The 54535-nt window shown below is 60.9% G+C and carries 58 protein-coding genes and 2 pseudogenes (2 of these 60 only partly in view); 29 read left to right on the plus strand and 31 right to left on the minus strand.

The features are described from left to right. From DFO48_RS04270 to DFO48_RS25390, 3 genes are all read right to left on the minus strand, one after another. Positions 1 to 887 carry the 5' portion of an FAD-dependent monooxygenase gene (locus DFO48_RS04270; RefSeq protein WP_114862623.1) on the minus strand. It extends 811 nt beyond the left edge of the window, so 887 of the gene's 1698 nt are visible here — the first part of the coding sequence; it begins with the start codon at positions 885 to 887; its stop codon lies beyond the left edge, outside the window. 187 nt (positions 888 to 1074) lie between these two features. Then, the gene (locus DFO48_RS04275; protein WP_114862624.1) at positions 1075 to 1959 is read right to left on the minus strand and encodes a helix-turn-helix transcriptional regulator; all 885 of its coding nucleotides are present in this window, start codon (positions 1957 to 1959) and stop codon (positions 1075 to 1077) included. Positions 1960 to 2078: 119 nt separating this feature from the next. Then, positions 2079 to 2246, minus strand: a complete 168-nt coding sequence (locus DFO48_RS25390; protein WP_003075004.1) for a hypothetical protein — start codon at positions 2244 to 2246, stop codon at positions 2079 to 2081. Between the two features lie 187 nt (positions 2247 to 2433). Between DFO48_RS25390 and DFO48_RS04280 the strand changes: the two genes are divergently transcribed. Further along, complete coding sequence (locus DFO48_RS04280; protein WP_003074998.1) at positions 2434 to 3030, plus strand: YigZ family protein; 597 nt, start codon at positions 2434 to 2436, stop codon at positions 3028 to 3030. A 45-nt stretch (positions 3031 to 3075) separates the two neighbouring features. On the opposite strand, the gene DFO48_RS25395 is transcribed toward DFO48_RS04280, so the two are convergent. From DFO48_RS25395 to DFO48_RS04290, 3 genes are all read right to left on the minus strand, one after another. After that, a complete protein-coding gene (locus tag DFO48_RS25395) occupies positions 3076 to 3225 on the minus strand; it encodes a hypothetical protein (protein WP_003064948.1) in 150 nt (49 codons plus the stop codon). An 81-nt stretch (positions 3226 to 3306) separates the two neighbouring features. Then, positions 3307 to 3798: a DUF6882 domain-containing protein gene (locus DFO48_RS04285; RefSeq protein ID WP_003074994.1), complete on the minus strand. Its 492-nt coding sequence runs from the start codon at positions 3796 to 3798 to the stop codon at positions 3307 to 3309. A gap of 90 nt (positions 3799 to 3888) precedes the next feature. Continuing rightward, on the minus strand, positions 3889 to 4788 hold the full coding sequence (locus DFO48_RS04290) for a LysR family transcriptional regulator (RefSeq protein WP_114862625.1): 900 nt from the start codon (positions 4786 to 4788) through the stop codon (positions 3889 to 3891). Positions 4789 to 4963: 175 nt separating this feature from the next. On the opposite strand from DFO48_RS04290, the gene DFO48_RS04295 reads away from it, so the two are divergent. The 5 genes from DFO48_RS04295 (at position 4964) to DFO48_RS04315 (ending at position 8353) form a co-directional block, all read left to right on the plus strand. Continuing rightward, a complete protein-coding gene (locus DFO48_RS04295) occupies positions 4964 to 5647 on the plus strand; it encodes a LysE family translocator (protein WP_114862626.1) in 684 nt (227 codons plus the stop codon). A gap of 142 nt (positions 5648 to 5789) precedes the next feature. Next, positions 5790 to 6371, plus strand: coding sequence for a peroxidase-related enzyme (locus DFO48_RS04300; protein WP_114862627.1), 582 nt, complete (start codon positions 5790 to 5792; stop codon positions 6369 to 6371). Positions 6372 to 6486: 115 nt separating this feature from the next. Beyond that, positions 6487 to 7050 carry a YceI family protein gene (locus DFO48_RS04305; protein ID WP_114862710.1) on the plus strand — a complete coding sequence of 188 codons (564 nt, stop codon included), beginning with the start codon at positions 6487 to 6489 and terminating at the stop codon, positions 7048 to 7050. Beyond that, on the plus strand, positions 7047 to 7769 hold the full coding sequence (locus tag DFO48_RS04310) for a YceI family protein (RefSeq protein WP_114862628.1): 723 nt from the start codon (positions 7047 to 7049) through the stop codon (positions 7767 to 7769). The genes DFO48_RS04305 and DFO48_RS04310 overlap by 4 nt, the downstream gene beginning before the upstream one ends. Continuing rightward, a complete protein-coding gene (locus tag DFO48_RS04315; protein WP_114862629.1) occupies positions 7766 to 8353 on the plus strand; it encodes an SRPBCC family protein in 588 nt (195 codons plus the stop codon). The genes DFO48_RS04310 and DFO48_RS04315 overlap by 4 nt, the downstream gene beginning before the upstream one ends. A 155-nt stretch (positions 8354 to 8508) precedes the next feature. Here the strand turns inward: DFO48_RS04315 and DFO48_RS04320 are convergent, their stop codons facing one another. Both DFO48_RS04320 and DFO48_RS04325 read right to left on the minus strand, forming a co-directional pair. After that, positions 8509 to 9045: a YcxB family protein gene (locus tag DFO48_RS04320; protein ID WP_114862630.1), complete on the minus strand. Its 537-nt coding sequence runs from the start codon at positions 9043 to 9045 to the stop codon at positions 8509 to 8511. 404 nt (positions 9046 to 9449) lie between these two features. Beyond that, positions 9450 to 10928, minus strand: coding sequence for an RtcB family protein (locus DFO48_RS04325; protein WP_114862631.1), 1479 nt, complete (start codon positions 10926 to 10928; stop codon positions 9450 to 9452). 75 nt (positions 10929 to 11003) lie between these two features. Here DFO48_RS04325 and DFO48_RS04330 point away from each other — a divergent pair, with 75 nt between their 5' ends. Then, entirely contained in the window at positions 11004 to 11576 is a 573-nt protein-coding gene (locus DFO48_RS04330; protein ID WP_114862632.1) for a hypothetical protein, read from the plus strand. A gap of 64 nt (positions 11577 to 11640) precedes the next feature. On the opposite strand, the gene DFO48_RS04335 is transcribed toward DFO48_RS04330, so the two are convergent. From DFO48_RS04335 to DFO48_RS04365, 7 genes are all read right to left on the minus strand, one after another. Beyond that, positions 11641 to 12030, minus strand: a complete 390-nt coding sequence (locus DFO48_RS04335) for a thiol-disulfide oxidoreductase DCC family protein (protein WP_114862633.1) — start codon at positions 12028 to 12030, stop codon at positions 11641 to 11643. Then, entirely contained in the window at positions 12027 to 12572 is a 546-nt protein-coding gene (locus tag DFO48_RS04340; protein WP_114862634.1) for a DUF4166 domain-containing protein, read from the minus strand. The genes DFO48_RS04335 and DFO48_RS04340 overlap by 4 nt, the downstream gene beginning before the upstream one ends. Further along, a complete protein-coding gene (locus DFO48_RS04345) occupies positions 12572 to 13684 on the minus strand; it encodes a saccharopine dehydrogenase family protein (RefSeq protein ID WP_114862635.1) in 1113 nt (370 codons plus the stop codon). Before DFO48_RS04345 ends, DFO48_RS04340 begins: the two co-directional genes overlap by 1 nt. Positions 13685 to 13788: 104 nt before the next feature. Further along, on the minus strand, positions 13789 to 15111 hold the full coding sequence (locus DFO48_RS04350) for a sigma-54 dependent transcriptional regulator (RefSeq protein ID WP_003074969.1): 1323 nt from the start codon (positions 15109 to 15111) through the stop codon (positions 13789 to 13791). A 13-nt stretch (positions 15112 to 15124) separates the two neighbouring features. Beyond that, the gene (locus DFO48_RS04355; protein ID WP_233506311.1) at positions 15125 to 16987 is read right to left on the minus strand and encodes an ATP-binding protein; all 1863 of its coding nucleotides are present in this window, start codon (positions 16985 to 16987) and stop codon (positions 15125 to 15127) included. Positions 16988 to 17049: 62 nt separating this feature from the next. Beyond that, positions 17050 to 18345, minus strand: coding sequence for a dicarboxylate/amino acid:cation symporter (locus DFO48_RS04360; RefSeq protein WP_003074964.1), 1296 nt, complete (start codon positions 18343 to 18345; stop codon positions 17050 to 17052). A 309-nt stretch (positions 18346 to 18654) separates the two neighbouring features. Continuing rightward, positions 18655 to 19077 carry a thioesterase family protein gene (locus DFO48_RS04365; RefSeq protein WP_114862637.1) on the minus strand — a complete coding sequence of 141 codons (423 nt, stop codon included), beginning with the start codon at positions 19075 to 19077 and terminating at the stop codon, positions 18655 to 18657. A 257-nt stretch (positions 19078 to 19334) separates the two neighbouring features. Here DFO48_RS04365 and DFO48_RS04370 point away from each other — a divergent pair, with 257 nt between their 5' ends. The 4 genes from DFO48_RS04370 to DFO48_RS04385 all read left to right on the plus strand — a co-directional run bounded on the left by DFO48_RS04370 (position 19335) and on the right by DFO48_RS04385 (position 24473). Continuing rightward, positions 19335 to 21038 (plus strand): electron transfer flavoprotein-ubiquinone oxidoreductase, encoded by a 1704-nt coding sequence (locus tag DFO48_RS04370; protein WP_114862638.1) that lies wholly within the window; start codon positions 19335 to 19337, stop codon positions 21036 to 21038. Between the two features lie 542 nt (positions 21039 to 21580). Continuing rightward, positions 21581 to 22549, plus strand: a complete 969-nt coding sequence (locus tag DFO48_RS04375) for an ABC transporter substrate-binding protein (protein WP_003074958.1) — start codon at positions 21581 to 21583, stop codon at positions 22547 to 22549. Positions 22550 to 22662: 113 nt separating this feature from the next. Further along, a complete protein-coding gene (locus tag DFO48_RS04380) occupies positions 22663 to 23544 on the plus strand; it encodes an ABC transporter permease (protein ID WP_003074956.1) in 882 nt (293 codons plus the stop codon). 134 nt (positions 23545 to 23678) lie between these two features. Then, positions 23679 to 24473 (plus strand): ABC transporter ATP-binding protein, encoded by a 795-nt coding sequence (locus DFO48_RS04385; protein WP_003064901.1) that lies wholly within the window; start codon positions 23679 to 23681, stop codon positions 24471 to 24473. Between the two features lie 150 nt (positions 24474 to 24623). Here the strand turns inward: DFO48_RS04385 and DFO48_RS04390 are convergent, their stop codons facing one another. The 5 genes from DFO48_RS04390 to DFO48_RS25580 form a co-directional block, all read right to left on the minus strand. Continuing rightward, a complete protein-coding gene (locus DFO48_RS04390) occupies positions 24624 to 25562 on the minus strand; it encodes a tyrosine-protein phosphatase (RefSeq protein WP_114862639.1) in 939 nt (312 codons plus the stop codon). A gap of 232 nt (positions 25563 to 25794) precedes the next feature. Then, positions 25795 to 26076 (minus strand): hypothetical protein, encoded by a 282-nt coding sequence (locus DFO48_RS25570; protein ID WP_233506312.1) that lies wholly within the window; start codon positions 26074 to 26076, stop codon positions 25795 to 25797. Between the two features lie 150 nt (positions 26077 to 26226). After that, positions 26227 to 26367 (minus strand): sigma 54-interacting transcriptional regulator, encoded by a 141-nt coding sequence (locus DFO48_RS25785; RefSeq protein WP_255413069.1) that lies wholly within the window; start codon positions 26365 to 26367, stop codon positions 26227 to 26229. Continuing rightward, positions 26321 to 26494 (minus strand): sigma 54-interacting transcriptional regulator, encoded by a 174-nt coding sequence (locus DFO48_RS25790; protein ID WP_255413071.1) that lies wholly within the window; start codon positions 26492 to 26494, stop codon positions 26321 to 26323. Before DFO48_RS25790 ends, DFO48_RS25785 begins: the two co-directional genes overlap by 47 nt. A 21-nt stretch (positions 26495 to 26515) precedes the next feature. Next, positions 26516 to 26662, minus strand: coding sequence for a sigma-54 factor interaction domain-containing protein (locus DFO48_RS25580; RefSeq protein WP_233506313.1), 147 nt, complete (start codon positions 26660 to 26662; stop codon positions 26516 to 26518). 20 nt (positions 26663 to 26682) lie between these two features. Between DFO48_RS25580 and DFO48_RS04400 the strand changes: the two are divergent. The 7 genes and pseudogenes from DFO48_RS04400 to DFO48_RS04430 all read left to right on the plus strand — a co-directional run. Beyond that, positions 26683 to 26820: pseudogene (locus DFO48_RS04400) on the plus strand (ABC transporter ATP-binding protein); the annotation flags it as partial. 536 nt (positions 26821 to 27356) lie between these two features. Beyond that, the gene (locus tag DFO48_RS04405; protein ID WP_034348448.1) at positions 27357 to 28832 is read left to right on the plus strand and encodes an amino acid permease; all 1476 of its coding nucleotides are present in this window, start codon (positions 27357 to 27359) and stop codon (positions 28830 to 28832) included. Between the two features lie 185 nt (positions 28833 to 29017). Further along, entirely contained in the window at positions 29018 to 30394 is a 1377-nt protein-coding gene (locus tag DFO48_RS04410; RefSeq protein ID WP_114862640.1) for a DUF1329 domain-containing protein, read from the plus strand. Between the two features lie 469 nt (positions 30395 to 30863). Further along, complete coding sequence (locus tag DFO48_RS04415) at positions 30864 to 32588, plus strand: SulP family inorganic anion transporter (protein WP_114862641.1); 1725 nt, start codon at positions 30864 to 30866, stop codon at positions 32586 to 32588. Between the two features lie 40 nt (positions 32589 to 32628). Then, entirely contained in the window at positions 32629 to 33423 is a 795-nt protein-coding gene (locus tag DFO48_RS04420) for a GGDEF domain-containing protein (protein WP_114862642.1), read from the plus strand. Between the two features lie 4 nt (positions 33424 to 33427). Continuing rightward, positions 33428 to 34279: a MinD/ParA family protein gene (locus DFO48_RS04425; RefSeq protein WP_042438298.1), complete on the plus strand. Its 852-nt coding sequence runs from the start codon at positions 33428 to 33430 to the stop codon at positions 34277 to 34279. Between the two features lie 51 nt (positions 34280 to 34330). After that, complete coding sequence (locus DFO48_RS04430) at positions 34331 to 35104, plus strand: sulfurtransferase (RefSeq protein ID WP_114862711.1); 774 nt, start codon at positions 34331 to 34333, stop codon at positions 35102 to 35104. A 134-nt stretch (positions 35105 to 35238) separates the two neighbouring features. Here the strand turns inward: DFO48_RS04430 and DFO48_RS04435 are convergent, their stop codons facing one another. From DFO48_RS04435 to DFO48_RS04445, 3 genes are all read right to left on the minus strand, one after another. Next, positions 35239 to 35793, minus strand: coding sequence for a flavodoxin family protein (locus DFO48_RS04435; RefSeq protein ID WP_003074934.1), 555 nt, complete (start codon positions 35791 to 35793; stop codon positions 35239 to 35241). A gap of 179 nt (positions 35794 to 35972) precedes the next feature. Beyond that, the gene (locus DFO48_RS04440) at positions 35973 to 36380 is read right to left on the minus strand and encodes a DoxX family protein (RefSeq protein WP_003074932.1); all 408 of its coding nucleotides are present in this window, start codon (positions 36378 to 36380) and stop codon (positions 35973 to 35975) included. Between the two features lie 69 nt (positions 36381 to 36449). Then, positions 36450 to 37151: a pirin family protein gene (locus DFO48_RS04445; RefSeq protein ID WP_003074930.1), complete on the minus strand. Its 702-nt coding sequence runs from the start codon at positions 37149 to 37151 to the stop codon at positions 36450 to 36452. 121 nt (positions 37152 to 37272) lie between these two features. On the opposite strand from DFO48_RS04445, the gene DFO48_RS04450 reads away from it, so the two are divergent. The 4 genes from DFO48_RS04450 (at position 37273) to trmB (ending at position 41324) form a co-directional block, all read left to right on the plus strand. Next, on the plus strand, positions 37273 to 38211 hold the full coding sequence (locus DFO48_RS04450; RefSeq protein WP_003074929.1) for a LysR family transcriptional regulator: 939 nt from the start codon (positions 37273 to 37275) through the stop codon (positions 38209 to 38211). Positions 38212 to 38344: 133 nt separating this feature from the next. Further along, positions 38345 to 39460, plus strand: coding sequence for an NAD(P)/FAD-dependent oxidoreductase (locus tag DFO48_RS04455; protein WP_114862643.1), 1116 nt, complete (start codon positions 38345 to 38347; stop codon positions 39458 to 39460). A 41-nt stretch (positions 39461 to 39501) separates the two neighbouring features. After that, positions 39502 to 40560 carry a tRNA glutamyl-Q(34) synthetase GluQRS gene (gene gluQRS, locus DFO48_RS04460; RefSeq protein ID WP_003074925.1) on the plus strand — a complete coding sequence of 353 codons (1059 nt, stop codon included), beginning with the start codon at positions 39502 to 39504 and terminating at the stop codon, positions 40558 to 40560. A gap of 29 nt (positions 40561 to 40589) precedes the next feature. Next, positions 40590 to 41324 (plus strand): tRNA (guanosine(46)-N7)-methyltransferase TrmB, encoded by a 735-nt coding sequence (gene trmB / locus DFO48_RS04465; protein ID WP_003074922.1) that lies wholly within the window; start codon positions 40590 to 40592, stop codon positions 41322 to 41324. A gap of 247 nt (positions 41325 to 41571) precedes the next feature. Here trmB and alaS read toward each other — a convergent pair whose 3' ends face one another. Beyond that, positions 41572 to 44196, minus strand: a complete 2625-nt coding sequence (gene alaS / locus DFO48_RS04470; protein ID WP_003074920.1) for an alanine--tRNA ligase — start codon at positions 44194 to 44196, stop codon at positions 41572 to 41574. Positions 44197 to 44406: 210 nt separating this feature from the next. On the opposite strand from alaS, the gene DFO48_RS04475 reads away from it, so the two are divergent. After that, positions 44407 to 44700 carry a hypothetical protein gene (locus tag DFO48_RS04475; RefSeq protein ID WP_003074918.1) on the plus strand — a complete coding sequence of 98 codons (294 nt, stop codon included), beginning with the start codon at positions 44407 to 44409 and terminating at the stop codon, positions 44698 to 44700. Between the two features lie 55 nt (positions 44701 to 44755). On the opposite strand, the gene DFO48_RS04480 is transcribed toward DFO48_RS04475, so the two are convergent. Then, entirely contained in the window at positions 44756 to 45154 is a 399-nt protein-coding gene (locus DFO48_RS04480) for a DUF4259 domain-containing protein (protein WP_003074915.1), read from the minus strand. A 103-nt stretch (positions 45155 to 45257) separates the two neighbouring features. After that, the gene (smpB, locus tag DFO48_RS04485) at positions 45258 to 45731 is read right to left on the minus strand and encodes an SsrA-binding protein SmpB (RefSeq protein WP_003054725.1); all 474 of its coding nucleotides are present in this window, start codon (positions 45729 to 45731) and stop codon (positions 45258 to 45260) included. 159 nt (positions 45732 to 45890) lie between these two features. On the opposite strand from smpB, the gene DFO48_RS04490 reads away from it, so the two are divergent. Then, entirely contained in the window at positions 45891 to 46343 is a 453-nt protein-coding gene (locus tag DFO48_RS04490) for a type II toxin-antitoxin system RatA family toxin (RefSeq protein WP_003064868.1), read from the plus strand. Further along, a complete protein-coding gene (locus DFO48_RS04495) occupies positions 46336 to 46698 on the plus strand; it encodes an RnfH family protein (RefSeq protein WP_114862644.1) in 363 nt (120 codons plus the stop codon). Before DFO48_RS04490 ends, DFO48_RS04495 begins: the two co-directional genes overlap by 8 nt. 90 nt (positions 46699 to 46788) lie before the next feature. On the opposite strand, the gene DFO48_RS04500 is transcribed toward DFO48_RS04495, so the two are convergent. Next, the gene (locus tag DFO48_RS04500; RefSeq protein WP_114862645.1) at positions 46789 to 47292 is read right to left on the minus strand and encodes a DUF4124 domain-containing protein; all 504 of its coding nucleotides are present in this window, start codon (positions 47290 to 47292) and stop codon (positions 46789 to 46791) included. Positions 47293 to 47389: 97 nt separating this feature from the next. On the opposite strand from DFO48_RS04500, the gene guaB reads away from it, so the two are divergent. The 4 genes from guaB to guaA all read left to right on the plus strand — a co-directional run bounded on the left by guaB (position 47390) and on the right by guaA (position 51322). Beyond that, positions 47390 to 48865, plus strand: coding sequence for an IMP dehydrogenase (gene guaB / locus DFO48_RS04505; protein ID WP_003074909.1), 1476 nt, complete (start codon positions 47390 to 47392; stop codon positions 48863 to 48865). Between the two features lie 97 nt (positions 48866 to 48962). Then, positions 48963 to 49235, plus strand: coding sequence for a type II toxin-antitoxin system Phd/YefM family antitoxin (locus tag DFO48_RS04510; protein ID WP_034348441.1), 273 nt, complete (start codon positions 48963 to 48965; stop codon positions 49233 to 49235). Next, complete coding sequence (locus DFO48_RS04515; RefSeq protein WP_114862646.1) at positions 49232 to 49672, plus strand: type II toxin-antitoxin system VapC family toxin; 441 nt, start codon at positions 49232 to 49234, stop codon at positions 49670 to 49672. The genes DFO48_RS04510 and DFO48_RS04515 overlap by 4 nt, the downstream gene beginning before the upstream one ends. Before the next feature lie 33 nt (positions 49673 to 49705). Further along, a complete protein-coding gene (guaA, locus tag DFO48_RS04520; protein ID WP_114862712.1) occupies positions 49706 to 51322 on the plus strand; it encodes a glutamine-hydrolyzing GMP synthase in 1617 nt (538 codons plus the stop codon). Positions 51323 to 51575: 253 nt separating this feature from the next. On the opposite strand, the pseudogene DFO48_RS04525 reads toward guaA, so the two are convergent. The 4 genes and pseudogenes from DFO48_RS04525 to DFO48_RS25110 all read right to left on the minus strand — a co-directional run. Continuing rightward, a pseudogene (locus tag DFO48_RS04525) lies at positions 51576 to 52502 on the minus strand (IS5 family transposase). Between the two features lie 51 nt (positions 52503 to 52553). Further along, positions 52554 to 53183 (minus strand): hypothetical protein, encoded by a 630-nt coding sequence (locus DFO48_RS25100; protein WP_147282724.1) that lies wholly within the window; start codon positions 53181 to 53183, stop codon positions 52554 to 52556. Further along, positions 53180 to 53842, minus strand: a complete 663-nt coding sequence (locus DFO48_RS25105) for a hypothetical protein (protein ID WP_147282725.1) — start codon at positions 53840 to 53842, stop codon at positions 53180 to 53182. The genes DFO48_RS25100 and DFO48_RS25105 overlap by 4 nt, the downstream gene beginning before the upstream one ends. A gap of 266 nt (positions 53843 to 54108) precedes the next feature. Continuing rightward, positions 54109 to 54535 carry the 3' portion of a hypothetical protein gene (locus DFO48_RS25110; protein WP_147282726.1) on the minus strand. Its footprint extends 5 nt past the window's final position, so the window shows 427 of its 432 coding nt (coding positions 6–432); its start codon lies beyond the right edge, outside the window; its stop codon occupies positions 54109 to 54111.

Consider the following 54535-nt stretch of genomic DNA (forward strand, 5'->3'; position numbering starts at 1 on the left):
CTCCAGTCCATCTCCCAGGGCGTGCCGCCAAAGCCGATCATCTCCAACTGCGCATCGATGCGCGCCTTCAGCGACTCGGGCCTGAGCGCATCCTCGGGATCTTCGCCAGCAGGCAGCTGGTAGTCCACACGCCAGATGCCATGCGGCTCGCGGTGCATGAGGATGGTGTTGCCCGGGTTCCATGAGGGATCGAAGAATGCGAGGCGCTCGGTGGGCAGGGGCAGGTCGATGCGAATGTCGGCAATCACGAAGCGACCCTCGTAGGAGGCGCCTTCCATCAGCAGACTCATGGCCGTGCGAATCCCCGAACGCGCGCCGTCGCTGGCCACCAGCCAGTCCGCCCGCAGCTCGTAGCTGCCTTCAGGGGTGTCCACCTCCACCAAAACCTGCTCGCCCTTTTGCTCGACCTTGTTCACGCGATTGCCCCAGCGCAGCTCGATCAGCGGGTTGGCCTGCACTGCATCGACCAGGTATTCCTCCAGGTACTGCTGCTGCAGATTGATCATGGGAAAGAAGCGGTCGTCGTCGGCACGCGCGTTTTCCATGCGAAACACACGCTGGCCGCGGTAGATGCTGTTGCCGTAGCACCAGGGCAGTCCGGTCTCCGTCACACGCTGGGCCACGCCCACCTGCTGCAGGATTTCCATGGAGCGGCGCGTGAACACGATGGCCCGGCTGCCTTCGGACACCTGCAGCTCGGACTCGAGCACCACACAGCGCTGGCCGTGGCGGGCAATCTCCAGCGCCGTGGTCAGGCCCACGGGGCCGGTGCCGACGATGACGACGGGGTGGTTTTGCTCGCCCGGATTCCGGGAGGCAAGCCAGGGCTGGTGCACCTGGTACTGGTAGTAGATGGAGCTGCGTGGCTCGGCAAATGGCTGGTGCATGTTCTTGTCTCCTGGGGGCGCTGTCGTGATCAAACCGTTGCGCTTTTGTCCCCTTTGCGGTCTGGCTTGCAATGCAGTGTAGAAAAGCAGCCTACAACCGATGTCACCAGATGGAGACAACATCTATCCCAAGCAAAATTTCAATGAAATAAGCCCCTAGCCCTTACCCATCAATCGATGGAAGCTATCAAAGTTGACCATCGACAGCTTCAGCGGGTTCCATCAGCAGCGCAAACAGCTCGCGCTGCCCCTGCACGCCCAGCTTGGCGCAGACGCGTTTGACATAGGTGCGCGCGCTGCTGACGGTAATGCCCAGGCGCTGCGCCAGCGCATCGGCATCCAGCCCCTGGGCCAGTGCCCGCACCACATCGAGATCGCGCGGCGTCAGCTGCTCGAAGCGCCGCGCCAGACGCGCCAGTACCAGCCCGACCAGGTCGTCCTGCAGCGTCTGCCCCGCGTAATGCAGACGCATGGCCTGCATGACCAGGGGAGCGAAGGCCTCGATCCGGGCAATGGCCGCAGCGTCGAAGCTGCCATGCTCCTCGCCGCGGTACAGGTTCACGGAAAGCCAGCGCGCGTTTTCCTGCAGCATCAGCAGCGACAGCCGCTCGGCAATGCGCGGCAGCTCATAGCAGACATGGCGGTACTCGGGGTGCTGCACGTCGTGCGGCCCCTGGCGATGCAGCCAGACGCGCGGCTTGGCATGCGGGTCCCTGGCAAGGCGTGCCAGCTCGGCCTGCATCACGCGCTGCGAACCATCGAGCGGATAGAAGCGCTCGCTGTAATCCTGGGAGATCATGGGCAGCGCCCCGGTGCGCGCCCTGTCTCCCATGCCCACCACGCGCGGCCTGGCCATGCCCTGGAAGGAGAAGATCGTGCATTGGGCCAGCGGCACATGGTGCCCCAGCAGCTGCAGGATCTGCTCGGCCACGGCGTCGCTGCTGCTGCGTCCCACTCTTTCCATCATGGCCGTCACATCGGCCAGGGCCACGGGCAGCTGCGCTGCCTGCGCGGCAGCCGGCAGCAGCATCCAGTGCGAAGAATCGGGAAACGGCGCAGAGCTAGCAGTCATGGGCTGCGATTTTCGCCGCTGCAGCGCGGCCGCGGACAGGAAAAACCGGCTCTCCCTTTCAGGAGCAGCCGGTCTGGCCGGTTTGGCTTGAAGCAGAAAATGCGGTCTGGCCCTGGGCCCTACCACTCGCCCACATTGCGTATGCGCTGCAGCAGCTCCCATTCGTCTTCGGGTGCCGCAGCCTGCAGGGCCTGGGGCTCTGCCAGCTCCTGCGCAAGTGGAGGCGGCGTGAAATGCTCGCGGCCAAAAGTATGTTCGCTCAGGGACTGTGGTTGCGGATTGTTCATGACGGCCTCCTTTGGGCAAAGCTTAAGGCTCGAGGCTTGCCGAACATGTAGGAATTGGCTTAAGGACACTGTCGAGCAATCCCCACATGCCGCGTCGTCATGTCATGGATATGTCACAACTGCCGCTACCCGGCCCATGTACCGCAACGCTGCTAGGCCCCGGCTTTGCGGTTATGCTGCCGCCGCTATGCCTCAGACCCTTCGCGCTCCCGTCTCCAGTGAACTCATCATCAAGAAAAGCCGTTTCATCGGCTGCGTGCAGCCGATGACGGACCGCTCCAGCGCGCAGGCCGTGGTGGATGCACTGTGGCGCGAGCACCCGGGCGCCGCCCATGTCTGCTGGGCCTTGCTGGCGGGCGGGCAATCTGCGGCCGTGGATGATGGCGAGCCCAGTGGAACTGCCGGTCGCCCCATGCTGGACGTACTGCGCCATCAGGACCTGGAGGGCGTGCTGGCCACTGTGGTGCGCTACTTTGGTGGGGTCAAGCTCGGCGCCGGCGGACTGGTGCGCGCCTACACCGACGCCGTGGCACAGGCCTTGCTGCAGGCCGAAAAAGTCGCCATTCAACGCATGCAGACCTTGCAGTGCACGGCCCCCTATCCGCTGGAAGGTCTGGTGCGGCGCATGGCCGACACTGCAGGCGCGGAGTTGCTGGAGGTCGATCACGGCTCTCTGGTGCGCTTCAAGCTGCAGATGCCCGAGGCCGATGCCGCCCAGTTCGTCAGTGCCCTCAATGAAAACGGCCAGGGCCGCATTGGCTGGCTCAAGCCGGACGAGCTGTAGATCGCAAAAAAAGCCCGCCTTTGGCGGGTTTCTGAGCGGGCAATTTCAGCAGTTGCCTTTCTTGGCCTGGCCCGGTGGGCAGCCGTGGGGATGAGGCTTTTTGTAGCCATCGTCGTAGTATCCGCCGCGGCTGTCATAGACAGCACAGCCGCTCAGCACAAACATGGCCGCTGCCAAAGCAAACATCGTTTTCATGGGGTGACCTTTTCAGATTTTTGAGGGTGCCAGTCTATAGGCGGCCCCGTCCGCATTCTGTCAACAATCCTGTTGCGGCTTTCAATTGGCCGGCTGCTGCTGCTCGACCGCAACCTGCAGGTGCAGCAAGGTGAAGTACAGGGTTACATCGCCCTGCTGGTCGATGAAGGTACCTACGGCGCGCTGCAGGCGGGCGGCAATGCACATGCACTCCATGGCCTCGGGGCGGCCGCCGGGAATCCGGGCCGTGGTGAGCAGTGCGAGCTGGTTTTGGCGGCCGAACTCATGCACGACTTCCAGCGCTTGGCCATGCTGCTTGGGAATGGCTTCGTTGGCCCAGCTCCAGACAAAGCTGCCGTCCTGCTCGCTGCTGGTTCCCACCAGGCAGACCGTGGCAATCACCTCATGCAGCGGAGCTTCCAGCGCCAGCAGGGCGCGATCGAGATCCCAGCGGTACCTGGGGCTGCCCTGCAAGCCGAATTCCTGGGGCCACTGTGCATTGCGGGCCTGCATCATTTCAACGGCCTCACGGCTCCAGGCAGCCCAGTCGGTGGTTTGTGCGTCGTTGCTCATTGCGTATCCATTGCTTTTCAACAAAGCGCATTGTCAGGCAAGAAGCGGGCATGCCCGGGCCCGAAATCCTATGCCCCCGTCGGCCTGCGTTCAGCTCTTCATCTGCTGCGCTATCCAGTCGGCCAGCAGTTGCTGCACCGAGCCCGCTCCCCAACTCTGTACGGCCAGCAGGCAGTAGTGCGAGCCGTCTGGCACAAAGCCCATTGGAGCCACCAGCCGGCCGGCAGCGATATCGTCCTGTACCAGAAGTTGCGGCCCCATGGCCACGCCCAGGCCCGCTGCTGCTGCCTGCAAACTCAGGTAGAAATGCTCAAGCACCAGATAACCTGCTGCTTGCGCCTGCTGAATCTGGGTGGGAGGCTGATTTGGCCGGTTTTTCCACCAATCCTCCCAGGCCTTGGGTCGTGTCTTGCTGTGCAAGAGCGTTGCATCGCCATGAAGCGCCAGACCGCCATCGGACTGCAACGCAAAGAAATGCGCCAGGCGGTCCGGATGGCAGACCGGCCCCATGCGCTCTGCGCATAAGAGCTGCATTTGGACATTGCGACCGCAGTCAAAGTCGTTGCGCCGAATGGCCAGATCGATGCCGCGCCCCCATTCCACGGCACCGCCGCCCGCAACCAGATGCACGGTGTGCTGCGGGTAGCGTGCCTGGAAGTCGCCCCAGCGCGGAATCAGCCAGCGCATCAGCAGCGTGGGCTCGCACGACAGCAGCAACGGCCTTCCAGCCGCCTGCTGCCGCACTGCCTCGGCCGCACGTGCCATCTGCCCCAGACCGGCATGCACCCCGTCGAACAACAGCCTCCCCGCTGCATTGAGAAAGACACGGCGATTGCGGCGCTCGAACAGCTGCGCCCCCAACTCCTCCTCCACCGAGCGCACCGCGCGGCTGATGGCTCCATGGGTCAGGTGCAGCTCATCGGCAGCGCGGCTGAAGCTCTCCAGCCGCGCTGCCGCTTCAAAACAGCGCAAAGCGACCAGCGAAGGCATTCGTTGTGGACTGCCGGCAGAAATATGTGAGTCTGAATCACTATTTTCTTGAGAAATCATCGTTATTCAAAAAACTTTGATCGCCCTAGAGTTCACAGCTACAGGGCACTGATTGCCATTCTCGTGCAACAGAGCCATCTCACAAACTGATATTTGAACTCAACCAATACACTGTATGAACGCCTGGCCCTCCGTGATTCTCGTTACCTCTCTCGCCGTCATCAGCCCCGGCGCCGACTTCGCCATGGTCACCCGCACCAGCCTGATGGAATCGCGCCGTGCGGGTCTCTGGGTGGCGCTGGGCATCGGCTGCGGCGTTCTGATCCATGTGGCCTACACCCTGCTGGGACTGGGCATGGTCCTGCAACGCCTGCCCTGGCTTTTCAATCTGCTCAAATATGCGGGCGCAGCCTATCTGGTGTGGCTCGGAATTTCTCTCTGGCGCGGTGCCAGCCGTGCAAACGGCGATCGGCCAGAGTCCCGATCCAGTGCCGAACCAGGCAAGCCCAATGCAGCCAAAGGCCATGCGCCAGGCCGCTCGCTTTTCGTCCTGGGCTTTCTGACCAATGCACTCAACCCCAAGACAGCGCTGTTCATCCTCAGCCTGTTCATGCAAATCGTCGGCCCTGCCGTGCCCATGCCCACCCAGTTGGCCTACGGCCTTTTCGTCGCCATGGCCCACATGCTGTGGTTTGCGCTGGTAGCCTGTTTTTTCTCTGCCCCGATGCTCCAGCCCAAGGTGCAAGCCATACGCCCATGGGTAGATCGCAGTCTGGGCTGCGTGCTGCTTGTCCTGGGCCTGCTGCTGATCGCCACCGGCACACCGGCTACGTCGGATCTGATGAATGTCAGCATCTGACAGGAAAAGCCCGACAAGCCCAATAGCCGCAATGGCCGCCATAGCAGCATCTGCAACGCAAACGACAGCTTTGGAGCGCTCACCCGTGCCATGCTTGTCATGGTTGGCACCCATCAGCAAAACACCAAAGGAGACAAGCACCATGAAAAGTCGCTACCCCTTTCCCGATCTGAACAGCCTGCCTGAAGACATCAGGCAACGTATCGCCGAGGTACAGCAAAAGTCGGGCTTTATTCCCAATGTTTTTCTGGCCTTTGCTCGCCGGCCGGCCGAGTGGCGCGCCTTCTTTGCCTACCACGATGCGCTGATGCTCAAGGAAGACGGCAGTCTCAGCAAGGGCGAGCGCGAAATGATCGTCACCGCCACCAGCGCTGCCAATCAGTGCCTGTATTGCGTAGTGGCTCATGGCGCCATCTTGCGCATCTATGAGAAAAAGCCGCTGATTGCCGACCAGGTGGCAGTCAATTACCGCAAGGCCGACATCAGCCCGCGCGAGCGGGCCATGCTGGACTTTGCCATGAAGGTCTGTCTGCACAGCGCCGAAATCGACGATGCCGACTACGAAGCCTTGTACCCTCACGGTTTTGACGACGAAGATATCTGGGACATTGCGGCCATTACCGCCTTCTTCGGACTGTCCAACCGGATGGCCAGCTTCGCGGACATGCAGCCCAATCCCGAGTTCTATCTGATGGGCCGGGTGCCGCGCGAGAAAAAAGCCTGAAGCAACAAGCAGTAACTCGAGGGGGCAATCGCTGCAACTTGCATCGCAATGGAGCATCATCCCTCGCAGAGCAGCGGCCAACCCGGCAAAACGCTGTTTGCCGGAGGTCATCCAGATGCGCAATACCGTTTGCTGCCTCGCCGCCCTGCTCGCCACGCTCTGTGCCACCGCAGCTCATGCCACCTCGTGGGAGCTCAAGCCCGGTGGCGACAACCGACTGGAATTCACCGCCACTTTCGAGCAAACGCCGGTCACCGGCGTGTTCAAGGACTTCCGGGTTCGCTTTGATTTCGACCCTCAAAAGCCAGGCAGCAACAGGCTGAATGTCCGCATTCGCATCAGCAGCGCCGACATGGCCAATCCGGACATCAACCAGGCCATCGCCGGCAAGGACTGGTTTGACTATGTGCGTTATCCCGAGGCAGTCTTTGATGCCAGCGAGATTCTCGACGCCCCCGGCGCAGCCGGCCACCTGGCACGTGGCACCCTGCTGCTCAAAGGCCACAGACAGCCGCTTGTGCTGCCCTTCAGCTGGAAGCCCGAGGAACGCCGCATGGAAGGCGAATTCGTCACCCATCGCTCGATATTTGATATCGGCACAGGAGAGTGGAAGAGCAGCAATGCCGTGGGAGACGCAGTGACAGTGAGATTTCGTGTCCAACTGCGCGAGTTGCCATGACATTGCCCAGACAGCTGATTGCAGTCCTGTTCGCTCTGATCACAGGCTGCTCGCAACCTGGCATCGAGCCAGCGCAGCCTCCCGGCCCGACGGCAAGGCCTGCGGACTTTCCTGCGGCCTTCTATGCCGATGCTGCTGCACGGGACCAGTCGGTGCTTCAGATCGATTCCTCGCATTCCCTGGTCTCGATCACCGTTCGACGCGCTGGCGCTCTGGCCAGACTGGGGCACGACCATGTAATTGCCAGCCATGAGCTGCAAGGCTATGTGGCCCCTCAGCTTGGCCGCGCCGATCTTTATGTGGCGCTGGACAGGCTATCGGTTGACGAACCCGCTCTGCGTGCCAAGGCGGCTCTGGACACCCAGCCCAGCGCTGCCGATATTGAAGCGACCCGTGCCAATATGCTGAGCAAGCTGCTGCAAACCTCGGTCCATCCGTTTGCACTGATCCAGGCACATGCGTCCCCGCAAGCAGACGGCGATGTATTGCTGGCCCTGGAACTCACTCTTCACGGCGTCACACGCAGCCTGAGCGCACCGGCCCGAATCCGGAAGACGCCAGGCGAACTCCATATCAGCGGCTCGCTGAGCATCGATCAATCGAGCTTTGGCATCACGCCTTTGTCCATCCTGGGCGGTGCAATCCAGGTCCGCGACAGGCTCGAATTGAACTTCGAAGTGCGCGCAGTGCCACCTCAGCAGCAGGAACCCCGGTCATGAGAACAGCGCTTGTGGGTGCCTGCGGTGCAGCTGTGGCCCTGCTTTGCGGCGGTGTCCAGGTTTCGGCACAGGAGCTGCGCATAGAGACTGCCGAGAACAATGAGGCCATGACGGTGAATGCCTGGGCCGTCATGCAAGTCAGGCTGGCCACGGCCTGGAGCGTGATTTCCGACTACGACCATCTGGCCGACTTTGTGCCGGATATGCAAAGCTCGCGTGTGCTGCAACGCGACGGCAACCAAGTGCTGCTGGAGCAAAAAGGCAGTCTGGGGTTTCTGTTTTTTCGCCAGGCAATCGAGGTCAGACTGGCTGTAACCGAATGGCCGCAGCAGCGCATCACCGCGCATGCGATCGGCGGTAATCTCAAGCAGATGGACGGCAGCTATACCCTGGAAACCCAAGCCGACGGCCGGGTGCGCCTGGCCTACAGCGCTCGCCTGGTCCCCGCTTTCGCCATCCCGCCGCTGGTCGGCAAACCGGTACTGCGCCAGCTGCTGAAACGCCAGTTCAGGGCACTGGTGGATGAAATCCAGCGACGTGAGGCCTTGAAGCTTCAAGAGCACAAGCAGACACCAGAAAATTAGCAGCAGGCCGCTGCAAAGATCAGGTGGGCAACCGCTTCACTTCAATTGCTGCTGACGCCGCCTGCCGTGCGGGCACGGTATTGGAGGCATGCAAGCCTGGCCCCTGTGCCTCAGGCTGCAGCCATGACTGCGCAGGCATCTGCAAGAACAAAGACTTAAATCGCAGAGGCCCTGAGATGGCGCGTGAATTGCTCGAACTCTGCAGCCATGCTGGCAATGGCTGCCCTAGGCAGTACCAGAGCCTGCATGGCGTCGATGAACAGATAGTAGTTCACGTCATCTTCGGCAAGCGACAGCACTCCTGACCACGGCAGTATCGTGTCTCCGCGAACCGAGGCTACCCCGATGGCATCCGACGAGAGCGTGACCGTTTGCGGCGACAGAAACGCCCCATCCGGCAGGAGCATGAGCTTGCGCATGGATGCCTGTGACAGGTAAGGCATTGTCACGACGGCGATCAAAGCGACGACCAGAAGGCAGGCAACCTGCCCCAGTGGGCCGGAGATCTCAGGAAACTCACGCATCAGTCGTGCGTAGGCTGCACCAGCCAGGCCAATGCAAAGCCACACCACAACCCGCAAGAGGAACGGCCAGGAAAGCATCCCAGCCTTCTGATGCCAGCGCCGCGAAACCATTTTCTGCAGGCGAAGGAAGTCGGCGGGAGTGAGAGTAAAGCTGGCGGTCATGTTCATGGTTTGTTGATGTGGCCACAGGTATGAGCGACCTGCAGCAGCGAGTATTGATCGAAAAATGACTGCTGCATCTCACACGGTCGATGGCTGGGGCTCATGAACGAATTCGTTACCGGCACCGCTACCGGCACTTTTACCTGCACTGTTCCAGCACCATAAGCCGGCGCACCGGGCATTACGGGGTGCGACCAGAGCTGTGCATGCGATACAGGCACAACCCATGCAGCCGCAAGATGTGAAGTTGCAGAAAATCGAGACAGCCATGTCTATGACGTGACGGACTTGAAGCATTGATCTGATTGCCTGCCACGTATCGATTGCGCTTCATCTTCCTCGAACGCCCGAATCGTCGAACAGCCTTGCTGCCAGCACTTGACCATCAAGCGCTGGCAGCGGCTTCAACTTCAGGCCTTGAAAGTCAACCAGGGCTTCAACCGCACACTCGCACGAATCAGCCCCGCCTCTTCCTGCGCCTGCAGCACCGGCCCTACGGGTTTGTAGGCGCTGGGCGCTTCCTCGATCAGTCGCTCTTCACGCAAGGTGATGCACTGCCAGACGGATTCGACCAACGGCTGCTTCATGCGCCGCGTGTCCTGTCTACGCACCTGGCGGCCCGCGCCATGGCTGCAGGAGCGCAGCCAGTCTTCATGGCCCAGACCTTTGACGAGGAAAGAGTAATCGCCCATCGAGCCCGGAATCAGCGCCCACTGGCCCTCATGCGCGGGGGTGGAGCCCTTGCGATGTACGTTGAACTCGCCCTCGGTCATCACCACGTTATGGGGCACATCCACAATCAGGCGCGATGCATCGGGCGCGGCAATGCCTGCCAGCTCTTTGCGCACCAGCTCCGCCAGCGCCATGCGGTTGAACCACGCGTAGCGCGCAGCCACGCCCATCGCTTGCAGATAATCCTGCGCCAGCGCACCGCTCAGGCCATACAGACCATGCTGAGGGTGTTTGATGCCTTGCGGCCATTGCTGCCTGGCCAGCTCCATCCAGCGGCGGCCGACATAAAAGCCGACATCGCGCGAGCCAGTGTGGATCATCACCGTGACATCGCCCTTCCTGAGCCCCGCGGCATAGGCGGCATGGCGGTCGTAGACTTCCTCGACCACACAGAACTCCAGAAAGTGGTTACCGCTTCCCAGGTCCGCGGCAGACGGCGGGCGCAGCAGCTCGCGCGCCTGCAAAAGAGCTTCAGGCGCGTAGCGACTCTGGCCCGCAAAGCCTTGCAGGCCCACGCACTCGGCCAGTTCGGCTTGCAGGCGGTCGCGGTTCACGCCTTGCCATAGACCCACGTCAGGCAACTGTTCAATAAAGGCCTGGGGACCCTCATCAAACAGCGCCTTGAAGCCTGCGCTGCGCACGGGCACATCGCGCCCGTTCTGCAAGATGACGCGGGTCAGTCGCTGCACGATGGTGCTTTTGTGCAGCTCGGCCTGCGCCTGCGTCAGGCCCGTGCTCAGCAGGCGTATGCCGCAATTGATGTCCGTGCCGATGGCCGCAGGAATCACGAAGTCTGGCGACGTGGCCACCACCGCCCCCACAGGCGCAATGCTGCCGGGGTGAAAGTCCGGCGTGGCACAGGCCTTGCAGACCGCGCCGTGGCCTTGCGGGTCGGCAACCGAGGCGAAGTCCAGCAGTTGACTAACGGCCTTGTGCTCCAACGGCAGGCTGTCGGGCAACAAAATGGTGGCCGCTGCCTGCTCGTTATGGATTTGATAGATATTGTCTCGGTAGGAGACCTGGATGCCCTGACGTGACAGAGCTTTTTGCAGTCGGGAAAGCTTCCCGGAAGAATGCGGCATGATGCTGATAAAAACAGGTACGCAACAGCGCATCTCCGAATCTGGGAGATGCAACGCACCTTCGAGCAGCAGCATCAAGAAGGACTGATAAGGAGCCGATTCTAATGAGTAAGCGCCGGGCCGCCTAATCGGCGTTGCTAATATGCCGCAATGCGCAATGCAATTTCGCCCTTCCAGATTCCTGCGCCGCTGCAGACTTTGTATGACGCAGCTGCGGCCATGGGCCCTCAGTTCGGCCTGTCACCCGAAGCCGTTTTTGGAGACTGCGGCCTGCGGCTGGAGATCCCCCCCGTACCCGGTTACATCGATTGGTGCACGCCGCGCAATGTGATGACGTTTGCGACCACGGGCTGCGACAGTGTTCATTACAGCTATCTGGTCGATGGGCGCCTGCCCGATAGCGTCTGCCCCATCGTCATGACACTGCCCTGCGTGAACGAATTGAGCTGGGTGATTGCCGAGAACTTTCAGGAGTTCTTTGACTACGGCTATTACACAGGCTGGCTCGAGCTGGAGCAGTTGTACTACGAGGATGAAAAAGGCGAAGCCTGCTTTCACGAGGCAAGCCAGTCATTGAGCAATCTCGGCAGGCAACAACTGCCGCTGCTGCACAAGGCGTTGAATATGCAGGCTGTGCTGCCGACGCTGCAACGCTTCGGCGAGCTGCAGAAAAAGTACCAAGCCTTATTGAATATTCCACCCATGCCGCCAGAGCATGCCTGATTGCGCATCTGCCAATCGCATTGATCCCCATGCTCGCTGAGCGACACCGCTTTTCATTCGGAATTCAGTCCAGAAAGCGGGCAGCCACAGCAGGATCCGGCAGCATGCACTGCTCGCTTTTGCCAAACCAGTGATAGCGGTTTCTGGCGATCATGCGGTAGAGCGCATCGCGCAATGCAGCAGGTATCAACCTGATCACCGCTGTCAGTCGCCAGGGCCAGCCCAGTGCGTGCAGCACGCGCAAGATGGCATCCGTGTGCTGCCAGGAGTGCTGGCCGTCCACCAGCAGCAAGGTCTGCAGACCTTCCATGCGCAAGCCTGCATCAGCCAACAGCTTGCCGCCGACCTTGCCCTGTATGGCGGCGAACTGAAAAATGCCCTGCTTGTCGTGCTTGAGCAAGAACTGCACCCAGCCATTGCACAACAGACATTGCCCATCAAAGACCACAATCATGCTTGTTCCTCGGGCAGCAACAGATAGCCACGATAACTGGCCACCACGCCAATCAGGGGGACGGCCGCTTCGACATGAAATTGCATATGCTCCCCGGCCCCGGTTTCTTCGGCCACGATGCGCGGTGCCAGCCAGCCCGGGCATGGGAAGCCCAGAAAGTACAGACGCTGCAGTCGCATGAGAAGCCGTCCATCCACCGCCTGCAAGGCAAAGCAAAGTCGCGCCAGGCCAAGGCGCTCGATCAGATGGCCATTGTGCAACTGCATGGTTGAGCGCATGAGCTGCGAGGGGAAGATGCGAATCCAGGTTTCCGCCTTGGGACTGGCCTGCAGTTCGAAATGAATCGCTCCCTCGCTAGCGACGCGTGGCGTGCCCAGAGCCAGCGCCAGCAGCTTGGCCGCCAGAGTCTGGGGAGCGCCGGTCTGCACCCGGCCCTGAAGCTCATGCTCGCCCTGCAGGCCGTGAAAGCGCTGCAGGGCGGCATCGAGCTTGCCGAACTCATCGCCCATCGCCTGCTGAAACAACGAAGCGCTTGGCATCATCAAGCAATCTCCCTGATCTGAATATCCAGTCCCTGCGCTTCGGCCACAAAGTCCTGCAGCGTCAGCAGCCCCATGCAAGGCCTGGCGCCAGGCTCCAGCGGTGCACCCGCAGCCAGCTTGCGTACCAGCGCACAGGCGGCCAGCGTGGGAACATAAGGCCCGTCGCCCGAGCCCGCCATAAGCACCCAGCCGCGCTGGCAGGCTTGCCCCTTTGTATCCAGGCCACTGACCGTGACATGCATGGCCCCTGCATCGCTGCCCCAGTTCTTGAACCAGTCCGCCATGCGCTTGAGTCGGCGGGCATGTACAGACCAGTCCTGCACCAGCCCTCTGTGGGCCAGCCAGGCCATGGCATTCATCCCGCGCTGCAAGAACGACAGCTCAAGCCCGGCACCGAATCTGATGGACGGATTTCCTGCATAGCGAGGCGGTAGCAGCGCAAGATCCGGGATATCGCAGGCCGACAGCAGCCGCCGCCCAACAGGGGCCGGATAGTCGTGTCCATAGCTGCGCAGCCAGCCAATCAAGGCTTGCTGCCCCAAGCCAGGCAGCGGCTTGCCGCAATAGCTGAGGATGGCTGCGACGGTGGACAGGCCTCTATCCGTACGATTGCCCGGGCTGATGCCTATGTCGATGTCGCTGACGCGAGCCATGCCCGAAGCCAGCGCATCCACGACCGCCGAGGACAGCGCTGGCACCGAGCTGGCACCGCTGAGCAGCAGCACGCCCGCAGCTTTGGCCTGCGGATCGAGCACATCGATGCCGCAGACAAAGTCACGCCCATCGGCCAGATCCACATAGTGGACGCCGGCGTGGGCGCAGGCTAGCGCCACGCGGTAGTCCTGCCCCTGAAACGGGCCCGAAGTGTGAATGAGTGCATCCACCTCCAGCGCCTTGAGCCTGTCCTCCAGACCCGGCACCATCACGTCCACCACCGCGTGGCTCAGGCTTGAGCAAGCGCCCGGTGCCAGACTTTCAACCAGCGCCTGCGCCGCAGAGGCCGAGCGCCCTGCCACCACGATGTGTAAACCGCTTTGCCTGGCAAGCCTGGCAACCAGCCGGCTGCCGAAGAAGCCGTAAGCACCGACGACCATGACCTTCAATTCACGCATGCCTCAGTGTAGCGGGACGCGGGTTTCGCTCCGAAGCGCAAGCCCCGCAACGGCGAGCCTGCTCAGCCGCGTCATGGCTCGGCCACAGCCCGGCCACAGCCTGGTCACAGCCCGTACTTGCGAATCTTGTCGTGCAGTGTGGTCTTGGGGGTGTGCAGCGCCTGCGCCGTGCGCGTCAGGCTGCCTTCGTTGTTGCGCAAGGCTTCGGAAATCAGGGAGCGCTCTATGGACTCCATGGTCGCCGCCAGCGAAGCCGCAGCCTCGGGCGCCGTACCGGACGGGGACAGGCCAGCATCCAGTCCCAGCGTGATGCGCTCGGCCGTGTTGCGCAGCTCGCGCACATTGCCTGGCCAGTCGTGGGCAAGCAGCGCCTGCAGACGCTGCGGCGTCAGCTCGGCCACGGGCCGCTGGTGGCGGGCGGCGGCCTGCAACGCGAAATGCTCGAACAGCAGCGCAACATCCTCGCGGCGCTCGCGCAGCGGGGGCAGGTTCACGGTCACCACATTGAGACGGTAGTAAAGATCGGCGCGAAACAGGCCCTGGCGGCTGAGTTCCAGCAAATCGACCTTGGTCGCAGCAATCACACGGCAGTCGACGGCAATGAGCGTGTTCGAGCCCAGACGCTCCAGCACTCTTTCCTGCAGCACGCGCAGCAGCTTGGCCTGCATGGCCAGGGGCATGCTTTCGATCTCGTCGAGAAACAAGGTGCCGCCGCTGGCATGTTCGATCTTGCCGATGCGCTTTTTGCCCGCGCCGGTAAAGGCCCCGGCCTCGCTGCCGAACATTTCGCTGTCAAACAGCGTCTCCGGCAGGCCGCCGCAATTGATGGCGACAAAGTTGCCGCTCTTGCGCCGACTGGATTCATGCAGGCTGCGCGCGACTCTTTCCTTGCCAGTGCCCGTTTCCCCCCAGATCAGCACATCGGCCTCGCTGGCCGCCAGGCTTTGCAATGTGCTGCGCAACTGCTGCATGGGCAGCGAGCGCCCCAGCAACTGGTGCTGCAATACATCCCGGCTTTGCAGCTGCTGGCGCAGGCTGCGCACCTCCAGCACCAGGCGACGGCGCTCCAGCGCACGGCGCACGGCTTCCACAAGGCGTTCGGGCGCAAACGGCTTTTCCAGAAAATCGGCAGCGCCATCCTTCATGGCTTGCACGGCCATGGAGATATCGCCATGTCCGGTGATGAGAATCACGGGCAGCTCGGCGTCCAGCACGCGCACGGCGGCCAGCAGCCCAAGGCCGCTCATCTGCGGCAAGCGGATGTCGCTGACCACGATGCCGGCAAAATCCGGAGACAGGTGCTTTTGCGCCTGCTCGGCACTGCTCACGCAGATGCAGTCCAGACCCTCCAGGCGCATGGTCTGCTCGCAGGCCATGGCGACATCGGCATCGTCTTCAACGATCAGGACTTTGAGGGAAGGGTTCATGGGCTGCAGGCAATCAGGACAGCGGCCGAGTATCCACCAAGGGCAGGCTCAGCGTGAAGATGGCCCCGCCTTCCGGATGGTTGCCGCCCATCAGGCTGCCGCCTGCAGCCTGGGCGATCTCGGCCGACAGCGGCAGGCCCAGGCCCAAGCCCAGCCCCTCGGGCTTGGTCGTGAAAAAAGGCTCGAACAGTCGCGCTTGAGCCTGATCGCTGAGTCCGGGACCATGATCGCGCACCGTGATCTGCGCCCAGGCACCGCAGCGGTTGCAGGCAATTTCCACGCACCGCGTATTGCTGCCCTGCACGGCGTCCAGCGCATTGCTCAACAGATTGATCAACACCTGCTGTACGCGATTGGCATCGCACCAGGCCCTCAGCTCGAGATCCGAGGGCTGTCGCACGATCATGACGCCGCTTTGGGCAATGCGCGGCTCCATGAGGGACAAAGCGCCATCGACCACCTTGGCCAGTTCAACCGGCTCGGGCTGGCCGGCGGACTTGCGGGCAAAGTTGCGCAACTGCCCGGTAATACGCCCCATACGCTCGGTCAGCTCGGCCATGCGCTGCAGATTGCTTTGCACCATCTCGCTCTGACCACGCTCCAGAAAGCGCTGACTGTTGCCGGCCAGCGCCCGCAAGGCCGCCAAGGGCTGATTCAGTTCATGGGCCACTTCCGTGGAGAGCTGACCGATGACGGCCAGCTTGCCTGCCTGTACCAACTCGTCCTGCGCCGCGCGCAGCGTGGTCTCGGCCTGCATGCGCTCCATCACCTCCTGCTGCAGCGCCACGTTGGCACTCTGCAGATCGGCCGTGCGCTGCTGGACCTTGTTTTCCAGCACCTCGTTGGCCTGTTTCAGCGCTTGCTGGGCCGCCAGTTGTTCACGCACATGTCTTCGCCGCTGATACAGCAAAGCTCCCAGCAAAAGCATCAACGCAATCAACGCCCCCGTCACCCAGGCGCGACTGGCCGCCAACTGCAATGCAACGCTCAAGGGGGAAAGCACGGTAATCTGCCAGGGCGTGCCGGCCATAGGTCTGGACTGGGCCAGAAAGCGGCCAGCGCTCTGGTCTGCCGCAGCGTCCTTGACATCGGGAATGCTCACCTGCCTGACGCCCGTGACGCTGCTCATGCCACGCCAGCCCAGAGGCCGCAGGTTCAGACGGTTGTATTTCTGCGAGGCTTCCAGCTCGGCACGTCTTGCCTCATCCAGCGGCAGCAAGGTGGCAAAGCGCCAGGCAGGCATGTTGCTGAGAATGACCACTGTATTTTCATCGCTGACCAGTACCGGAGACTCCGCACTGGCCCAGGATTGTTCGAGCTGCGCCAGCCCGACCTTGACCACCACCACGCCATGCGTCTCGCCCTGCCCCAAGGTAGTGGTCAGGTAATAGCCGGGCTCGCCGCGCGTGGTGCCCACGCCGAAGTAGCGCCCGCGCCCTTCTCGCAATGCCTGCTGGACATAGGGCCTGAAACCGAGACTCTCGCCCACAAAGCTGTCGGCGCGGCGCCAATTGCTGGCGGCCAGCACATGCCCGTCGTGATCGAGCATGTAGACGCTGAGGGTGCCCGCACGACGGCTCAGCTCCTCCAGATAGAGATTGGCGCGAGACTGCAGTCTTTCGTCGCCCGGCGATTGCAGCAGCGACAGGATCTCGGGCTGCAAGGCCACGACATCGGGCAGAAAGGCAAATTTTTCGATCTCGCGCCGCAGGCTGGCGGCATAGAGATCGAGGCGGTTGTTGCCGGCAGCCACCACGGTCTCGAGACCGATCTTGACGAAGCCCTGATAGCCCAGCCAGCCGCCCAGGCTGCTTGCAGCCAGCCAGAGCAGGATCAGCAAAACAGCACGCAGGCGCGGGGGCAGGAAAGCTAACATGGTGCGAACCATGGTAGCAGCGCCCGGCACCGCAGGGGACAGGAATCCGGGCAACGGGAAAATCAGGCTCGAACGCGAATGGGCTCGGGCAGCATCTCAGGCTCGGCAGCCAGATCTGCGCACGACTCCTGCTCTTCGCTGCCTTCCCATTTGGCAACCACGGCCGTGGCAATGGCATTACCCAGCACATTGGTCAATGTACGGCCCATGTCCAGGAAGTGGTCGATGCCCAGAATCAGCAGGATGCCCGCTTCCGGCAAACCGAACATGGGCAGCACGGCGGCCACCACCACCAGCGAGGCACGAGGCACGCCGGCAATGCCCTTGCTGGAGATCATCAGCACCAGCAGCATGGTCAGCTGAGCAGTCAGTGTCATCTCGATGCCGTAGGCCTGAGAGATGAAGATGGCCAGGAAAGTGGTGTAGATCATGGAGCCATCGAGGTTGAACGAGTAACCCAGCGGCAGCACAAAGCCCGTGATACGCGGCTTGATCCCGAATTTTTCCAGCTGCTCCATGAGCTTGGGCAGCGTGGATTCGCTGCTGGCCGTGAAAAAGCCCACCAGCACCGGGCCGCGAATCAGCGACAGCAGACGGAAGACATCCTTGCCCAGCACCAGATAGCCGGCACCGATGAGCAGCACCCACAGCGCGGCCAGTGCAATATAGAAGCCCAGCAGGAATTTGCCGAACACCAGCAGCATGCCCAGTCCGTGAGTGGCAATGGTGCCGGCCACAGAGCCGAACACGCCCACGGGCGCAAAGCGCATCACGTACTCGGTCACGCGCAGCATGACATGCGAGGTCTCTTCCATCAGATCGACCAGCATGTGCTTTTTCTGGTGGTTCAGGTAGCCCAGAGCGATACCGAAGAACAGCGCGAACACAAGGATCTGCAACACCTCATTGGTGGCCATGGCCTCGAAGATGTTCTTGGGGAAGACATGGGTGATGAAATCCTTGAAATTCAGCGCTCCGGTCTTCAGACCCAGGCTCTCGGCATTCGTGGGAAGCTCCACCGTCAGGCCGTGACCGGGCTGCAGCACATTGGCAAAAACCAGGCCCAGAAACAGAGAGCAGAACGATGCCGCGATAAACCAGCCCAGCGCACGACCACCCACGCGGCCCACAGAGCCGGCATCGCCCATATTGGCCAGCCCCGCCACCAGCGTGGCAAACACCAGAGGCGCGATGATCATCTTGATCATGCGCAGAAATACGTCGGTGAGAATGCCGAAATAGCCGGCAATGTCTTTGGCTGTCTCCGGTGTCGCGGCGTTGGCGTGGACTAGATAGCCCACAACCACACCCAGAACCATGGCCAGCAGAACCATGATGGTCAGGCGGTTGGATTTCATTTCTTGGAATCTTGGTATGCGTTGTTTGAGCCGCTGCCTGAATCCAGGCCATGCAGGCACCGGACTCCGGCAGCGACAACAAACCGAGACGGACCGCCGACGGAACCGAGGTTTCGTCAGCAAGATCCAGCCCCAGTCTCACTTGGTCAGCCGCAGTGAAGCGGCGTGCCGTCCTTTAAGCACATACCGTGCCAACCAAAAGATCACCTCCAAGTCTTTGATTTGCTTATATTCAAAATACTTTTTTGCATAACAACCATCGGATTTCCGGACGGCATCACGATTGATGTACGGAATTCCGAACAGGACTCAGGCCGTTACTGCTGAACGTATCCAGTCCGGCAGCGCAGCGGCTTTCTGCCGGGGAAAATCCACCCAAATCACCGTGCCCCCGCCGGCGGCACAAATGACTCCCGGCTGCGTCACACGCTCCATGGTGGCCCAGGTCTCAAAGGTGGTGCGTGCGGGATCGCTGACAAACATCTTGAGCAGCACCTCGTCAGGATACGCAAGCTGCTGATAGAAATTGCAGAAGGCGTTGACGATGACCGGCCCTTGCCCAGCAGGGTCCGGATTCAGGCCCATGCCATGCATCCAGTCGATACGGGCAGTTTCCAGGTAGCGAAAGTACTGGGCATTGTTGACATGCCCCATGGCATCCATATCGCCCCAGCGTACGGGAAAGCGCGTTTCATAGACCTGCTTCTTCAGCTCGGGCAGCTCGATTTTCATGCCGGTATGTCTCCTGATTGAACGAGGTTTGCAACTGCATCATCACCTTGTTCTAGTTTCTTTGAGGGATGGCACGCCCTGGGGCGATCACTAGCCTATGGACTTTGCCGCAACACCGATTGATGCGCTGTCGCCAAATCTGCACGGTCGTGCCGGGCTGTCAGCATAGAATCGCCCGCATCGTGGTTTTTGCAGACGCACCTGCCTAGGCCGCGCACGCCAGTTTTCCCAATCCAATATCAAGCGAGACTTTCCCGATGACAAACGAAGAGATCCTGGCCCAGTACGGCCCGCGAGAGGCCATGGAATATGACGTGGTGGTGGTCGGTGGTGGCCCCGGCGGCCTGGCCACGGCCATTCGCCTCAAGCAGCTGGCGGCCGAAAAGGGTCAGGATGTCTCCGTGGTCGTGCTGGAGAAAGGCTCGGAGCCCGGCGCACACACCCTCTCGGGCGCCATCATGGATCCCCGCGCCCTGACCGAACTGATCCCCGACTGGAAGGAAAAGGGTGCCCCCCTGAACCAGCCGGTGACCGAAGACGCCATGGTCTTCCTCGGCGAGAAGAGCTCTCTGCGCACGCCCAACTGGCTGCTGCCCAAGTGCTTCCATAACGAAGGCAACTACATTGTTCGCCTGGGCTTTGTCACCAAGTGGCTGGCAGAACAGGCCGAAGCCCTGGGCGTGGAAATCTTCCCCGGCTTCACGGCTGCCGAAGTGCTCTACAACGAAGATGGCTCCGTCAAGGGCGTGGCTACCGGCAATATGGGCATCAGCAAGGAAGGCGAACCCACGGGGGACTTCCAGCTGGGCATGGAGCTGCACGGCAAGTACACCATCTTTGCCGAAGGTGCGCGCGGCCATCTGGGCAAACAGGTCATCGCCAAATATTCGCTAGACGCCAACCGCGACCCGCAGACCTACGGTCTGGGCATCAAGGAACTCTGGGAGATCGACCCCCAGCGTCACAAACCCGGCATGGTGCTGCACACAGCCGGCTGGCCCATGAAGAGCGACACCTACGGTGGCGCCTTCCTCTACCACCTGGAAGACAATCTGGTCACGCTGGGCTTCATCACCGGCCTGGACTACTCCAACCCCTACCTGTCTCCGTTCGAGGAGATGCAGCGCTGGAAGACCCATCCCAACATTCGCTACTACCTGGAAGGCGACGAAGCCAAGGGCATCAAGCCCGCCAAGCGCATCAGCTACGGTGCGCGCGCCATCACGGCCGGCGGCATCTCCAGCCTGCCCCGCTTTGTCTTCCCCGGTGGTGCACTGGTGGGCTGCGAAGCCGGCTTCCTTAATGTCAGCCGCATCAAGGGCAGCCATGCCGCGATCAAGACCGGCATGCTGGCCGCAGAAGCCGCCTATGCCGCCATCGTCGCCGGCCGCCAGGGCGACGAGCTGACGGCCTATACCTATGCGTTCGAGAACAGCTGGCTCTATGAAGAGCTGTGGAAGGCGCGCAACTTCAAGGCCTGGTTCAAGAAGGGCCTGACCACGGCCACCGTGATGAACGGGCTGGAGCAGTTCGTGCTGCGCGGCAACATCCCCTGGACGCTGCATCGCAACAAGCCCGACCATGCCTATCTGAAGCCCGCCGCCGAGTGCGCCCCCATCGAGTATCCCAAGCCCGACGGCAAGCTGACCTTCGACCGCCTCTCCAGCGTCTTCATCAGCAGCACCAATCATGCCGAGAACCAGCCGGCTCACCTGACGCTCAAGGACGCCAGCGTTCCTGTCGCAGTGAACCTGACCAAGTTCGCCGGCCCCGAGCAACGCTACTGCCCCGCAGGCGTGTATGAGTTCGTGGAGGACGAGGCCGATGCCGGCAAGCAGCGCCTGCAGATCAATGCACAGAACTGCGTGCACTGCAAGACCTGCGACATCAAGGACCCGACACAGAACATTGTCTGGGTGACACCCGAAGGCGGCGGCGGCCCCAACTACTCAGGTATGTAATCCGTCCGCGATTGCATCCGGCAGCGGCAACTGCTCCAGATGCCGCATCACAAAGCCTGCGCCAGTCATTGCTGCGCAGGCTTTTTTCATGGGCTGAATGTTTTTAGCAACGCAGGCTGCCAAATGCCCACAAATTTGCAGCATCACAGAAAAAACGCACACCACCGCAACCGCCGTGAATCACCCCATGAAGGTCGCACGCCGGCGCAGAAAGAGCAATGTTCAAAAAACAGGCAGTTGCACCAATACGCTTGCTCATATCGCATCAGACGCAGGAAAAATGCGGGGCAAAACCAAAATCAGGACCCACTCAACGCAATATTGCGCGCCATTGCCCTGCATCCGCACACACTAACTTCTGCCAAATAGCGCTTTGCGCAGCTTTCATGCCATTTTTTCGCGATCATCGTATAGGGATAAACAAGGTTATCTCAATCACGAAGACAGCCGGATCGGTGCAGTAGACTTTGCCGCGAGGCGACGCGCATCACGCACTGCCGTCTTAATTCACCTGCAACACACAACAAACGCTGGAGATACACATGAAGCAGCTGTCCTTGGCCCGCATGGGCGCACTGGCCCTGGCAATTTCCGCCATGTCGGGTGCCTATGCCGCCGATACCAAGTCCGTGGCCGTGACCGCCATTGTTGAACACCCCGCCCTGGATGCAGTGCGCGACGGCGTCAAGGACGCCCTGAAGGCAGCCGGCTACGAAGAAGGCAAGTCCTTGAAGTGGCAATACCAGAGCGCACAGGGCAATACCGGTACAGCAGCCCAGATCGCCCGCAAGTTCGTGGGTGACAAGCCTGATGCCATCGTCGCCATCGCCACACCTTCCGCTCAGGCCGTGATCGCGTCGACCAAGACTGTGCCCGTCGTGTTCTCCGCCGTGACCGACCCCGTGGCCGCGAAGCTGGTCCCCAGCTGGGAGCCCTCCAAGAACAATGTGACCGGCGTTTCCGACCTGCTGGCCCTGGACAAGCAGATGGATCTGGTCAAGCAGGTCGTGCCCAATGCCAAGCGCATCGGCATGGTCTACAACCCCGGTGAAGCCAACTCCGCCGTGGTCGTCAAGGAACTGCAGGCCCTGCTGCCCAAGATGGGCTGGACCCTGGTGACCGCAGCCGCTCCCCGCTCGGTGGACGTCTCCAGCGCCGCACGCTCGCTGGTAGGCAAGGTGGACGTGATCTACACCAACACCGACAACAACGTGGTGTCGGCCTACGAATCGCTGGTGAAGGTGGGCCAGGACGCCAAGATCCCTCTGGTGGCTTCTGACACCGACTCCGTCAAGCGCGGTGCTGTGGCTGCCTACGGCATCAATTACCGCGATCTGGGCGAGCAGACCGGCCGCATGGTGGTGCGCATTCTCAAGGGCGAGAAGCCCGGCGACATCAAGCCCGAAGTCTCGACCAAGATGGAACTGTTCGTGAACCCCGGCGCAGCCGAAAAGCAAGGCGTGAAGCTGTCCGACACGCTGATCAAGTCCGCCGCGACCGTGGTCAAGTAATCCACTCCCTGTCGCCAGCACTGCCACCAGGCAGTGCCAGCGCAGCGGCAGGTGCCGTGGCAACATGGCCCTGCCGATTTTTTTAGACGTTTGCCGCGCCTGTCGCTCTCTCTATGTCTCTATTTTCCATCCTCGGTGCCATTGAAATTGGCCTGATATTCAGCCTGGTGGCGCTGGGCGTCTTCATCTCCTTTCGCTTGCTGCGTTTCCCCGATCTGACGGTCGACGGCAGCTTCCCCCTTGGCGGTGCGGTGTGCGCCATTCTGATTTCCACGGGCACCAATCCCTGGCTGGCCACGCTGGCCGGCACGGCAGCCGGAGCCGTGGCCGGCTTCATCACAGGCTGGCTCAACGTCAAGCTCAAGATCATGGACCTGCTGGCCTCCATCCTGATGATGATCGGCCTGTACTCGGTCAATCTGCGCATCATGGGCGGCCCCAATGTTCCGCTGATCAACGAGCCCACACTGTTCACCATGCTGCAGCCGGCGAACATTGAAGACTATGTGATGCGTCCGCTGATCATGCTGGGCTTTGTCATCGTGGCCAAGCTGGCTCTGGACTGGTTCTTTGCCACCGAACGCGGTCTGGCTATCCGCTCCACGGGCTCCAATGCCCGCATGGCCCGCGCTCAGGGCGTCAATACCGGCGCCATGATTTTGCTGGGCATGGCAATTTCCAACGGCCTGGTCGGTCTGGCCGGAGCGCTGTTCGTGCAGACACAGGGCGGCTCCGACATCTCCATGGGCATCGGCACCATCGTCATCGGCCTGGCGGCCGTGATCGTGGGCGAGACCATCCTGCCCTCGCGCAAGATCATCTGGGCCACGCTGGCCGTGGTGCTCGGCGCCGTGGTCTACCGCTTCTTCATCGCAGCGGCCCTCAATATCGATGCCATCGGCCTGAAGGCACAGGACTTGAATCTGGTGACGGCAGTGCTGGTGACCATCGCACTGGTGATTCCGCAAATCAAGAAGAAGCTGAAGAGAAAGTAACCCCCTGAGCGGCTTTGCCGCGTCCCCCAAGGGGGACGATGGCCTTTGCTGCGGGGCGGCCCTTGCTGGCCCTCTCGCCAAGGAACTGCAGCACTAACAAATGCTGCGCCCTCAGTGACTGATCGGAATACATCATGCTGAACGCACAAAACCTCGAACTCACCTTCAATCCCGGCACGCCGATCGAAACCCGCGCCCTGCGCGGCCTGTCGCTGTCCATCCCCGACGGGCAGTTTGTGACCGTCATCGGCTCCAACGGCGCAGGCAAGTCCACATTTCTGAACTGCGTCTCGGGCGACCAGAGCGTGGACAAGGGCAAGATCGAAATTGCCGGCATCGACATGACGCGCATGCCGGTATGGTCCCGCTCCAAGCAGGTGGCCCGGGTGTTTCAGGACCCCATGGCCGGCACCTGTGAAGACCTCTCCATCGAAGAGAACATGGCTCTGGCACACGAGCGCGGCAACCTCCGCGGCCTGTCCAAGGCAGTCAAGGCCAGCAATCGCGAGCTGTACCGCGACCGCCTGGCCACACTGGGCCTGGGTCTGGAAAATCGCCTGACCGACCGTATCGGCCTGCTCTCGGGCGGACAGCGCCAGGCAGTCAGCCTGCTGATGGCGGCGCTGCAGCCCTCGCGCATTCTGCTGCTGGACGAACACACGGCCGCTCTTGACCCGCGCACCGCAGACTTTGTGCTGCAGCTGACGGCACGCATCGTGCAGGAAGCCAATCTCACCACCATGATGGTCACGCACAGCATGCGCCAGGCGCTGGATGTGGGCACGCGTACCGTCATGCTTCACCAGGGCAATGTGGTGCTGGACGTCAGCGGCGAAGAGCGCTCCAAAATGGATGTGCCCGACCTGCTGCACATGTTCGAGAAGGTACGTGGCGAGAAGCTGGCCGACGATGCACTGCTGCTGAGCTGAAACCCGGCCCGATCCCTGCAAAAAGTCCGCCCTTGGCGGACTTTCTTTTTGATAGCTGCCAGCGCTTGCGAGATCTATACATCAGATATATTTATATCTGAAATCCATATACATCAATCGCTTGAAGCTCCTCTAAATATAGCATTCACCTCAGCCCAGCAGCTTGGTGCGTAGCTGCGCGAGCTCGTCCGTGCCCAGACCCAACCCTTCGCTCAGGTAGCGGCCCATTGAGCCGAAGCCGCGCTCCGCCTCATCGAACTCCGCCTCCAGGTAGCTGCGCTGCACGCCCAGCAGGGGCCAGTAGAGATCGGCTGCATCCTTGCCGTTGTGCGCCAGCATCTGCTGATAGGTGGCGTTCATCCAGGCCTCGGTGTAAGTATTGGTGAGCAGGTAGTCCTTCAGGATGGTGTCGCGCGGTACGCCGGCAATGGTGTGCAGCAGCGCCGCCACCCAACCCGTACGGTCCTTGCCGGCGGTGCAGTGAAACAGTTGCGCATCGGCGGTAGACGCCATGGTCCTGAGCAGTTGCCCCATGCGAGCGCGCATGCCGGCGTCGCGCACCATCACGCGGCCCATCTCCTCCATCGCGGCCTCGGCCTCCTTGGGCGTATGAAAGGGCGAGAACACCGGGTCGGCCGTGCCGAAGATGTTCATATACACATAGCGGATCCCCGGCGGCAGCCGGTCCGCGTCCTTGGCCGCCTCGTTCGTGGTGCGCAAATCGTAGGCCGTACCAATGCCCAGGTTGCCCAGCGTCACTGCATCGGCCGCGTTGGGCAATACCGCATTGGAGCGGTAGAACACGCCGCGCTTCAATGGCTGCCCTGCAGCGTTGCGGTAGACCGATGCGTCGTCCGCCCCGGCCAGGTCTCGGAAGTTGAGCATGGACGACAACCTTGGCGTGGCCGCTTTCGGCTCCATGCCATCACCGCCGCCGCAGGCGGCCAACAGTCCGCCAGCACCCGCAGAGACCAGTCCCAGCAGCCCCAGGTGCAAGACCCGGCGCCTGTCCATGCTGCGATCGATCTCCGCGAATGAAACCACTCCTGTCACCCCCTTCATGCCTGCTCCTTTATGAGTAAAGGTCATGTATCCACCCTCCGTGGATCATTGACAGGCGCAGGCTATCAGCGATGGTTGACTTTACTTACCGGCGCTAAACCTTAGTCCGATTTGTCTAAGTACAAGCCTGGGAGCCAGAGCAGGCACCGATGGAAGAGCTTGCACAATCCCCCGGACGGTCGGGGCTCACGACCTCCCATTTGCGGCATGTGCCGATACACCGAGGCCCGGCTCAGCCCCAGGCTGCGCGCGGCCTCGGTCACACATTGCAGTGATGCGTCTTCAGCGCCTGCCGCAAAGCCGGGCGCTCGTCTTGCACCTGCGCCACCATGACCTCTTGCATGCCGTCCAGCGACAGCGTGCGCTCTGACGGCAGCACAGGCGGCTGGCCGCCGTCGACTTGGGCCGGCAGATGTTCGGGAGCAATGGCCCCGTCGCCGCTCAGCACCATGGCTGTGCGCAGCACGTTCTTGAGCGCACGGATATTGCCCTGCCAGTCGTGGCGCATCAGCACCTGGCACGCGGCTTCGGTGATGGTCACGGCACGGCCCTAGAGCGGCAGACCGCCCTCCCTCAACAGGCCCTCAACAGGCCCTCGATCAGTGCGCCCTTGTCTGCACGGTCGCGCAGCGCCAGCAGCTCCAGCGTCACGCTGTGGAAACGGTAGTACAGACAGATCGAGCCGGAACTCTCACTGGGCCACCATCTCTCGCAGGTCGCGTTGCGTGGCGCAGATCAGTTGCACATTGCCGGAGATGGGCTGCTCCGAGCCCAGCGGGGTGACTTCACGTTCGGCCAGCACGCGCGGCAGCCGCGTCTGCAAGGCCTGCATGCATGTCGCGGATCTCGCCGAGGAACAAGTCTCCGCCATGGGCCCGAGCGATCTTGCCGCCCGCGCCCTTGGCACGGGCGCCGGTGAAGGCGTCTTCGCGATAGCCGAAGAGCTCGCTCTCAACCAGTCTCGGGAATCGCCGCGCAGTTCACAGCCACGACGGGCTGGCCCGACGTACGCAGGCCTCGTGCGTGGCCTTGGCAAATGCCTCCTTGCCCGAACCCGATTCGCGGTACGGCACAATGGCCAAACCCTTTTCAGGCACACGCAGTGCCTGCCGGGCATTGGTCTGCATCTGTGGGTCCAGCCTGGCCCGTGATGCTTCACCAGGGCAATGTGGTGCTGGACGTCAGCGGCGAAGAGCATGCGAACATGGACATGCCCACCCTGCTGCATGTGTTCGAGAAGGTACGTGGTGAGAAGCTCGCGGATGACGCCTTGTTGCTCAGCTGATTCAAGCCGGACGACCTGAGCGCACACAGTCCACTATCAAAAAAGAAGCTGCCAGTCCTTGATAACTATTGCCTGGCGGCTTTTTTCATTTCAAGATAGAAAATATCGACATCAAACATTGACATTTCGACAATTATTTTTGACGAAATGAAAAGACAAACAATCAAATAGACAAGGTTCCAGCGAACGCATGCCGAGCAGGAAGCCACTCTCGCCGACGATTTGACGAAGATATAAGGATATTTTTCTGAATTTCCGAACCAGTCATTAATTCTGAAATATCAAACACTTAGATATCGTTTCAAGCCATGGAGACCCCGATCCACAGCTCACGCTGTACGACTCCTGCGCAAATCGCTCACAATCTGCACCCTATCGGAAGCCACTGAGCACGATGCATGTCATCGCCGTTCACGCCGACCGCGTTGATATCCGGGGACTCCCGACATCAGGGCGCAACAAAAGGGCATGAGGCCGATGCTTTCACCAGCAGGACCACCAAGGCTTCATGATCCGCAAAAAAACCAATATCTCTCATGAGCGATAGCCAAGCAAAAACTGACAACGGTGGCTTGCACCGTTCCCTCAAGGCCCGACATATGTCGATGATCGCCATCGGCGGCTCCATCGGCACCGGTCTTTTTGTCGCCTCTGGCGCAACCATCTCGCAAGCAGGCCCCGGCGGCGCATTGCTGGCCTACATGATCGTGGGCCTGATGGTTTATTTCCTGATGACCAGTCTGGGTGAGATGGCCGCGCACATGCCCGTCTCCGGCTCCTTTGCCACCTATGGCGCCAAGTACGTGGATGAAGGCTTTGGCTTCGCCCTGGGCTGGAACTACTGGTACAACTGGGCCGTGACCATTGCCGTGGACCTGGTGGCCGCACAGCTGGTGATGGCCTACTGGTTCCCGGGCACCAACGGCGTGCTGTGGAGTGCGCTGTTTCTGGCCCTGATGTTCGGCCTGAACGCACTGTCGGCTAAGGGCTTTGGCGAATCCGAATTCTGGTTCGCCGCCATCAAGGTGACCACGGTGCTGGTCTTCATCGCCATCGGCGTGCTGATGATCTTCGGCATTTTGCAAGGCGGCGCACCTGACGGAATCTGGGGCAATATCGCCAACCTGAGCACGGGCGACGCACCGTTTGCAGGCGGCTTTGCGGCCTTGATCGGCGTGGCCATGGTGGTGGGCTTTTCCTTCCAGGGCACGGAGCTGATCGGTATCGCCGCCGGCGAATCCGAAGATCCCGCCAAGAACGTGCCCAAGGCCGTGCGCAAGGTGTTCTGGCGCATTTTGCTGTTCTACGTCTTCGCCATCCTCATCATCGGTCTGCTGATTCCCTATACCGATCCCAAGCTGCTGCGCAACGACCTGGGCGATATCGCCGTCAGCCCCTTCACGCTGGTGTTCGAGCGTGCCGGCCTGCTGGGCGCTGCCGCCGTGATGAATGCCGTGGTACTGACCTCGGTGCTGTCGGCCGGCAACTCCGGCATGTATGCCTCCACCCGCATGCTGTATGCGCTGGCCAAGCAGGGCATGGCGCCCAAGGTGTTTGCCCAGGTCAACACGCGCGGCGTGCCCGTGCTGGCATTGATCGCCACCACCGTGATTGCCGCTCTGTGCTTTCTGACCAATATCTTCAGCCCTGAAGTCGTCTACATCTGGCTGCTGAATCTGTCCGGCATGTGCGGCTTTGTCGCCTGGCTGGGCATTGCCATCAGCCACTACCGTTTCCGCAAGGGCTGCGAAGTACAGAACTACGATATGAACCAGTTGCCCTACAAGGCAGCGGCCTTCCCCTTCGGCCCCATCTTTGCCTTTGTGCTGTGCCTGATCATCACCCTGGGCCAGAACTACGAGAACCTGATCAAGGACCAGATCGACTGGGTCGGTGCCATCGCCACCTACATCGGCCTGCCTCTGTTCCTGGCCATCTGGTTTGGCTACAAATGGGTCAAGGGCACCAAGATCGTCAAATACTCGGAGATGGATCTGAACGGCTCGCGTTAATACCTAGTCATTTTTGATCCCACCCAAGGCAGCTCCGGCAACGGCGCTGCCTTTTTCGCGTCCTGGGCCTGCCTCGGATGCTGTCGATTAGTCCCAACAGACGATTCATGTCATGACAAATATCTGAAGAATAAATGCTCACAGGCAACGGCCTGCACAGTTTTTTCACTAGGAAAACAAGAGCAATGCAACAAAAGACGATGAACACAGCGCTGATGCTGTGCATGGGTTTGCTGAGCGCAGGAGCCGCCTGTGCCAAGGTTCCCGCCGCGGAAGCCGACAAGCTGGGCAAGGAGCTGACCTGCACCGGCGCCATCAAAGCCGGCAATGCCGATGGCAGCATCCCGCCATTCACGGGCAAGATCCTGGGCGTTCCGCCCGGCGTGAAGTTCACCAAGTCCGTGGGACAGTTCCAGCCCGATATCTACGCCAACGAAAAGCCGCTGTTCGAGATCACGGCCGCCAACATGGCGCAATATGGCGACAAGCTCAGCGCCGGCCAGAAGGCGCTGCTCAGCAAGTTCCCCACCACCATGCGCATTCCCGTCTATCCGGGCCACCGCGACTTCCGCTATGACGACGATATCTGCGCCGTCATCAAGCGCAATGCGCTGGAAGCCGAGGTAGTCAACGACGGCAATGGCGTCAAGGGCTTCATGGGCGCTCTGCCCTTCCCCATTCCCAAGACCGGCCTGGAACTGCTCTGGAACAACCTCATGCCCAGCCGCGCGAGCACCGAAGAGGTGGAACGCGACATGGCACTGGTGGGCGCAAGCGGCGATATCGCCTGGGGCCGCACCAGCTATATCCAGCTCAGCCGCTATGACTCCAAGGAAAATCTGGGCAAGCCCAACGAAGGCAAATACGCCTATGTGACCAATTTCTCCATCCTGCCCGAGCGCGAAAAAGGCGGCGTGATTCTGTCCATCGAGCCGATGAACTTCGGCACCGACAAGCGCCTGGCCTGGAATTACGATCCCGGCACTCGCCGCGTGCGACAACTGCCCGAGTTCGGCTATGACCAGCCCTCCCCCGGCACCAGCGGCAAGGCGACCATCGACTCCGAGCGCCTGTTCAATGGCGGCTCCGAGCGCTACGAGTGGACCATGCACGGCAAGCGCGAGATGTTCATTCCTGCGAACACCTTCCGCATCAACCAGCAGATGAAATACGCCGACCTGCTCAAGCCAGGTCACCCCAACCCGGCCTACACCCGCTATGAGCTGCGCCGCGTCTGGGTGCTGGAGGGCAAGCTCAAGCCCGGCTTCCGTCACCTGTACTCCAAACGTGTGATGTTCATCGACGAAGACACCGGCCACGCCGTCTCGGGCGACTTCTACGACGCACGCGGCCAGCTGTGGCAGCACGGTGAAATCAATTACTACTATGCCTACGACATCAAGAAGTGGCACGCGGGCACATCGTTCTACTACGACCTGAATGCCGGCTCCTATGTGAGCATGAATCTGGTCCAGGAGCGCCCCAAGGCCCCCATTCTGGGCAAGGACAACCTCAAGCCCAGCCAGTACACTCCCGAGGCGATTCGCAACCTGGGCAACTGATGGACAACAGGTGGGCCAACCACCGCGCGCACCGCACCGAAAGGTGTACAGAGAGGCCATGAGCCTCTCTTTTTTTATGGCCGCTCCCACCCCGAAACGGGAGCGCACTCCCGCATGTGCGCGGGCAGCGTGCTAGGATAAAACACGGCACCAGCACTGAAAACGCATAGCAGTTGGCGCCGTTTTCTCTGTCTTCGAGTCGATTTCAACGTGAGCATCATTCACAAGCAGCCAACGACCCACCCGGTCGCATGGCAGGGCGCGGATCTGGCGGGTGCCACCTCCCGGACTCATCGGCCATCCGCCGAACCCCTTGCCGCCATCGATGCCATGCGGGCCCGGTTCGGACAACGCCTTGAGTCACTTTGGAGCAAGGCGCCCCCTCGGCCAATGTCGCAGCCTCGTCCAGTTTTAATCCCTGCACAACAAAGCCAGACTAAGCTTGCAGAGGATTTAGTTCGCCGCAATCATGACTTCCATGCAATCCCTGGCCCGATGGCTGCCCTTTCTCAATTGGCCCAAACCTACTTTCGGCCTGCTGCGCGGCGAGTTCTGGGCTGGCCTGACCGTGGGCCTGATGCTGCTGCCCCAGGGCGTGGCTTACGCCGCGCTGGCGGGCATGCCGCTGATCACCGGCATCTACGCCTCCATCATTCCGGCCGCAGTGGCCATTCTCTTCAGCCCCTCACCCCGCCTGGGCGTGGGGCCGACGGCGCTGAGCGCCTTGCTGATCGGCGCCTCTCTGACCGGCATGGCCGAGCCGGGCTCGGCCCAATGGGTGGTCCTTGCGGCATGGATGGCCATTCTGTCGGGCCTGGTGCAGTGGAGTCTGGGCGTGGTGCGCGCGGGCTGGCTGCTCAACCTGGTCACCTCGCCGGTACTGGCAGGCTTCACCCAGGCGGCTGCGCTGCTGATTCTGGCCTCGCAGCTGCCCACCCTGCTGGGCATGCGCGCTGACTGGTCCACCGTCTGGCATTCGCCGTCCATCTATCTGTTCAGCATCCAGTCCATCGCCTACGGCCTGGTCAGCATGGCCTTGCTGATGCTGGCCAAGAAATGGCGTCCTGCTTTTCCCTCGGCTATTTTCATCATCGGCCTGAGCGGCTTCATCAGCTGGCTCACGGGATTCGCCGATGCGGGCGGAGCCGTGATTGGCCACCTGCCTGCGGGGCTGCCCAGCTTCCAGTGGCCCGGCATGCTGGACTGGGAGCAGTTCGGCGCCCTGGTCATGCCGGTGCTGGTCATCTCCCTGGTCAGCTTTCTGGAGACGGCCTCCAGCGCCCAGGTAGAGCATCAGCAGGCCGGCACGCGCTGGAACGAGAACCAGGATCTGATTGCCCAGGGTCTGTCCAAGATCAGCGCCGGCCTGTTCGGCAGCTTTGCCACCAGCGCTTCTTTCTCGCGCTCTGCCGTCAACCTGCTCGCCGGTGCCAGGACCGGCTATGCCAACGTCTTTTCCATTTTGCTGGTGGTTGTGGTCGTGCTCTGGTTCATTCCCTGGCTCTACCATGTGCCTCAGGCAACGCTGGCAGCCATCGTGATCACCGCCGTGCTCAATCTGGTCAAGCCCAGCGCGATCCTCAAGCTTTTCAGGATCTCCAAGGTCGAAGCCAGCATCAGCGTCGCCACTCTGGTGCTGACCATCGTCACCGCCCCCCGCATGTACTGGGGCGTGTTCGCGGGCATCATGCTCAGCCAGGCTTACTACCTCTATCAGCACCTGCACCCGCGCATCATCGAGGTCGGCGAGCATCCCGACGGCAGCCTGCGCAGCCGCAAGCTTTGGCAACTGCCGCCCCTGGCACCTGAAGTCGTGGCTCTGCGCATGGATGCAGACCTGGACTTTGCCACGGCCACGGCACTTGAGCGCTACGCAGCCGATGCCCTGCAGCAAGCGCCCCAGGCCAGAGATCTGGCACTGCTGATGCAGTCCATCAACAGCATAGACATCACAGGTGTCGAAACTTTTGCACGACTGGAGCGCCTGGTCGCATTGCGTGGCGGTCTGCTGCACGTGGTGGGGTTGAAGTTGCCGGCCGAGCAAAGACTGGAGCGCGCCGGCCTGCTGCATAAAGAAGGCAGCCCTATCAGGCTCTATCGCACGGATGCCGACTTTTTGCGAACGCTTGGCAATTTCCCCACAGAACTGACCCGGATCAACGCTGACGAAAAGCCTACATCCACAAAAAGATAGGGGGCGCTGCTACACTGACGGCCATCATTGATAGTTTGTCGTGACCTCATCCGCCCCCCACCAATCCGTGTTTTTGCGCGATCTGCGCCTTGCCACCGCACACAATCTGGTGACTCGCGCGGGCGGTAGCGATAACCGTCTGCCCACTGACACTCCCACCCACTACCTGCAAGCGCTGATTGATGGCTTGTGTGCGCTGTCTTTGCGGGACCCCCTCACGGGGCTGGCCAACCGACGCCATTTCCGCTCCGTGATCGAGCGCGAGATCGACCGCGTGGCCCGCTCCGGAGAAACCGCACTGCTGCTGATGCTGGACATCGACCACTTCAAGCAGATCAACGACGAGCACGGTCATATTGCTGGCGATATGGTGTTGCAGTCCGTTGCGCAGACCCTGTCCGAGATCATTCGCCCCATGGACACCCTGGCGCGCTTCGGTGGTGAAGAATTTGCCATCGTGCTGCCCGTGTGCCCTGCACATCAAGGCCGCGCGGTCGCCGAACGCCTGCGCCAGGCCATCGAAAGCAACTCCATCTCCGTGTCCTCCGGCCAGTCGCTGAAGGTCACTGTGAGTATCGGCGGGGTCTACGCCCAGCAATGGATTCGCAGCACGGCGCAACTGTGGACCGAGCGTGCCGATCGCCAGCTCTATCTGGCCAAATCGGCGGGACGCAACTGCGTCTGCGTGGAGGATCCGCCCGACAGTACGGTGAGTGCCGAGGAAAAAAGCCTGCTTTTCAGCCCTTTGCCCGCCGCCTCGTTAGAGGAAAATGTCTCTGACAATACAGCACCAGACGTAAACACCGACGCCGCAAGCCAGGTCATAACGCCTTGAGACGATGGACACCTTGGCCCCTCACCCTACTTTGCCCGCTCATATATCCATGGAAGATGCCCTGCGGGCGCCTGGCCGCAACAAGCAGGCCCACATCATTGCCGTCACCAGCGGCAAAGGCGGTGTCGGCAAGACTTTCGTCTCTGCCAATCTGGCTGCTGCGCTGACGCGTCATGGCTTCAACGTTCTGGTATTGGACGCGGACCTGGGCCTGGCCAATCTGGATGTAGTGCTCAACCTCTACCCCAAGGTCACGCTGCACGATGTGTTCACAGGTCGCTCCACGCTGGAAGATGCCATTCTGACCACGCCTGGCGGCTATTCCGTGCTGCTGGCAGGCTCGGGCATGATCGAGTACTCGCGCCTCACCCCCGAGATTCGCTCCCAGTTCATGCGCACGGTGGAGTTGCTGCGCCCGCGCTACGACATCATCTTGCTCGACACCGGTGCCGGCATCTCGGATGTGGTGCTGTTCTCCGTCTCTCTGGCAACCGAGGTGCTGGTCGTGGCCACGCCCGAGCCCACTTCGCTGACCGATGCCTACGCCGCCATCAAGGTGCTGGCCCTGCAGCAAAAGCGCCAGCAGATCCGTCTGGTCATCAACCAGGCGCAACGCCCCGGCGATGGCCGCGCCATCACGGGCCAGTTGCAGCAGGTGCTCAACCGCTTCGTGACCACCGAATCCGGCCAGCCGCTGCAGCTGACTCACTGGGGCGATATTCCGGTCGACTCTGCCGTGCGCGAGGCCGTGATGCGCCGCCAGCTGCTGCTGCAGGCCATGCCCGGAGCACCCGCATCTCTCGCAGTGGCTCAGCTGTCCAATAAAATCAAGGCAGAGCTGACGGCCCCGGTCTGAGCTGCATCACCGTCGATGCAGCAGCCGCGCGGCCGCCCCCCGGATATCGACGTGGCCGACATACTCAACATCTCCTGCTACAAATTCACGCCCCTGCCCGACGCCGACCAGCTGCGCCAGACGCTGCTGGAGCGTGCAAATGACCTGAGCCTCAAGGGCACGGTGCTGCTGGCCGAAGAAGGCATCAACTTTTTCCTGGCCGGCCCTGCCGAGGCTGTACGCGGCTTTGTGGCCCAGCTCAAGCAAGATCCGCGTTTTGCCGACCTGGCGCCCAAGGAAAGCTGGTCCGAGACCGTGCCCTTTCGCAAAATGCTGGTCAAGGTCAAAAACGAGATCATCCGCATGGATCATCCCGCCATTCGACCCGCCCATGGCCGTGCGCCATCGGTCAGCCCGGTCACGCTGCGCCGCTGGCTGGAGCAGGGCCATGACGACGAGGGCCGCGAGGTGGTGACGCTGGACACGCGCAACGACTACGAAGTGGACGAAGGCGCATTTGCCGGCACGATCGACTGGCGCCTGACCAAGTTCACCGAATTTCCGCCTGCACTGCGCCAGCACAAGGACGAATTCGCCGGCAAGACCGTGGTCAGCTACTGCACTGGCGGCATCCGCTGCGAAAAGGCCGCCATCCTCATGCAGGACGAAGGCATCGAAAACGTCTACCAGCTCGAAGGCGGGATCCTCAAATATTTCGAGGAAACCGACGGCAAGTACTACGACGGCGGCTGCTTTGTCTTTGACGGCCGTGACTCGCTGGGCACCGATCTGTCGCGCACCGAGCTGGTTCACCCCCGCCCCATCAAAAAGCATCTGATGGACTAAGTCGCCCTTTCTGGGCGACTCCCAAAAAGAGAGCGGCTAGCGCTTTCCATCAAACGATTTCAGATACAAATCCATCTGAAATCAATGATGCAAAGGCGCTAGATGCTTCTTATTCAATAGCAGCCTGATACTGCTTATCTAGCCCAGCGCGCTGCCGCGCTGGCCACGCGCTCGCCAAACTGGCGTGCGGTTTCCAGATCGCCTGCGGCCATCTCGCCGGCCGATGAGTCAGAGGGTGACTGTGCCATGGCACCGCAGAAACTACCCATCCAGTTCACATCGTTGCGCTGGGCGGCCTTGGTGTTCGAAGGCAGCAGGCCCAGTCCCACCCATACGCCGCCATGCTGCATGGCCAGGTGGTAGAAATAATCGAGCGTGACCTGCTTGTCGCCCTGCACGCTCGCGCTGTTGGTAAAGCCGGCAAACAGCTTGTCCTTCCAGGCCTGGGCAAACCAGGCCTTGGACGAAGCATCGGCAAACTTCTTGAATTGCCAGCTCGGAGCAGCCATATAGGTCGGCGCGCCAAAGACGATGGCGTCAGCCGCAGCCAGTTGCTCCCAGCCACCTTCGGGCAAATTGCCATCGGCGTCGATGGCCAGCAACTGCGCGAGCGCGCCCTGGGCTACGGATTGCGCCATGCGCTGGGTATGGCCGTAGCCGGAGTGGTAGACCACAACGATATTGCTCATGATTTCTTCTTTCCTGCTTTTCCTGCTTGCATCGACGCAGCCATCCGCCGCGCCATCGTGAATCTGTGCCAAATAAAGGCCCGCCGGATTGACACCCGGCGGGCCTTGTCTTGCGAGAGCGCGCTAGCTTATCAAAGCCATGACCGCTTGCGCACTTTCAGCCTGCGCGGCCTCATGCTTTAGGCTTTGCGGCCGTCCATGCTCCAGGCGCCTGCCCCATGGGCGGCGTAGCCAAGCAGACCGCCGACCACGGCGATGTTCTTCCAGAACAGCAGCTGCTGCATCATGGCGGCTTCTGCGGGCACGCCCCAGAAGTTATGGAAGAAGAAGCTGGCAATCAGCGTGAAAAATCCCAGGATCAAGGCCGCGCAGCGCGTGTGCCAGCCCAGCAATATGGCCAGACCGCCCACGATCTCGATCACCAGACCCACCGCCACCGCGACCTGGGGCATGGGCATGCCCACCGATGCGGCATAACCCACGGTGCCCGCAAAGCCGCTGATTTTCTGAATGCCCGCAGGCAGGAATAGCAGGGCGATCAGCACACGGCCCACCAGGTCCAGAGGATTTCGCAATTGATTCAACATCTCAACTCCAGTCATTGCGACCCAGGGCCGCGTTGGTTTATATCAGCACAAGCCTTGAAATCGTCAGACTCAAGGTTCCAGGTCAAACACCAGAACTTCCGCAGCCCGGCCATTGGCAAGGCGCAGGCGCTCCTCATTTTCAATAAGTGCGGCGTCACCGCTTGTCAGCTTTTGTCCATTCACGTCCAGCTCGCCACGCACCAGGTGCACATAGGTCTTGCGCCCGGCCGGCAGGGCCACCTCGGCAGCCTCTGCGCCGTCGAACAGACCGGCATACAAGCGTGCATCAGCGTTCATGGGAACCGAGCCCTCGGCACCATCGGGTGAAGCCACCAGACACAGACGCCCGCGCTTTTGCGCCTCGCTGAATGTCTTCTGGGCATAGCCTGGCTCGATACCTGTGCGTGCGGGCAGCAGCCAGATCTGCAGAAAGTGCGTGGTCTGCTCCTTGGCATAGTTCTGCTCGCTGTGCACCACCCCCGAGCCAGCGCTCATGCGCTGCACCTCTCCAGGCAGGATGGGGGTTTCATTGCCCATGCTGTCCTTGTGCGAGAGCGCACCTTCGAGCACATAGCTGATGATTTCCATGTCGCGATGGCCGTGCGAGCCAAAGCCCGTGCCGGGTGCAATCCGGTCTTCGTTGATCACGCGCAGATTGCCGAAACCCATATGGCGCGGATCGTAGTAACCGGCAAACGAAAAGCTGTGATACGACTTGAGCCAGCCGTGGTCGGCGTAGCCGCGTTCCTGGGATTTGCGCAGAGTCATCATGGTGTGCTTCCTTTCGTTCAAGTGACTGTCTCTATGGGCTCTACTGTAGAAGTCGCCCGCCAGGCTGTGGCTGAACGGCGTTGATGGCATCATTCAAACTGTTTGAATCATCAATCTCACCATGCCCAGCTCCCGCGATGTGCTCACCCCCGACAGCCTGGCCATGCTGCAGGCCATTGCCGAAACCGGCAGCTTTGCCGCTGCTGCGCGCTCCCTGGGCCTGGTGCCCAGTGCACTGACCTACCGCGTGCGCCAGATCGAAGATGCGCTCGATGTGCTGCTGTTTGACCGCAGCTCGCGCCATGCCCAGGCCACGGAGGCCGGCCAGGCCTTGCTGCGCGAAGGCGCCCGCCTGCTGCAGGAGATCGACGCCGTGGCGCACCGCGTCAAGCGCGTGGCCACGGGCTGGGAGCCACAGCTGACCATCGTCATCGACGGGGCCGTGGCCCGCACGCCCATCTTCGAGCTGGTCGAAGCCTTTTATGCGCTGACCCCGCCCACCACACTCAAGCTGCGTGACGGCATTCTCAACGGCACGCTGGAAGTGCTGACCAGCGGCCATGCCGATCTGGCCATTGGCGTGGCGGTCAACACCAGCAACGTCTCCGAGCTGCAGACGCGCGAAATCGGGGAGATAGATTTCGTCTTCGCCGTCGCGCCGCACCACCCGCTGGCCAGGCTCGACGAGCCGCTGTCCGACGAGTTGCTGCTGCGCCATCGCATGGTGGCTGTGGCCGACTCCGGCGTGCGCACCAACACCAGCTTTGGCCTGGTCAACGGCCAGGACGTGCTCACCGTGGACAGCATGCAGGCCAAGCTGGAGGCCCAGATACGCGGCATTGGCGCCGGTTTCCTGCCGCGCGGCATGGTGCAGGCCTATCTGGATGCAGGGCTGCTGGTCACAAGACAGGTGCAGCGCGCCAGTCGCAATCTGCGCCTGCACTATGCATGGCCCGGCCCCTCCCACCGCACGCCCGGGCGCGCCCTTCAGTGGTGGCTGACGCAACTGGAAAGCCCTGCCACGCGCAAGGCGCTTATGGAAAACCATCACCGCCAATAAGCTGCTGCGCGTCGCGGCCATCACGCGGGAGGTGTAGAGTGAGTTGCGCTGCAACAATTCAGCACAAGCAGCACTTGCTATCCTTTGGATAGCTGCTACGCTAGAACTCAAACGGTGTCGAAAAGGCTTTTTCATGAATGCTTCCCGCACTCGCGCGTCCGCAACTGCCTCCGCTTCTTCCCCTTCCACGCATACCGGCGCCAAGCGCATTGCCGTCATCGGCGCGGGCATTGCAGGTCTGGCCTGCGCCCGCACGCTGATGCAGGCCGGGCATGACGTTCATGTCTATGAGCGCCTGACCCAGGCCGGCGGACGCATGCGCTCGGTCAGCGGCCCCTACGGCAGCTTTGACATCGGCGCCCAGTTCTTCACCGTACGCGACCCGCGCTTTCAGCAGGTGCTGGACACCACTCCCGGCAATCTGCGCGCCTGGAGCCTGAACAGCGTGCAGACCCGCAACGCCCAGGGCCGCAGAGTCGACAAGCACACGCCGGTGCGCGAGACCCACTGGGTCGGCATGCCCGATATGCAATCGCTGCCACTGGCCTGGGCAGCGCCGCTATGGGATGCCGGGCGTCTGCACCTGGGCCAGTCCCTGCGCGCCATGAGCCACCACATTGCCAGCGGCAGCCACCACAGCCGCCATCAATGGTCCCTGATGCTCGATACCGAAGACCACGGCCCGCAGATTGCAGCCGACTTCGATGCCGTGGTGCTGGCCGTGCCGGCGCCCGTGGCCGCGCAACTGCTGCAGACAGCACCGCAGGGTGCGGCCCTGGCCAGAACCCTGGCCCCCGTGGAAATGGCCCCCTGCTGGGCCATGACGCTGTCCTACCCCATGGCTGCGCAGGCCGGCCTGACCACACTGGGCCCCCAGTGGAATGCCGCACGCAGCACACATGAGCGCGTTGCCTGGGTGGCCCGCGAGTCCTCCAAACCCGGCCGCGCCCAGACCGAGCGCTGGACGATTCATGCCAATCCGCTGTGGTCCAACGAGCACCGCCACGACGACGCCACGCGCGTGCTTGCCAAGCTGCAAAAGGCCTTTGGCGAGATCACGGGCATCCGCGTTGCGCCGCGCCATGCCAGCGTCTACCTCTGGCAGCATGCCCAGACACTTGCGCCCCTGGGAAGACCGTTCAGCCACGACCCCTCGGCAGGCCTGGGCCTGTGCGGGGACTGGTGCATAGGCATGCGGGTGGAAGACGCTTTTGTCTCGGGTCTGGAAATGGGCCTGGCCCTGGCCTGAGCCAGCTGCACGCAGTCAAGGGGCGTAAGATGGCGTCCCTCATGACTGCGGCCCTCTCCCGTCCCCCCTCCAGCGCTCCCAGCACGGGGCCATATATCGGGCGCTTTGCGCCCTCCCCCACCGGAGCGCTGCATGCCGGCTCTGTGGTCGCGGCGCTGGCCAGTTGGCTGGATGCACGCGCCCACCACGGACGCTGGCTGATTCGCATCGAAGACATCGATCCGCCACGCTGCCAGGCGGGCGCCGACCTGGAAATCCTGCGCCAGCTGGCTGCCTGCGGCCTGCACTCCGATGCCCCCGTGGTCTGGCAGTCGCAGCGTCATGCACTCTATGAAAAAGCGCTGCAACAGCTACAGGCGCAAAAAATGGCCTACCCCTGCGGTTGCACGCGCAAGGACATCGAAGCCGCCTGGCAGGCACAGGGACTGACTCACGAACGGCATGTGGAGCGGCCCTACCCCGGAACCTGCCGTCATGGCCTGCAAGGCAAGCCCGCCAGAGCCTGGCGCTTTGCACTGGAGCAGCAGGTACATGATTTACAGGAAAGCCAGCCCGAAGTGCTGCCCCTTCAATCGCAGACAGCTACGCAAAGCATGGCACTCAGGCAACACTGCCTGGAAAGCAGCCGACCCGTGCTGCACTGGCAGGACCGGCGTCTGGGCGCGCAGCAGCAAGATCTGCTCGCCAGTGTGGGCGACTTTGTGCTGCGCCGCGCGGACGGGCTCTGGGCCTACCAGCTGGCCGTTATCGTTGACGACGCCGAGCAAGGCATCACCGATGTGGTGCGCGGTGAAGACCTGGCCGACAACACCCCCCGCCAGCTGCTGCTGCAGCGCGCCCTGGATCTGACCCAGCCGCGCTATCTGCACACGCCGCTGGTCTGCATGGAAAACGGAGAAAAGCTCTCCAAACAGCATGGCGCACCCGCCGTGGATGTCAGCCAGCCGCTGACCGTGCTGTCTGCCGCGGCGCAGCAACTCGGCCTGCCACAAGCGCCCGCAGCCGCATCCTGCAGCAGTGAAAGCCCCGCAAGCGCCTTGCCTTTGGCGCTGGACTTCTGGGTCCGGTGCTGGCGCCAAACCTACAATATCGCCCCGTGACTTCTTCAAATCCAACACCTACCACCGATATGGCCGAAAACGTGCCAGCCGCTGACGCATCCGCAGCATCCCAAGGCCAGGCGCCCGAAGGCGTGGCCTATCCCAAGACCATCAAAAGCTATGTGCGCCGCGCAGGCCGCACCACCACGGGCCAGGCCAAGGCTTTTGAGGAACTGGGTCCGCGCTTCCTGCTGCAATACCAGAAGGCTCCTCTGGACGCCGCAGCCGCCTACGGCCGCGACGGCAAGCTGATTCTGGAGATCGGCTTCGGCATGGGTGAAGCCACCGCCCATATCGCCCGCGTGCGCCCCGACGACAATTTCCTGTGCTGCGAAGTGCACGAGCCCGGCGTGGGCGCGCTGCTCAAGCGCATTGGCGAGCAGGAGATCGAGAACATCCGCATCCTGCAGCACGATGCCGTGGAAGTCATCGACAACATGCTGCCCGAAGCCTCGATCGACGGCGTGCACATCTTCTTCCCCGACCCCTGGCACAAGAAAAAGCACAACAAGCGTCGCCTGATCCAGAGCCCGCTGATCGCCAAGCTGGCCGCTCGCATCAAGCCCGGCGGCTATATCCATTGCGCCACCGACTGGGAACCCTATGCGGTGCAGATCCTGGAAGTGCTGAACGCAGAACCCATGCTGCAGAACACGGCCGAGAACTACGCTGAAAAGCCCGACTACCGCCCGCTGACCAAATTCGAAAACCGCGGCATCCGCCTCGGCCATGGCGTCTGGGATCTGGTGTTCAGGAAAAAATAACACCCCCTGAGCGGCTTTGCCTAGGCGGCCCCGTCGCTTCCCCCTCGCTGCTACGCAGAGGGGGACGACAGCATCGCTGCGGGGCGGCCCTTTCTCGGTGTCTCCGACTTGGGTTATGCCAGTTTCCAAGGATTCGCTCCAACAATAAAAAACGCTCCTCATCGAGGAGCGTTTTGTTTTGGGGCAAGGCAGCCTGGACTGCCTTTTGGTGCTCGCCTTACAGGCGCTCGGCCCAGAGGCGCTCGGCTCAGAGACGCTCGGCCACCCAGGCCTGCACGCTGGCCAGTGCTGCGGGCACGGCTGCGGCATCGGTGCCGCCGGCCATGGCCATATCGGGCTTGCCACCGCCCTTGCCGCCCACTTGCTGGGCCACAAAGTTCACCAGCTCGCCGGCCTTGACCTTGGCGGTTTCAGCCTTGGTCACGCCCGCTGCCAGTTGCACCTTGTCGCCGTCCACAGCAGCCAGCACGATCACGGCCGCACCCAGCTTGTCCTTGAGCTTGTCCATGGTGTCGCGCAAGGTCTTGGCATCCGCTCCTTCGAGCTTGGCGGCCAGCACCTTCACGCCATTGACGTCGGCAGCCTGCGTGACCAGCTCGTCGCCCTGGCTGGAAGCCAGCTTGCCCTTGAGCGCAGCGATTTCCTTTTCCAGTGCCTTGATCTGATCCAGCGCACCGCCGATGCGGTTGGTCAGCTCGGCGGCAGGGGCCTTGAAAGCGGCCGCCGCCTGGTCCACGGTGGACTCCAGCGACTGCAGATAGGCCAGCGCGTTCTCGCCTGTAATGCCTTCGATACGGCGCACGCCAGCGGCCACGCCGGATTCGCCCACCACCTTGAACAGGCCGATGTCGCCGGTACGGCTGACGTGAGTGCCGCCGCACAGCTCGCGGCTGGAGCCGATGTCCAGCACGCGCACGGTTTCGCCGTACTTCTCGCCGAACAGCATCATCGCGCCGGTCTTCTGGGCCGACTCGATATCCATCACGCGCGCATCGGTGGCGGTGTTGGCCAGCACCTCGGCATTGACGCGGGCTTCGATCTCGCGGATCTGCTCGGCAGTCACCGGGGCATTGTGCGCAAAGTCGAAGCGGGTACGCTCGGCATTGACCAGCGAGCCCTTTTGCTGCACATGGCCGCCCAGCACTTCGCGCAAGGCCTTGTGCATGATGTGTGTGACCGAGTGGTTGCGCATGGTCGCAGCGCGCACGGCGGTATCCACCTGTGCCTCAACGGCATCGCCCACCTTCAGGCTGCCGGCTTCCAGCACGCCGTGGTGACCGAATACATCGGCCTTGATCTTGAGCGTGTCTTCCACGGCAAAGCGGTTGCCGCCTGCAACGATCACGCCCTGGTCGCCGACCTGGCCGCCGGACTCGGCGTAGAAGGGGGTCTTGTCCAGCACCACGACACCGTTCTGGCCGGCCTGCAGCTCGTTCACGCTCACGCCATCGGCGTACAGCGCGACGATCTTGGCAGCCTCTGCCAGCTTGTCGTAGCCGGTGAACACATTGGCGTCCCCCGTGTATTCCAGCGCGCGATCCATCTTGAACTTGCCGGCTGCGCGGGCAGTTTCCTTCTGGTGCTGCATGGCGGCGTTGAAGCCGGCCTCGTCCACCGTCAAGCCACGCTCGCGCGCCACGTCGTTGGACAGGTCCAGCGGGAAGCCGTAGGTGTCATGCAGCTTGAAGGCCACATCGCCGGGCAGCACCTTGACGTCGCCGGCCAGTGCGCTGTCCAGGATTTCCATGCCGTTGGCCAGTGTCTCGAAGAAACGCTCTTCCTCGGCCTTGAGCACGCTGGTGATATGCGCTTCCTGCTCCTTGAGCTTGGGATAGGCATCGCCCATCTGCACCACCAGGTCGGCCACCAGCTTGTGGAAGAAGGGAGTCTTCTGGCCCAGCTTGTAGCCGTGACGGATGGCGCGGCGGATGATGCGGCGCTGCACATAGCCACGACCTTCGTTGGAAGGAATCACGCCGTCGGACACCAGGAAGGAGGTCGCGCGGATATGGTCGGCAATCACCTTCAGCGAAGGAGTGCTCAGATCTTCGGTCTGGGTTTCACGGCCGGCAGCCTTGATCAATGCCTGGAACAGGTCGATCTCGTAGTTGCTGTGCACATGCTGCAGGATGGCCGCCAGGCGCTCCAGGCCCATGCCGGTGTCCACGCAAGGTGCGGGCAGCTTCACCACGGAGCCGTCTTCCTTCATGTCGAACTGCATGAACACGTGGTTCCAGATCTCGATGAAGCGGTCGCCGTCTTCTTCCGGGCTGCCGGGAGGGCCGCCGGCAATGTGCTCGCCGTGGTCGTAGAAGATTTCCGAGCAGGGGCCGCAGGGGCCTGTGTCGGCCATCATCCAGAAGTTGTCGCTCTTGTACTTGCCGCCCTTGTTGTCGCCGATGCGGATGATGCGCTCGGCAGGCAGGCCGATGACGTTCTTCCAGATGTCATAGGCTTCGTCGTCTTCGTGATAGACCGTGGCCAGCAGCTTCTCGGCGGGCAGGCCGAAAACCTTGGTCAGCAGCTCCCAGCCCCACTCGATGGACTCCTTCTTGAAGTAGTCGCCGAAGGACCAGTTGCCCAGCATCTCGAAGAACGTGTGGTGGCGCGCGGTGTAGCCCACGTTTTCCAGGTCGTTGTGCTTGCCGCCGGCGCGCAGGCAGGCCTGCACCGAAGTTGCGCGGTTGTAGGGGCGCTTGTCCGTGCCCAGGAACACGTCCTTGAACTGCACCATGCCGGAGTTGGTGAACATCAGCGTCGGATCGTTGCCGGGAACCAGCGAGCTGGACGCGACAACCGTGTGGCCCTTGGAAGCGTAGAAATCCAGGAACGTCTTGCGGATGTCCGCAACGGAAAAAGTGGGTGTACTCATGGTGTTTGGTATGAAGACGCCTGCATGACGCCTGCGATCAGTACGGCCCGGCGCTGCTTTTTCAGGAGCTGCGCAGACAGGCAAATCAGCCGAACATTATAGGTTTGCGGCTACATACCCGCGCGGCCTTGTGCCGATAACAGCGATCATGAATTTTCATGCGTTGCATTAATGTCTTCATCATCGGCTTGCGGATAATCGGCAACCACTATGAGCGACACACCCAAACCCGAGACCTCCAAGCCCGCTGCCCCTGCCAAAAACCGCCTGGTGGTCTGGCTCATCGCCCTGCCCGTGATCATCTTTGGCGCGCTCATGCTCATCGGCCAGTTCATGGACGACCCGCTCAGCAAGCAACGCTGGACGGAAGCAGAAACCATCAAGATCTGCTGGAAACAGACGGCCAAACCCGAGGCCGAGCGCAAGACCCAGGAGTTCAAAACCCCTCAGGACTGCGAACGCCTGGAGTTCGATTTCAAAACCCGCTACGGCGAAAACCCTTGAAGCAGCCGCGACGCAGCAAGCCCCGGGGGGCAGGCGTGCTGCGTGACTGACGGGCTTACTCTTCGCCCCAGTCTTCGTCCGAGCCCTCTTCCTCTTGTGCTGCAGCCAGCGCGATCATGCGGTCAAAGGTCTCGATGATCGCGATGCGGCGGTCCTGCTTGTAGCCCTCCTCGGGCTCCAGCTCGTCGATGCTCTGGTCCCAGGCCTGCAGATAGGTGGCTTTCCATTGCTCAAGCGTCTGCAGATCCGGCCACAGCGGATGCATGCCGCCATCGGCCATGGCGCACAGCAGCTCGATGCGGCAGGGAACCAGATCGGACTCCGTCTCGCCCGCCTGCAAGGCCTCGGGCGAGTCCAGGGCCTCGGCAATTTCATCGATGAGCTGGCCCGTGATATCGGCCAGCCAGTCCAATGCGGTGTCGTTATCGAAATTGCCGTGCGACCAAGTGCCCATGACCCAACTCCTTGCTGCGGTTAATCAGAAAATCAAGGCCCAACATAGCGAGCCTTGATGTCAGAACTGTGTCAGTCCGGGCAGTCGATCCAGGCGCGACAGGTCAACGGTTGCGATTTTTCATGGCGCGCTCCACCTCGCGCTTGCCTTCGCGGTCCTTGATCACATCGCGCTTGTCATGCTCGGCCTTGCCCTTGGCCAGGGCGATCTCGCATTTCACGTAACCGTTCTTCCAGTGCAGATTGATGGGCACCAGGGTATAGCCCTTTTGCTCGACCTTGCCGACCAGGCGCTTGATCTCGTCCTTTTTCAAGAGCAGCTTCTTGATGCGTGCCGAGTCGGGATTGACGTGGGTGGAAGCCGTCTTGAGCGGGTTGATCTGGCAGCCCAGCAGGAACAGCTCGCCGTCCTTGATCAGCACATAGCCATCGGTGAGCTGCACCTTGCCGCTGCGCAGGGCCTTGACCTCCCAGCCGTGCAGCACCATGCCGGCTTCGTGGCGCTCCTCGAAGAAATAGTTGAAAGCTGCTTTTTTATTGTCGGCAATGCGCGACGATGTTTCTGGTTTCTTGGCCATGGAATATTAGTTGCAGGCGGACCGGAGATGAAAGCTCTCCCTACAATACTGGATTGCCGTCTCGCCTCTGAGCGATGATTTTAGTTTCGCATCGCGCCTCTGGGTATATTGACCTAGGCCAATTCCCTGCTCTTGCGCCCTGCTGATTGCTCTTTGTTCATGAAAAACGTCAACAAGTCCGTCCTCATCTGGTACAGCCCCGAAGAAATGTTTGCCCTCGTGACGGACGTGGCCCACTATGCCGACTTTCTGCCCTGGTGCGATCATGCCAAGATTCTGGAGCAGGACGACACAGGTATGACAGCCGAGGTAGGTATTGCGTTCAGCGGACTGCGCAAGTCTTTCGTGACGCGCAACACGAACAGTAGCATGGATGACGGCGGCAAGCAGGTCAGCATGCGTCTGGTCAAGGGACCTTTCTCGCGTCTGGAAGGCCACTGGCGCTTTCATCCCGTAGGCGACGGCACGCAACGCGCCTGCAAGGTCGAGCTGCAGCTGGACTACGGCTTCGAGAACGGCGCCGTGGCCGCCATCATCGGTCCGGTCTTCGACCGCATCGCCGGCTCCATGGTCGACGCCTTCATCAAGCGCGCCGAGCAGATCTATGGCTGATGCTCTGCCCGAGGTGATCGACATCACGGTGTGCATCTCGCCCTGCTCCGGCACCGTGCAGGAAACCTTGCTGCAGCTTCCCGCAGGCAGCACTGTCCAGCAAGCTCTGGACGCCCTGACCGCCTCAACAGCCTTGCTGGATGTGCAACTGCCCGAACCCCTGGCCGGCATGGTCGGTATCTGGGGCAAAGTCGCGAATCCGGGCCAGGTTCTCAAGCATGGCGATCGGCTGGAGGTCTATCGACCGCTGACCGTAGACCCCAAGGTTGCCCGACGCGAACGCTTTGCCCGCCAGGGCGCACGCGGCGCAGGACTTTTCAAACGCCAGAGAGACGGTGCCAAGGCGGGCTACTAGCCAGCGGCCAGCGGGACTCAAAAAAAGCGCCTTCAGAAGGCGCTTTTTTTATCGAGATCCCGGCAAATAACTCGGCGAAGACTCCGGCGCCTACTGCGCCGGCTCTGCCATGGGCCCGCAATCGGAAGCGATCACGGCATCGGCGCGCTTGATCTCCGCATCGCGCGCTGCCTCATCCATGAAGCCACGCTCGCCCTTGGCATTCACATGGGACAGCAAGCGACCTGACGCCAGGGTTGCCTTGGCCTGCCTGGCACGATTGCAGTTGTCCTGGCGCTGCTTTTCCTTTTGCAGCTTGTCGGCCTGGGTCTTGGCGGCTTCCTGCTCCTGCATCTTGCGCTTTTGCTCTTCCAGCCCCTTGTCCACACCGGCGTCCGCCACGGGCTTGGCCGCGCCGACCTCGGGCACTGCCGAAGGTGCTGCGGGCCTGGCACCGCCGGGGTTGCGCAAAATATTCTTGGCGGGGATATCGGCTGGCGGAGCCCTGTCGCTGAACACCTTGCGCCCCTGACCATCAATCCATTGCCACTGGGCAATTGCGGGAACCGTGCAGCAGGCGATGGCTGCAAACAAAGCGAACTTGATGGCGTGCATGGAGTCAATAAGTCTTGGACTGGCGTTGGGGATTCTGGGTCACGAGCCCACATTGTGCGGCAAGTCACAGGTACAATCTTTCTTTTGGAGCCATCACATGCGCCTTCTCGGAAAAGCACTGACCTTTGACGACGTCCTGCTCGTTCCCGCCTACTCCGAAGTCCTGCCCAAGGACGTTTCTCTCGCCACCCAATTCACTCGCAATATCCGCCTGAACCTGCCCCTGGTGTCTGCCGCCATGGACACGGTGACAGAAGCGCGTCTGGCCATCGCCATTGCGCAAGAAGGCGGTATCGGCGTGATCCACAAGAACATGACAGCCGAGCAGCAAGCCGCTGAAGTGTCCAAGGTCAAGCGCCACGAATCCGGTGTGGTGCACGACCCTGTGGTCATCACCCCCGAACACACCGTGCTGCAAGTGCTGCAGCTGTCGGAAGAACGCGGCATTTCGGGCTTCCCCGTGTGCGACGGCGGCAAGGTGGTCGGTATCGTTACCAGCCGCGATCTGCGCTTCGAGACCCGCTACGACGTCAAGGTCAGCCAGATCATGACGCCCCGCGAAAAGCTGATCACCGTCAATGAAAAAGACGGCACCAGCCCTGCAGAAGCCAAGGCACTGCTGAACAAGCACAAGCTCGAACGAATCCTGGTGGTCAACGACGCCTTTGAACTCAAGGGCCTGATTACCGTCAAGGACATCACCAAGCAAACCACCTTCCCCAATGCCGCACGTGACGCATCGGGCCGCCTTCGCGTGGCTGCCGCTGTCGGCGTGGGCGCTGGCACCGAAGAGCGCGTGGAACTGCTGGTCAAGGCCGGCGTGGACGCGATCGTGGTGGACACGGCTCACGGCCACTCCAAGGGCGTGATCGACCGCGTGCGCTGGGTCAAGCAGAACTACCCCCAGGTGGACGTCATTGGCGGCAATATTGCCACCGGCGCTGCCGCCCTGGCTCTGGTGGAAGCCGGTGCCGACGCGGTCAAGGTCGGTATCGGCCCCGGCTCCATCTGCACCACCCGTATCGTGGCTGGTGTAGGCGTGCCCCAGATCATGGCCATCTCCAACGTGGCCGACGCCCTCAAGGGCACCGGCGTGCCCCTGATCGGTGACGGCGGCATCCGCTTCTCCGGCGATATCTCCAAGGCTCTGGCCGCTGGCGCGTCCACCATCATGATGGGCGGCATGTTTGCCGGCACCGAAGAAGCTCCTGGCGAAGTGATTCTGTACCAGGGCCGCTCGTACAAGAGCTACCGCGGCATGGGCTCCATCGGTGCCATGCAGCAAGGCTCGGCCGACCGCTACTTCCAGGAATCGTCCACCGGCAACCCCAATGCCGACAAGCTGGTTCCCGAAGGCATTGAAGGGCGCGTGCCCTACAAGGGCTCCATGGTCTCCATCGTCTATCAGATGGCTGGCGGCGTGCGCGCCTCCATGGGCTACTGCGGTTGCGCCACGATCTCCGAGATGAACCAGAAGGCCGAGTTTGTGGAAATCACCGCAGCCGGCATCCGCGAATCTCACGTCCATGACGTGCAGATCACCAAGGAAGCGCCCAACTACCGCGCTGACTAAGCAAGTCCCTTGAATTCTGACCAGATTGAAAAATCTGGTCAGAATGCTAAAATCTGGCCTGAACTACTGGTTCTAGCCAGATTTTTTGTTTTCCACCATGCAATCTATCGGTATCTACGAAGCCAAAAGCCGCTTTTCCGCCCTGGTCGAAATGGTCGAGCAAGGCGAGGAAGTACGCATCACGCGCCATGGCAAGGAAGTCGTGCGCATGCTGCCCATGCGCCGCAAACCCGTGATCACCGATGAGCAGATTGCGCGCGAGCTGGAGCAGATCTCGGCCCTGCAGCAGACGGTGAAAGCGCCGGCGGCTGCAACGAGCGCCGCAGACAGCATCACCGGCCTGCGCCACACCGGACGGAGCCAGGCATGAGCGCCACCGCTTTTGTGCTCGATGCATCCGTCACCGCCGCCTGGTTGCTGCCTGACGACGCCAGCGAGCACACCAGACGCCTCTACACCCGTATCCGCCGCGATGAAGTCGACCCGCAAGCCCCCAACCTCTGGCAATGGGAATGCGGCAACCTGATTGCATCGGGCGTGAATAATGGCCGTATCCCGCAGACTTCGGTCGAAGGTCTGTGGGGCGTGCTGGAAGCCATTCGTCACCGCGTGGAGCTGCACGACCTGGCTCCAGCACAGCACAAGGCCGTGCTGGATGTGGCGCTGGATACCGGCCTGCCCACCTACGATGCCGCATACCTGTGGCTGGCGCAGTCGCTGCGCCTGCCGCTGGCCACATTCGATGCAGCCCAGATTGCAGCCGCCCGCAAAAGCGGCGTCACCGTCTGGGCTCACGAAGATTTCTAATCCCTTTTTGCCACCCTCTTGCCCTTGATCACCATGCAACACGACAAGATTCTTATTCTGGACTTCGGCTCCCAGGTCACACAGCTGATTGCTCGCCGCGTGCGCGAAGCCAATGTCTACTGCGAAGTCCACCCCTGCGATGTGAGCAGCGACTGGGTGCGCGAGTTTGCCGCCGACGGCAAGCTCAAGGGCATCATCCTGTCGGGCAGCCATGCCTCCGTCTACGAAGTGGATGACCGCGCTCCCGACGCCGTGTTCGAGCTGAACCTGCCCGTGCTGGGTATTTGCTACGGCATGCAGACCATGGCCACCCAGCTGGGCGGCAAGGTCGAAGGCTCCAACACCCGCGAATTCGGTTACGCCGAAGTGCGCGCCCATGGCCACACCAAGCTGCTGGAAGGCATCGAAGACTTCGCCACGGCCGAAGGCCACGGCATGCTCAAGGTCTGGATGAGCCACGGCGACAAGGTCACCGAACTGCCTCCGGGCTTCAAGGTCATGGCCTCCACGCCCTCCTGCCCCATCGCCGGCATGGCCGACGAAGCACGTCGCTACTACGCCGTGCAGTTCCACCCCGAAGTCACGCACACCGTGCAGGGCCAGGCACTGCTCAACCGCTTTGTGCTCGACATCTGCGGCACGCAGGCAGACTGGATCATGGGCGACTACATCGAAGAAGCCGTGGCCAAGATCCGCGAGCAGGTGGGCGATGAAGAAGTGATCCTGGGCCTGTCCGGCGGCGTGGATTCGTCCGTGGCTGCCGCCCTGATCCACCGCGCCATCGGCGACCAGCTGACCTGCGTGTTCGTCGATCACGGTCTGCTGCGCCTGAACGAAGGCGATATGGTCATGGACATGTTTGAAGGCAAGCTGCACGCCAAGGTCGTGCGCGTCGATGCCTCCGACTTGTTCCTGGGCGAGCTGGCCGGCGTGTCCGAGCCCGAGCAAAAGCGCAAGATCATCGGCCGCCTGTTCGTGGACGTATTCAAGGCAGAGGCCGAAAAGCTCAAGGCTGCCAACGCCGGCTCCAAGGGCGCCACCTTCCTGGCCCAGGGCACCATCTACCCCGACGTGATCGAGTCGGGCGGTGCCAAGAGCAAGAAGGCCGTCACCATCAAGAGCCACCACAACGTCGGCGGCCTGCCCGAGCAACTGGGCCTGAAGCTGCTGGAGCCCCTGCGCGATCTGTTCAAGGACGAAGTGCGCGAACTGGGCGTGGCCCTGGGCCTGCCCCGCGGCATGGTCTACCGCCACCCCTTCCCCGGCCCCGGCCTGGGCGTACGCATTCTGGGCGAAGTGAAGAAGGAATATGCCGACCTGCTGCGCCGTGCAGATGCCATCTTCATCGAAGAGCTGAACAACTGGATCGACGAGAAGACCGGCAAGAGCTGGTACGACCTGACCAGCCAGGCCTTCACCGTCTTCCTGCCCGTCAAGAGCGTGGGCGTGATGGGCGACGGCCGCACCTACGACTACGTCGTGGCCCTGCGCGCCGTGGTCACCAGCGACTTCATGACTGCCGACTGGGCCGAGCTGCCCTACGGCCTGCTCAAGAAGGTCTCCGGCCGCATCATCAATGAAGTGCGCGGCATCAACCGCGTCACCTATGACGTGAGCACCAAGCCACCAGCAACCATCGAGTGGGAATAAAGCGCTGTCGTGAACTGACACGCAAGCTTTAACCTTTGCTCATGCAAGCCCGCGATATCGCGGGCTTTTTTCATTTGCCATCCGGTGCCGCCTGGAAATGGCAGCTCATGCGAAGTCAGCGGCACTAGAGGTCTGTGTCGCCGCCGGGCTGGAGGGTGAAGCTGTTGCCTGCCGCTATGTGGGTGTTTCAGTTGACGGGGGCGCTGTTGCATAAATCAAGTTTGAGGCGAGCCTCCCCAAACCCCGGCCGTGGCTAGGCCACGGCTGCCGTCTGAGGACGGCCCAGCTCAGTGAATCGGTTCAATATGGCTGCCCTGATATGCAACTCGATGACTTGGCGCTCAAAGGTGCGAGACATCACTCGTTCACCCAATCGTTTAATGCAGTTCATCTTGGTCTCCACCAAGCTTCGCCGGTTGTAGCCAATCCAGCGCTTCCAGATGCTTCGACCCAGCCGCCTGCACGAGTCAATCGCAGCATTGCGATACCCAAACACAGCCCCCTTGCGGGTTCGAGCATTCTTGCGCGCAGGAATGATGGCAATGGCGCCGTGCCTGACGACCGTTTCGCAGGCAGGCTGTGTGTCGTAGGCACCATCGCCAGTAAGGCTCTTGAGCGCTTCATCTGGCGGTAACTGCTCTAGTAAGTCTGATAGCACCGAGGCATCACTGACGTTATGGCTCGTCACGCAGATTGCTCGAATCTGCAAGATGTCGGCATCAATGCCTATGTGCAGCTTGCGCCACTGACGGCGGTATTCAGCACCGTGCTTTTTGCACTTCCACTCGCCTTCACCCAGAAACTTGATGCCCGTGGCATCAACCAGCAGGCGCAAGCCTGCCTTGCTGGGGGAGTACGTAATCTGAACATTCAAATCTCGCAGCCGCCTGCACAGGGTGCTGAAGTCAGGAGCTGGCCATGCAAGGCCGCACAGTTGTAGCACCTATTCCACCAAGCCGGTGGTTTGTCTGAGAGCTAGCCCGAACAGGTTCTTGAGCGTCAAGCAAAATTGAATGGCGACATCAGAGAACTTCGGGCTTCGCCCGCGTTTGCCGCTGGCAGCGGCAAACCAGACCATCCGCTTGTCCATCCAAATTGACAGAGAGCCTCGAACCTTGAGAGCCGCGTTGTATTGCTTCCAGTTCGTGGTTCGATAGCGAGGTTTGTTGGGATGACTCATGCCGCCAGCCTACGGCCTGCGGCGCAGCGATTGATGCAACAACGCCCATGATCAGCATTTCATTTTCTCTTCCCGTATCGCAGTTTTTCTATCCTTTCGCGGAATAAATTTTTGTAATTCGGATAATCCATACGAAGAGCTGTTGACATACCACTCCACTTTCGATCTTGAAGTAATATATTCCAGAAATTCGCGAGGACCAGCTAGTGAGACGCCAACACCAAGTTCTCTGATGAAACAAAATTCTAATAAATCCGTATCAGGGAACATTGCGAAAGTCTCTAAAGATGCTTGATGCAAAGAATCATAGAATGGATTATTATTCTTTGCATCATGAATTCCCCACAAAGCTTGAGAAAAACCTCTCAAAGAAGCATTAAATATTCTGAAGTCATTTTTTTCATTTTCCTTTGAATTCAGATATTCTGTGGGGATAGAGATTATTTTTCTTGCACCAATATTATTGCAATATCGAATTAAACTTATCACATCATACCAACTTGGATCTCCATTGAGTGAATGGCATGCTTCCCATTTCATTTTTTTTAGCCAAAATTTATTAAACCCATTATTTGGCAATAGACTTCCATCCAGTTGATATATTTTATTATTTTCAAGCTCCTTGAAGAAGTTTATTTCCAGAGTTTTCCTTAGATTATTTTTATCAATGTAATTTTTCATTTTTTACCTTGTCCAAAACGAATTTCTTGAACTGTTCGTGGCTTTGGCCTATTAATATCTATGATTTGTATCGTGGGTGCCCCATCACTACTGCCGGGTCTAATTATTACTCGAGTTCCATCTGACAGTGAGCCTTTTTTTCCAGGTCCAGCAGAAGTCATGAAGTCACGAATATTAATCAACCCCAGCTGATTGAACACTTTTGTAGCATCTTCAAATGTTCCCTGTTCGTATCGACTAATATCATTACTTGATTTATTCCCAGTCTCCAACACCGGCATTTCACCCATAATATTTTTCAGTCCATTATTAAGCTTTTCTTTATCACCAGCAGGAACCGCGAGCATAATTAAATCCAGTTGAGGCTTAGGATTTAAAATGACCGTTCCTCCATCAGTTCCAATAGGCTTCTTCGATTCATACCCGGGCACAGAGGTATCAATGCCTTGCGGAACATTGACCAACAGCCCATCCTTAGGACCTGTTTCAACAATGGGGTTTGTGGTCTTGTCATTGCCCGTGTGGCTCGGCCCCGGCGTCGGTCCGTAGCCACCACCGTAGCCAGGTATTTGATCCGCCAGACTCGGTTGTTTCGCCTCAAACTCCTGGGTCAACTGTGCAGCCAACCACGCCACCCCTGCCGCCGGCAGCAGATTCATGCACACGTTACTGCTCGCACACGTGCGCAATAGCGCTTGGCTGGCCTGGTCCAACAGCCTCAATCCGTCCGGCCCAAGCCGTTGTGCCTGCTGAACCACACCATTCACGGTGTTAATAAGAATCCAGCTAGATGCTCAAAGAACCCCGTGCCGTGAGCGCCGCGTTGTACTGTTTCCAGTTGGTGGTACGGCCGCGGGGCTTGATGGACTGGCTTATGCAGCAAGACTACAACTTGCCGTGCGTTGATTTTTGCAACAGCACCTATTTAACTCTGAAATCTATCAGCCCAATAATTCTTCAATATCAATTTCAAATCTTCTAAATTATAAGACAATCGTCCATCAAGCTCTGCCGCATCATTCAAAACAATATTACCTGAAAATTTACAAAATGCATATGCAACAATACCAGCAAAATACCAATTTCCTCTAGTTTGAATATTTATTATGTACTTGCAGTTCTCACATTCATAAATATCCTCAATGCATTCGTCAAAAGAAATCCAACACTGATTTTCCTCTTTTTTTCCTTCGATTTGCAAAAAATCTTTTAGCAAATCTTCATCATGAAGATTTCTATTGAATTTAATTAGGGGGTTTTCAAATCCAAATTCAGAAAAAGCACTAGAGATAATTTTCTCCACATCACTTAATCCTGATGGAATTTTTTTTAAGGCAACATAAATACTATTA

Origin of the sequence: Comamonas sp. AG1104, assembly GCF_003350425.1 — a bacterium.
GTDB classification, from domain to species: Bacteria; Pseudomonadota; Gammaproteobacteria; order Burkholderiales; family Burkholderiaceae_C; genus Comamonas; species Comamonas testosteroni.

Coding starts and splice junctions, on each gene's coding strand:
- DFO48_RS04275 (WP_114862624.1), bottom strand. CDS start 1,959: ATGACTGCTAGCTCTGCGCCGTTTCCCGATTCTTCGCACTGGATGCTG.
- DFO48_RS25390 (WP_003075004.1), bottom strand. CDS start 2,246: ATGAACAATCCGCAACCACAGTCCCTGAGCGAACATACTTTTGGCCGC.
- DFO48_RS04280 (WP_003074998.1), top strand. CDS start 2,434: ATGCCTCAGACCCTTCGCGCTCCCGTCTCCAGTGAACTCATCATCAAG.
- DFO48_RS25395 (WP_003064948.1), bottom strand. CDS start 3,225: ATGAAAACGATGTTTGCTTTGGCAGCGGCCATGTTTGTGCTGAGCGGC.
- DFO48_RS04285 (WP_003074994.1), bottom strand. CDS start 3,798: ATGAGCAACGACGCACAAACCACCGACTGGGCTGCCTGGAGCCGTGAG.
- DFO48_RS04290 (WP_114862625.1), bottom strand. CDS start 4,788: ATGCCTTCGCTGGTCGCTTTGCGCTGTTTTGAAGCGGCAGCGCGGCTG.
- DFO48_RS04295 (WP_114862626.1), top strand. CDS start 4,964: ATGAACGCCTGGCCCTCCGTGATTCTCGTTACCTCTCTCGCCGTCATC.
- DFO48_RS04300 (WP_114862627.1), top strand. CDS start 5,790: ATGAAAAGTCGCTACCCCTTTCCCGATCTGAACAGCCTGCCTGAAGAC.
- DFO48_RS04305 (WP_114862710.1), top strand. CDS start 6,487: ATGCGCAATACCGTTTGCTGCCTCGCCGCCCTGCTCGCCACGCTCTGT.
- DFO48_RS04310 (WP_114862628.1), top strand. CDS start 7,047: ATGACATTGCCCAGACAGCTGATTGCAGTCCTGTTCGCTCTGATCACA.
- DFO48_RS04315 (WP_114862629.1), top strand. CDS start 7,766: ATGAGAACAGCGCTTGTGGGTGCCTGCGGTGCAGCTGTGGCCCTGCTT.
- DFO48_RS04320 (WP_114862630.1), bottom strand. CDS start 9,045: ATGAACATGACCGCCAGCTTTACTCTCACTCCCGCCGACTTCCTTCGC.
- DFO48_RS04325 (WP_114862631.1), bottom strand. CDS start 10,928: ATGCTGCTGCTCGAAGGTGCGTTGCATCTCCCAGATTCGGAGATGCGC.
- DFO48_RS04330 (WP_114862632.1), top strand. CDS start 11,004: ATGCGCAATGCAATTTCGCCCTTCCAGATTCCTGCGCCGCTGCAGACT.
- DFO48_RS04335 (WP_114862633.1), bottom strand. CDS start 12,030: ATGATTGTGGTCTTTGATGGGCAATGTCTGTTGTGCAATGGCTGGGTG.
- DFO48_RS04340 (WP_114862634.1), bottom strand. CDS start 12,572: ATGATGCCAAGCGCTTCGTTGTTTCAGCAGGCGATGGGCGATGAGTTC.
- DFO48_RS04345 (WP_114862635.1), bottom strand. CDS start 13,684: ATGCGTGAATTGAAGGTCATGGTCGTCGGTGCTTACGGCTTCTTCGGC.
- DFO48_RS04350 (WP_003074969.1), bottom strand. CDS start 15,111: ATGAACCCTTCCCTCAAAGTCCTGATCGTTGAAGACGATGCCGATGTC.
- DFO48_RS04355 (WP_233506311.1), bottom strand. CDS start 16,987: ATGTTAGCTTTCCTGCCCCCGCGCCTGCGTGCTGTTTTGCTGATCCTG.
- DFO48_RS04360 (WP_003074964.1), bottom strand. CDS start 18,345: ATGAAATCCAACCGCCTGACCATCATGGTTCTGCTGGCCATGGTTCTG.
- DFO48_RS04365 (WP_114862637.1), bottom strand. CDS start 19,077: ATGAAAATCGAGCTGCCCGAGCTGAAGAAGCAGGTCTATGAAACGCGC.
- DFO48_RS04370 (WP_114862638.1), top strand. CDS start 19,335: ATGACAAACGAAGAGATCCTGGCCCAGTACGGCCCGCGAGAGGCCATG.
- DFO48_RS04375 (WP_003074958.1), top strand. CDS start 21,581: ATGAAGCAGCTGTCCTTGGCCCGCATGGGCGCACTGGCCCTGGCAATT.
- DFO48_RS04380 (WP_003074956.1), top strand. CDS start 22,663: ATGTCTCTATTTTCCATCCTCGGTGCCATTGAAATTGGCCTGATATTC.
- DFO48_RS04385 (WP_003064901.1), top strand. CDS start 23,679: ATGCTGAACGCACAAAACCTCGAACTCACCTTCAATCCCGGCACGCCG.
- DFO48_RS04390 (WP_114862639.1), bottom strand. CDS start 25,562: ATGACCTTTACTCATAAAGGAGCAGGCATGAAGGGGGTGACAGGAGTG.
- DFO48_RS25785 (WP_255413069.1), bottom strand. CDS start 26,367: ATGCAGGCCTTGCAGACGCGGCTGCCGCGCGTGCTGGCCGAACGTGAA.
- DFO48_RS25580 (WP_233506313.1), bottom strand. CDS start 26,662: ATGCAGACCAATGCCCGGCAGGCACTGCGTGTGCCTGAAAAGGGTTTG.
- DFO48_RS04405 (WP_034348448.1), top strand. CDS start 27,357: ATGAGCGATAGCCAAGCAAAAACTGACAACGGTGGCTTGCACCGTTCC.
- DFO48_RS04410 (WP_114862640.1), top strand. CDS start 29,018: ATGCAACAAAAGACGATGAACACAGCGCTGATGCTGTGCATGGGTTTG.
- DFO48_RS04415 (WP_114862641.1), top strand. CDS start 30,864: ATGACTTCCATGCAATCCCTGGCCCGATGGCTGCCCTTTCTCAATTGG.
- DFO48_RS04425 (WP_042438298.1), top strand. CDS start 33,428: ATGGACACCTTGGCCCCTCACCCTACTTTGCCCGCTCATATATCCATG.
- DFO48_RS04435 (WP_003074934.1), bottom strand. CDS start 35,793: ATGAGCAATATCGTTGTGGTCTACCACTCCGGCTACGGCCATACCCAG.
- DFO48_RS04440 (WP_003074932.1), bottom strand. CDS start 36,380: ATGTTGAATCAATTGCGAAATCCTCTGGACCTGGTGGGCCGTGTGCTG.
- DFO48_RS04445 (WP_003074930.1), bottom strand. CDS start 37,151: ATGATGACTCTGCGCAAATCCCAGGAACGCGGCTACGCCGACCACGGC.
- DFO48_RS04450 (WP_003074929.1), top strand. CDS start 37,273: ATGCCCAGCTCCCGCGATGTGCTCACCCCCGACAGCCTGGCCATGCTG.
- DFO48_RS04455 (WP_114862643.1), top strand. CDS start 38,345: ATGAATGCTTCCCGCACTCGCGCGTCCGCAACTGCCTCCGCTTCTTCC.
- gluQRS (WP_003074925.1), top strand. CDS start 39,502: ATGACTGCGGCCCTCTCCCGTCCCCCCTCCAGCGCTCCCAGCACGGGG.
- trmB (WP_003074922.1), top strand. CDS start 40,590: ATGGCCGAAAACGTGCCAGCCGCTGACGCATCCGCAGCATCCCAAGGC.
- alaS (WP_003074920.1), bottom strand. CDS start 44,196: ATGAGTACACCCACTTTTTCCGTTGCGGACATCCGCAAGACGTTCCTG.
- DFO48_RS04475 (WP_003074918.1), top strand. CDS start 44,407: ATGAGCGACACACCCAAACCCGAGACCTCCAAGCCCGCTGCCCCTGCC.
- DFO48_RS04480 (WP_003074915.1), bottom strand. CDS start 45,154: ATGGGCACTTGGTCGCACGGCAATTTCGATAACGACACCGCATTGGAC.
- smpB (WP_003054725.1), bottom strand. CDS start 45,731: ATGGCCAAGAAACCAGAAACATCGTCGCGCATTGCCGACAATAAAAAA.
- DFO48_RS04490 (WP_003064868.1), top strand. CDS start 45,891: ATGAAAAACGTCAACAAGTCCGTCCTCATCTGGTACAGCCCCGAAGAA.
- DFO48_RS04495 (WP_114862644.1), top strand. CDS start 46,336: ATGGCTGATGCTCTGCCCGAGGTGATCGACATCACGGTGTGCATCTCG.
- DFO48_RS04500 (WP_114862645.1), bottom strand. CDS start 47,292: ATGCACGCCATCAAGTTCGCTTTGTTTGCAGCCATCGCCTGCTGCACG.
- guaB (WP_003074909.1), top strand. CDS start 47,390: ATGCGCCTTCTCGGAAAAGCACTGACCTTTGACGACGTCCTGCTCGTT.
- DFO48_RS04510 (WP_034348441.1), top strand. CDS start 48,963: ATGCAATCTATCGGTATCTACGAAGCCAAAAGCCGCTTTTCCGCCCTG.
- DFO48_RS04515 (WP_114862646.1), top strand. CDS start 49,232: ATGAGCGCCACCGCTTTTGTGCTCGATGCATCCGTCACCGCCGCCTGG.
- guaA (WP_114862712.1), top strand. CDS start 49,706: ATGCAACACGACAAGATTCTTATTCTGGACTTCGGCTCCCAGGTCACA.
- DFO48_RS25100 (WP_147282724.1), bottom strand. CDS start 53,183: ATGAAAAATTACATTGATAAAAATAATCTAAGGAAAACTCTGGAAATA.
- DFO48_RS25105 (WP_147282725.1), bottom strand. CDS start 53,842: ATGAATCTGCTGCCGGCGGCAGGGGTGGCGTGGTTGGCTGCACAGTTG.